Here is a 57,671-nt window from a genome sequence, read left to right as displayed (position 1 = left end):
CGGCGACACAACCGCCATGTGCGCGATCTTGAAGCATTACGAGGGTTACATAGCGAAACTTTGTACCCGCACGCTGAAAGACGACGCGGGCAATACCTATTCCTATGTGGACGAGGAAATGCGTAACAGGCTGCAAGTGCGCCTTATTACCCGCACCCTTGCTTTTCATGTAGGATAATCTTTTAGCCCATGCGGGGAGCGTGTCCCCTTTCCACGCTTCCCGTTATGGGCTATTTGTCGTTCCGTAACAGCACATCGGAAACGGTGTACTGTTACAGGCCGACAAAGCCTATTGTTCCTTGACAAAGAAAGCGGCCTTTGGTGCGCAGCATAACAGGCAACGGGTACATTCCGTCTGTACCGAGCCGGGCGGCGGGTACGCCATGACCGCTTTTCCCCGTTGGGGAAAAGTCGAGCGAGAACTACCGCGCCGTAAAACAAGTTTAGCAGCTTGTGGGCGACGACATACAAGGCGGCACAATGATACTCCCGCGTTGAACACCCTCAAAGTATTGCGCGGCGCACCCATAAGCATGGGCCGGGGTGAAACTCCCGTGAGGTTGCAGCTAACAACCGCCCGTTTTGCCTTTTGACGAATATAGTTTATCCATACAGGAAAAGGAGGTTTTTCTAATGGATAAAAAACAGACAATTACAACCGAACGCAAAATAGGGAAAATCACCTATCTTGTTCAAGCGTTGCCGAGTGAAAAGGCAACCGATACAATCCATAAAAAGATTGAAAAACTCATTGTAAAGGATTTGCAGAAAAAGCCCGGAAATCCGGGCTTTTTAGCGTCCGAGTAGTGCATTAGGCGGCGGGATATGGTATAATGATAGCAACACATTATACCTGTTTATTCGGCTGTCGGAAAGGAGGACTAATGTTACAGTCGAATAAAATCACCGCCCTTTACTGCCGTTTAAGTCAAGAGGATATGCAGGCCGGAGAAAGCGGAAGCATACAGCACCAAAAAATGATACTTCAACGCTATGCGGACGAACACCATTTTTTGAACACAAAGTTTTTTGTGGACGACGGATTTTCCGGCGTGAGTTTTGAGCGCGAGGGGCTGCAAGCGATGTTGCAGGAAGTGGAAGCCGGACGAGTGGCGACGGTTATTACCAAAGACCTCTCCCGTCTTGGCAGAAACTATCTGAAAACGGGCGAACTCATAGAGATTGTATTTCCCGAAAACGGAGTGCGCTATATCGCGATTAACGACGGAGTTGACACAGCGCGGGAGGATAACGAGTTTACCCCCTTGCGGAACTGGTTTAACGAGTTTTACGCCCGCGATACAAGCAAGAAAATCCGTGCAGTTAAACAGGCACAGGCGCAAAAAGGCGAGCGTGTCAACGGGGAATATCCATACGGCTATATCCCAGACCCGAACAACCGCCACCACCTTATACCCGACCCGGAAACCGCGCCGATTGTCAAACAGGTTTTCGCTATGTTTGTTAGCGGCGTGCGTATGTGCGAAATCCAAAAATGGCTTGCGGAAAACAAAGTCTTGACGATTGGAGCGTTGCGCTATCAGCGCACAGGACAGGCGCGGTATCAGCGGGCAATGATCGCCCCCTATACTTGGCCGGACAAAACGCTCTATGACATATTAGCAAGGCAGGAATATTTAGGGCATACCATAACCGCGAAAACTCACAAGGTATCCTACAAGTCGAAAAAGACCCGGAAGAACGAAGAAGAACAACGCTATTTCTTCCCAAACACCCATGAGCCGCTTGTTGACGAGGAAACCTTTGAACTTGCGCAAAAGCGGATTGCTACCCGCCACCGCCCGACAAAAGCAGCGGAGATTGATATTTTTTCCGGCTTGCTGTTTTGCGCTGGTTGCGGACATAAGATGTATTACCAACAGGGCGTAAATATCGAGCCGCGCAAGTTTTCCTATTCTTGCGGCGCATGGCGCAACAGGGCAAGGACAGGCAGCGAGTGTACCTCTCATTATATCCGCAAAAACGTACTTCTTGATTTAGTGCTGGAAGATATGCGGCGGATTTTGCGGTATGTTAAGGAACACGAACAGGACTTTATCTGTAAAGCTACCGAGTACGGCGACATGGAAGCGAGAAAGGCATTAGCGCAGCAGCAAAAGGAACTTTCCAAAGCACAGGCGCGTATGACCGAACTTGACACGCTTTTCCGCAAGCTGTATGAGGACAACGCATTAGGCAGACTGACAGATGAACGGTTTGTGTTTCTAACTTCCGGCTATGAGGACGAAAAGAAATCCCTTGCCGCAAGGATAGACGAGTTACAACAGCAGATCGCAACCGTTACCGAGCGAAAAAGGGATATATCAAGGTTTATTCAGATTGTCGGGAAATACAGCGACATACAGGAATTGACCTATGAAAACGTCCATGAGTTTATCGACCGTATCTTGATACACGAATTGGATCGGGAAACCAACACCCGGAAAATCGAAATCCATTACAGCTTTGTCGGACAGGTTGATACCGAGCAGGAGCCGACGCAAGTTGTCAACCATGACCGCCGTAACATGGTTGATGTAAAAAGTATCGCTATCTAACCTCAGCAAAGTTCGCACCAGAATAACCGTCGTCCGTGTACCAGCGCAGATTGGAAAAGCCGTTCTGCTTCGCATAGGTTTCAAGGATACGCTTCTGATTGGAAATGGAATTGCTCTCGCCTTGCAGCTCGTCCTCATGGGAAAGTCTTGGGTAAAGGGCGGTAATTGGTTGTTGGTTGGTCTGTCTTAACATAAAATCCTCCGTTTCCGACAGCCAGCCCCACTATTCCGTACCTTGATTGTACCACATGGGGTGGCTGTCTGTATAGCGGCAAAAGCGTCAAATCTGCTTCTTTATGGTCGGTCAAATCGCCATTTTTTGTGTAGCAGCTTCCGCTTCCAGCACTTTCATCATCTTGTCGGCTGCGGTATCGGTTGCGCCCTGCTTGAAGAAGCCGGAAACGGTAAGGACGGAGTTGCCCATGCGGATTTCCGTCACACAGTCCGGGCGGCGGTCTGTTTTGGTGGTGCTTGTCTGTTTCGTTTCTGTCATAGGCTCTCCTTTCGCTGCTTCATCAGTTGCTTTAAGCGTTCCAGCTTTTCCTGTGCGGTTTCCTTTCGGAAGTTGCTGCCCGTGAAGCGGACGGGGGCGCACATGGAAGTCAGCCTGTCATAGATACGGGCGTGGGGCGTGTCCTGCGGGTGCTGCAATTCCTCCAGCGTGAGGTTGGTCGTGGCGATCAGCGGCTTGCCGCTTCGGTAACGGCTGTCAATCACGCTGTAAACCTGTTCCAGCCCGTACTCTGTCCCTCGCTCCATACCGAAATCATCAAGTATCAGTAGAGGATAGCTGCAAAGGCTGGAAATATATTCGTTCCTGCCCTCAAAGCTGGCGGCAAGGTCACCCAGTATCGTTGCAAAGTTTGTCATGCAGACGGCAACTTCTTTCTCCATAAGGGCGTTGGCGATACAGGCAGCGAGGTAGCTTTTTCCTGTCCCCACGCCGCCCCAAAACAGGTAGCCGATATTTTCAGCCTGCATGGTTTCCCAGCTCTCCACATAAAAGCGGGCGGTTTCGGTCTGTGGGTTTCTGCCGTTGTCATGCTCAAATGTCCAGTTTTGCATAGCGGGGTCGGTAAAGCCCCGGCGTTTCAAGTCCTCCACTTTTTCAAGGTGCTTCTGTCGGCTTTCAGCGGCTTCCCGTTTTTCACGGGCTGCCCGGTGGCAGTCGCACTCTGCCGGGTGTCGGTCATGCCCTAACCATTGGGCGGTTTCTTTTGAAAAATAGGCTTCTTTGGGCGTATGGCACTTGCCGCAGTATAAAAGCCCGTCCTCGCCTGTGTAGTCCTCCGCTTCGGCGGTAGTGGCTGTAATGTCCGTAATCATAGCTTCAATCTCGTTTTTCATAAGCTCTCGCCCTCCTTGCATGAATAATCGGGTATGCCCTGTTTCGGGGCAGCCTTGCCTTTGGCAGCGTCCTCCTGCGCCCACTTGTAAATGGTGGCTGCATGGCTGTGGTACTGCTTCCCGGTGGAAGCGATATGGCAGGAAAGCCGGTCAATATAATACTCCCACTTGTCGGGCAGCTCTGTTTTCAGCCCGGAAAGCTCTGTATCGGTCAGTATCACATTGTTGTATCTGCCATAAGCGGCGGGGGCGGGGTGCCCCGTTTTTCCCTCTCTCTCTTTTTCTATCTCTATCTCTTTCTCTAACTCTATCTCTATCTCTGGTGGACGAATGTCGGACAAATGTCCGCCTTTTGTCCGGGGCGGTAAAAGTGCCTTGTTTTCCAGCCTTGCAGCCCGTTTTCGCTCGGCTTCGGTAGAGGACTGTCCTATCATCAGCTCAATGTCGGTCATATAGAAAGCCCCGCTGTCAAGCTGCTCCACAAGCCCCAACTGCCGGAAAATCTCTAAAGCCCTCTCAACTGTCCCTATCTGGTGGCGGGTCAGTGTCGCTATCATCTGTGCTGTGTAGGGGATATGCTCGTCAAGCTGCAATTTCCCGCCGTTTTTCAGCGATTTTAAGTACAGCTTCAAGAGGATATTGGAATATAAAATCCCGTCTTTCATATCTTCCAGCAGCACAATGGAGTCGCTGTCAAAAAAGTTCTCTTTCAGCTTGAGGTAGTAATACTTGCGGTTATCTGCCATTGTCCCTGTCCTCCTTTTTCCGGCGTTTGGAGTAGTAGCGGGGGCAGAGTATGATAACCGCCCGGAAGCTCTGCTTGCAGCTATGGGTACAGCCCCGGCAGAGGTCGTTGTATGTGATACGGTCGCAGGTGGTATTCCCGACTTTTACTTGCCGCAGGAAAAAAGACCATTCCAGCCGCCGTTTCTTGCTCATTCTTGGCATGGGTGCGCTCCTTTCTGCCGTTTCCGCTGGTGTGGCGGTATCGGCGATAATTCTGTATCATCTCGGTATCATTTTCGGGATTTTTCTGCCCTGTAAGCCCGTTAAAAAATCCTTTGGTATTGCCGGATAGGGTACGGGGCAGCCCCCTTGTTCGGTATGGGTTCGGGTACATTTTGGGGTGGTTTTTATCGCTCCTGTTCCTGCCTTTTCACAGGCTTGCGTTCCCGGCGTAAAATCTGGTCGATATTGCCCTTGACAGTCTGTAAGCGGCGGTATTCCTCCCGTTTTGCCCGGTAATCGTTGTAGCCGCTGTTTTTCTCTTTGATAAGGCTTTCAATCTCTGCTTGCAGGGCTTTATGGCTCGGCAGCTTGGAAATGCCGTTCTCCCTGAAATAGCGGGCGGCTGCGTCTGCTATGATAAAGTCGCTTTCGTGCTTCTGTCGGTAGGCTGCTTTTGCTTTGGCGTTTTTCTGCTGTTTCAGCCCGTCCCGGACAGGGCGGGTCTTGGAATAGGCAAGCACCTGCCGTTGCAGCTCCTTTTTCCCGTCCAGCGTCTTTTCCACCTGCTTCAGCTCCGTAAGGCTTTCTCGCATGGCGGTATAGGCGGCAGAACAGGCTTCGTCCAGTTCCTCCGGGGAAGAAAAGCCGTACTGCTGGTAGGCGGTAACGGTAGCCGCCATTTGCTTTAGATTGTGCTTTGCCGCCCAGCGGTCATAGCCCACGCCCTTGCCCTCGGCTCGCTTGGCTTCCCGGTCAACCATGCGCTGCAAGGTGTTGTCTGCCGGGGTGGTTTTTGTGGTTTTTTCCCCTTGTGACGGCTTTTTAACTGCGACAGGGTATTCGGGTATGGCTTTGGTCTGTTCTGCGGCTCTGCGGGCGTTCTGTGTAAGCAGGGCAAGGACAGCAGCCTTGTCAAAATCGTCCCCCAGCTTCCGGGCTGTGATAGGCTTTGTCCTGTCCGGCGTGAGGTAGGAAAGCCGCCCCCGGCTCTCCTTGACGGTCACACCCTCCCGCAGCAAAAGGGAAGAAAACTCGTCAAAGCTACCAGCTTGGGAAAGTGCCTGCCGTATCGTCCGGCGCAGCTTCGCCTTGTCCGTTTCAAACTTGGTGGGCTTGGTTGGCTGTCCGGTGGCTTCTCTGGCGGCGTTCTCTTTATCAAGGGCAAGCTGCCCTTTCTTTGCCGCCCAGTATTCCCGTTCCGTTATCCGTTCCTTGCTGCCGCTTAGGAGGTCGATTTGGTAAAGCCCCTCCCGGTGGCACATCTCCATGACTTCACTCTTGAAATATTCCATAGCGGCGTTGGTGCAGCGGTGCTTGCAGCCCTCCCGTGTATCGGCTGGTCTGTCCATGTAGGGCAGAAGCGGGACTTCATAAATCCGCAGGGAGTTGATGACGATATGCACATGGATATTGCCGCTGTGGTTATGCCCGTCCGGGTGGGTGCAGATTAGGGCTTGGTGTCCGGGGAAATGTGCCTTGCAGAACTGCTCGCCCAACTCCTGCGCCCGGTCTACGGTCAAGCCGTTGTCTGTCCCGTCCCGTGGGTCAAAGCTTATGATATAGTGGTGGCTTTTCACATCTTCCCGTTTTTGGTTTTTCTCATAGCGGAGATTAGCCCGCATACAGGCAACAGCGAAATCCTCGCCCCCGCAGTTAAGGGAAGAAATGCGGTAATCCTCCCTCGGTATCAGCCGCCCGTTTTCATCAAGGGTGGGCTTCATGGTAAACTCGTCATGCTCAAATGTGAGGTAGGCTTCCGCTGCGCCATAGTCTGCATTTTTAGAGCTGATATGTTTGAATGTTGCCAACCGCGTCACCCACTTTCTGCAAGATTTCAAACTTTAGGGCAGCAAGGTCGGAAACCGCCGCCCGTACCTCCCCGGCAAGCTGCGGGTAGGGGCTGTGCCACTCGTTCAGCGTCCGGGCTATCTGGTTTAAGTTGCCGCCGATCCTGCCGTATTCGGCGGTCAGCTTCCCAACAGCGGCAAGCAGCTCGTCATTGACGGGGGAAACAGTTATGATGGGGCGTATGGCTGCCCCGGTTATGGCTTGCCGGATAAACTCGGATTGGCTCATGTTGCAGGCAGAAAGCCTTTCCGCAAACTCGGCATATTCTTCCTCGGTCATGCGTGTCTTGACTACCCGGCTGCGGTGCGGTGTGTTGTATCGTTTTCGCATGGTAAAACCTCCTTTCGACTGCCGCATGGCTGCGGCGGGATAAGCGGCGTAAGCCGCATGGCAGGGTTTGGGGAAGGCACTCCCCAACAAGATTCCCGCAGGGGCAAAATGAGCGATAAGCGAATTTTGGTACTGCGGTAGAATCTTGCTCTAAGAAACTGCCGGACTGCCGCTCACTTCCTACTGCCACTTTTTCGGGAAATCGCAACCAGTTTTTTCATAAAAGGCTGCGGGCTGGCGTTCTCCCTCTCTTTCTGGCAAAGACTTTTCCGGCGGCTTGGTCTTTCCCAACAATAAGGCGTTTCAGAAGCTGTGTTTTGCCCGCTGCTTGATAGAAAACGGGAATTTCCCCCTGCTCACTTATCAGTACCGATACTTTCTCGATTTGCCAAAAATGGGCGCAAAAAAAGCAGCAAATCTTTTTCAGACTTACTGCTTCATGTGCCGCTATGGGGCAGCGGTTATTCAGTTGTAAAATAAAAGAGGGCGGTAGCACTTTGGGCTATCGTCCTCTTGGCTACACATTTGCAAAGACAGGCGGGGCTGTCAACGGTGGGCGAAGCCCATTTACTTGCCGTTGACTGGCTCGGCTGGATTTGCTACTTTCGATCTGATGTTTTCTTGTGAAGAATACACTGTATTGACTTTACCTTGATTTTCCTCCTGTGTTACTGTAATATTAAAGTCGTGAATTTCAGAATTTGTACTAGAGATTTCCAAATTCAAAGAAATAGAAATTACGTTTTTATCAAGTTGTAATCCATCTTCTTTGCAATATGTCGCTGAATAACCACTTGCAAGAACTACCTGACCTACCCCATTTTCATCAAGCACAAATAATGTAGCTGATGAACCAGTTTCTTTATTTCGGGCTATCGCAACCAGTTGTATTGGGGCATTTTCAGCGGAACCAAAAACATATTCTAATAATTCAAATGAAGGATAGTCCTGTGGAAAATTTTCAATAAATTTCTCGCCCCGGCTTTCAATAGAACCGGCACTTTCAAGCTCTGGCAGTACTTCTTTTGTGTTGTCATCAGGTGGAGAATTATTAGAACAAGCACTCAACAAAAGTACAAAAGCTAATAGTAATATAAACAATTTGTTTTTCATTGTGCTTTATATACTCCTGTTGGCGTGTATACCGTCATTCCCTTTGGAACTTTTATGGCTGAGTAGCTAGAAGTTGTTACTTTATAATGGACAGAATTTTTTTGTGGTGCATAAGATTCTGTTAATGTTTTATATTCATAAAAAACATTTTCAGGATAGCCGTCCATATAAACCTTGTATTTTAAACGACCAGCTGTTCTAACAGCAGGAATATAAACATTTAACACTTCAAATTTCCCCGGTGCAATACTATATGAGACACCCGCTGATGTTCCTTTTGTCCAACTACGTGAACCGGTAACTTCAACTCCTACTTCCGCCTGCATTTTTGCAAAAACAACATTTGCTTCTGTTGTGCCATTGGCATAACCCGCAATAGATGCGGTGGTTGTTCCGCTTTGTTCATATTGATATGTAATTTGCATAGGACTTGAGCCTTGAGTATTATCGCCTGAAACAGAACCTAATAATTTATGAGTATAATCAATATTCGTATAATTAGGCTCATAACCTACACATTCTCGTATATATACTCCTCTACGTTCTGGTATTCCTGAATCGTTAGCTGCAAAAACAGTAGTGTTCATTGTTGTTACAATAGCTAAAGAAAAAACTATCCCTAATATTGTTTTGATTTTTCTCATTATGGACTTCCTCCTTTGCTTAAAAAGTTATATTTTGTTGTGTGTTTCATCAAACCATTGGCATCATCTCCCTTTGTTTTATAGTACCATATTTTAGCTATTATATCAATTATCAAATTCAATTTTGCTTTTTTTTGGTTAATTTTTCTGAATAGTGAAGGCTGTCTATCAAATTCTTGTGTGTTACTTTACCGCACATGAGCATTAGCGCCAGGGTTGTCGTTGCCGTAACCTTCCAGCAGGTTGATGACACCCCAGATACCAAGACCAGCGCCCAGAGCGATAACGAGAGTCTGAAGAACGGTAATTGCCTGTTCAAAAAATGCCATAAATAATATTAGCCGGAATCATTTGAATGATTAGTTAGGTTTGTTTCATAAGCGCACAAAAGCCGGAACAATCTGCCCTCGATATATGAGAGCCTGATTCCGGCTGTCCTCCTTTTTCATTATTTTGTTGATGATTGCCCGCTTTGTACGCCAATGGCCTCAACAGAGGCAGTTGCGGCAAATAGATACGATCACTCCTTTCTCAGCGGAACCGTATTACACGCCCTCCGTGTCTACTTCATATACATCGCAGACCTCATCAGGCTTGAGTTTTAGTCTGGCAGACAAAAATGCTTCAATATCAAAGGTATTTCGCTTGTCTGCGTCAGCTGTGTATTTGAAATTAGGGTGTCTGGTAATGTCATACTTGTCTGAAAGAAACGGACGCACACCGCGCAACTGCAAGATGCACTTGCCGCCATCCATAACTGCCAGCTCATCCTGGCTCATCAGCTCTTTTCCCAATTTCTGATAGTTAAGCGAGTGGGAGGTCTCCCGTCCCCGGCTCTCTCCGGTGTTGTAAGTGTCTATGGTCTCCTTTCCCAGAACAGCCGCCAGCTCTTTCAGCGTTGTTGGCTCTTTGCCACCCAGGAAGATGGAAGTATCCATATTGCCGATGATGGTATCGGCATTATCTTTGTAAATTGCCTTGAGCTGGCTCTGTGCCTGCAACACCAGACAGGCAGAGATTTCACGGCTTCGGATGGTGGCCACCAGCTTTTCCAGCTTCGGAATCTGCCCGATGTTAGCACACTCATCAATCAAACAGCGCACATGAACCGGAAGCCTGCCGCCATATACATCGTCGGCCTTTTCACAAAGCAGGTTGAATAACTGGGTGTAGCACATGGAAATGAGAAAGTTAAAACTGTCATCCGTATCACTCATAATGAGGAACAGAGCCGTTTTTCTGTCTCCCAGCGTATCCAGTTCCAACTCATCGTAGGATGTAACCTCGCGCAGCTCCGCAATATCAAATACGGCCAGACGCGCACCGCAGGAAATCAAAATCGACTTGGCTGTTTTGCCAGAGACGAAAAGTCAAGGACTTTTTCATCAAATTCAAAAAGAAGTTACATTTTGCGGACTTCCTCACGCAGCAGACGCTTGATTTTGTCCTCCATCGTCTCTTTTGCGGTCTCGCTGAAATGAACACGGACGATATAGGTGGTCTTGCCAATCTGCTTTCTGACAGTCGGGCAAGTGGCGGTGTTGGTTGCGGTATTGTTGTTCATTCAAAATCCTCCTGCAAATGAAAAATGCCCGGTGACTGTTCATCATCGGGCGGTGTCGGTATGAGGGAACAAGGCAAGGCGGCAACACTAAGGTATCTATAAAAACCTTGCCGTCTTTGCCACGCTTGCCGTGTTCCTGCTGTCAGTCTCGGAGATAGCAGACCCATGCTGTGCCGTCTTTCTCGGTCACAAGCCTGTCTCCGATACGGCTTTTTGCCGTTCTCATGGTGCGTGAGGAAATCCCACGCTCATTGACTGCCTTTTCCAGCTCTGCGCTCGGCATACGCTTTCCGTCTGCCAGCAGTTCCAGTATCAGTGCTTCTGCCTGTGCGGTCTTGCTTTCGGTCTTGGCGGTGTCTGTCCCGGCAAGAAGCTCGTCAGCGGTAATGTCATAAGCTCCTATCCATTCAAAGCCTTTCTCGTCTCCCAGAGAAAAGGCAAGGGACTGTCCGGGCGGCGCAAGGGAGCTTTTCTCATGGATAAGCACCCTCGTTGTGGGGCTGTCCTTCAGCTTGCCGATAAAAAGCAGACTGCGGACTGCCGCCGTAATGTCGATAGACCCTAATCCCCGATAGGTGCTTTGCGTTCCTGCGGCTTTGTTCAGGTGTCCAATCAGCACGATAGCGCACCCGGTAGCCTGTGCAATGTCTCCCAGACTGCGGAATATCGGGCGCACCTCGTTTGCCCTGTTCATGTCCACATCTGCGCCCAGAAACGCCTGTACCGGGTCAATGATAACCAGCCTTGCGTTGTTTTCCCGGATTGCCCTTGCTATGCGTTCATCGGCAAGGGTCAGCGGCGTATCCCTGTCATCAATGACAAGCACTTTTTCGAGGTCTGCGTCTGCTTCCATCAGTCGGGGCTTAACAGTATCGCCCAGACCGTCCTCGGCGGTCTGATAGATGATATTGAAAGGCTCAAGGGTTTCCATACCGGGCAAGGGCTTTCGGTTGGTGCAAGCCGCCGCAAGACGCATGGCAAAGTAGGTCTTGCCCTCGCCGGGGTTGCCCTGTATAATCGTCAGCTTTCCAAAGGGGATATACGGAAACCATAGCCAATCCACGCTCGTCAGCTCCACATCTGCCATACGGAGCATGGGGACAGGCTGGGCGGTGGGCAGCTCTCGCAGCGTGATTGTTTCCGCTATAAATTTGCGGCTCGGAATGTCCCCTTGCTGACGGAGAACATCGTTCCAGTCTTTCCTTGCCGGGACAAGGCGAATGACGGCGATCTCGCTGGGAATGGACTGTGCCAGTCGGGTACAGGCTTCGCTTCCTGCGGTGTCGCTGTCAAGGCAGAGGAACACTTTTTGGGTGTCCTTGCGTTCAGAAAGAAAACGGTCAAGGGCTTTTCCCGAAACGCCGCCCAGGGCAAGATAGCTCCTTGTCTGCCAGTCCTGCGGATAAAGGCAGATGAACGATAACAGGTCAATCGGCGCTTCAAAGACAAAAAGCTGGTTGCCGTTTCCCTCATAGCGGAACGGATAGGACTTGTCAGACCCGGTAATATCCTGTCTGAATGGGTCTGCCGTTCCTCGCACATGGGCGTATCTCGGCGTACCGCTTCGGTCTCTGCCGACAAACACAACATTGTGCCGCTTTGCGTCCTCGTAAATATCCCCGGAAAGAAGAAAAGCCTCAACCAGTTTCGGGTTGAGACCTCGGCTTTCGCAAAGATATTGAATTGCTCTGTCGGCTGTTCGGTTGTGCAAGGGCAAGTGGAACGCTGTGGGCGGTGCTGTGGTGGCTTCGGTCTGTCCTTCGCCGCTTTCGCCGGTCAGGAGCTGGACAGCTTCGGGAAAGGACTTGCCGTAAAACTCCATGACAAAATCAATGGGATAGCCGCCCTTGCTCTGGCTGTGTCGAAACCACTTGTTTCCCCGGACGGTCAGGCTGTCATGTTCTTTCCAGCGGTATTCTCGTCCGCTTTTGATAAGTGTCTCTCCCTGTGTGCGGAGAAAATCTTCCAGACTGACGGCGTTTGCCCGGTCAATCTGTGCTTGGGTGTAATTCATCGGGATAGTTCCTCCTTTTTCTGTCGTGTTTGAGGTCGATTTTGGAGCTTTTGTTCCTCTGTACGCTCGTTAAAACGGGCGGCAGTATCTACGCATGACTTGACCTTCCAAAGACGGTGTAAATCGTCTCTGACGGTCTTAAACTCGCCATAGGTGGTGTTGTGCGCCTGTTCCAGCTCGTCATACTCGTCGGACAGCTTTTTCATATCCACCTTGCCGTCTGGGAACTCCCCGGTCAGCTTTCGTCTGGCGGCGTAGAACTGTTTCAGTTCCGTTTCATGCTCTGCCTTGTACTTGGCTCTGGGCTTCTCAAACTTGATTTTCTGCAAGCCGTCATAGACAGGCTTCAAGCTCTGGAAAGCAGCGGAGCTGTCATAGAGCTGCTTAATTGCTTTCATTCGGGCGGTCTGTTCGTCCAGCGTTTTCTTCAAGCTCTCTGTGGCAGCACTGTGTTCGCTGACACGGTGTTCCAAATCTTCAAGGGAATAAATGCCGTTTGCCCGGAGATAATTGAAAGTTTCGTTCATCTCCTTTAGGTTGCTGACCTTGCCTTTCTGCGAATAAGCCCCGGCTCTGCGGCTGGTGTAATAGGCGTTCAGCAGAGAAACAAGGTTTGGTGCCTGCGGCTTGGCAAGCTCCGCTTTTGCTTCGGCAATCCAATCAAACAGGAGAGCGATTTTCTTCTTGATGTCCCGGATAACGGCATTGGTTGCCTTGATCCAGCGGTTGAACTCGCCTTTCTCGGTGCGTATGCCTTTCTTCTCCATTGCCCGGACGGTTGCGCCCTCGTGGACGGTGGGAAGAAGCTCCACGCCCTGACGCTCATAGCTTCGGTGGTCGATACGAACGTCAAGCCCCTTTTCCGCAAACTTGGCATTGCACATCTCCGCCCATGCTTCACGCCAATGTTCCAGCGTTTCGGGACTGCCCCAGTCGGTAGTGGGAACGGCGTTGAAAACAAACTCTCCGTTCTGGTCTCGGATACGGTTGCCGTCCTCGTCCAGTTCGTACACCCGGCGTTGCTTTAGTCCCCATTTGCCGTTCTGCTCGATGGGGCGGATGGGGCAAAGCACATGAAAATGCGGGTTTGGTATGCCGCCGTCCTCCCGGTCTGGCTGGTGTACGGCGAAGTCAACCACCATGCCCCGGCTTACAAAGTTCTCCAATAAAAATTGCCTTGCAAGAGCGATGTTTTCCTCAAGGGAAAATTCATTCTGCAAGGCAATGTCAAAGCTGTATGCAAGCTGGGCGTTCTTTCCACGCTCGGCTTTTTCCACGGCGTTCCATAGGGTCTGGCGGTCTGCGTATTCGGGCGGTGCATGGGACGGCAGGAGAATGTTGGAGCAAATCACGCCGCCCTTTCTGGTGTAGTCGCTGTATTCGCCGTAATACTCGCTATACAATCGCTCCCCGGCACGGTAGGCGGCAGAAGCAATAGCGGACTGTCCTGCGCTTCGCTTAGTCTGCGTGACGCTCAGATGAAATAGTGCCATCGGCTTTCAACTCCTTTTCTCTGTTTGCTTGGCTGATGTGGGTAATCGCCATGTGACGGACGGCTCGCTGGACTTCGGACAGAGAAAAGATGTGTTCCATCAGCTCTGTCATTTCGGTGCGTGTGAGATCTTTGACCTCCGGGGCAAGGCTCTCAATCGTTCCGCCCAGATTGCAAAGGCGGTGGGTGCGTTTCTTTCGCTCGCCCTGTTCCAGAAACTTCTTTCGGTTCTCCAGACGCTCCAGCTTGTGCTGTTCCTGTGCAAGCTGCGTCTCGGCTCGTTCCTTTTCGGCTCGAAGCTGTTCAAGGGTTTTCGGTTTTGTCATTGTAATTGACCTCCTTTTTTGATTTTGCGGATAAAAAAAGACCGTCAACTTTTCGCATAGTGCGACCAGTCAACGGTCTGATTTTCGGTATTCGGTTTTTGTGTTCAGTTAGACAAACTGGAATTGGGTTAGTTAATCGGTGGAGCAGAAGGATTGCTTACCTTGTAGTAGCTCCCACCAATGATAATATATGCTTCGCTACCTCTATCTTCGTAGGTAAAGGCACTTTCACCTTTCACATAGAATTCATAACTTTCCGAGCCTTCTACTGCTTCTGGCTCATCGCAAGCAGTCAGCTTCAAATCATAGAACCAGTTAATAACAGGGGTTGTAGATAAATCATTGGAGTCATATTCCTCTGAACCAATTTCAAATGCAGTTTCTTCTCCTTGTGAGTAGAAAGACACTGTAATCATTGTTGTAGGTTCGGGGAAAGAGTACACTTCTGAAGCACTAACAGCCTTTTGATTGCAACCGACCAAACCTAACACACAAACTAATGCTAAGACAAGTGTTATCAACTTCTTCATACAATCACACTCCTTTGTCAAATTCCGATTTGCTTGTTCCATAAAATTCATTTTATTCGCCTTCAAACTTGCTGGCGGCGAACAGCATTTTATGCTGTTTGCGGACGGCAAGTCCACAAGGGATAGCCGCTTTAGCGGCGCAAGGGGGTGTAGCCACCTTGACGGAACGAAGTGACGCAACATTCTCGGTCAAGCAGTTTTCTTCTGCTGACGGAGAATGAAGCTCCGCAGGACGCACGATACTCCCGATAGGAGAGTATAGAAGTGCGCCCTTTAGTTCCTAAAGGGATTTTATCAGTTCGCCAAACTTGAAGTTGTTAGTCGCTATCTTGTTTGCGGTTAAATTCAAAAACGACAGGTTCAAATTCAACTAAATGCTTATCTTGGGTGTTAGTTCCTTTAGGGTTCTCTATGCCGGTAACTTCATAGTATTCATCACTGTATTGTATTTTACTACCATCAAAATCTTTTTGAATGGATTTGACATATTCAAACGGATTTTCTATTGGTAACAAACTTAATGCCCGCTGTAGCTGTTGTGCCGCTGTCCTCTGCTCATCGGTCAGTATTTTTTCTTCGTTTGCCATGTGTTCTTCAAATTTATTTTTATCCATCCAAACGATTTGCTCCAATGGGTTAGCAGTACCACAAGCCAAGATTAAACGGATAAAATCTTCAAAATTTGCCGCTAATGGATATACATTTTGGTCTACACAACTTTCTGGATTGCAGGCAAATACCATTTCTCCATATTCCGGCAAAAAGCAATACAGAATACATCCTTCAAATCCGATTGGCTTTGCGTTGACGGGATAGCAAAAATACGGCTCTGCAATATCTCCATATTCTAAACATAAAAGTCCCTTATCTATGGGAAGTGCCATATACTTTTCGTAAATCGTTTCCATTGATGTGCCTCCACAAATTCCAGATTTGTTGCTCACTTTTCGTATTCAAATTATACCATAAAACTTGTGAACAGTTCTACCGCAACTTTGGACTATATGAGAAAAGTCCGAACAGTTTTCTGCCCGGACTTCCTCGCTCAATCATAAATCAATTCCGCTTTCACAATCTCCTCTGCCTGTGCCTTGCAAGCGTTCATCTGCCGCACCCATTCCATTTGATTATCGGCTTTCAGTTGCTCGGTCACGCCGTACTGCTTTGCCAGCTTCGGCACGATCAACTCCATGCGATTTCGTGCCGCTTCGTCAATCTCGGCGCAATGCTCAAAGAGCCTATCGGATAGCACCAGCTCATTGAACAGTATCGGGCGGTGCATTTCCAGATACGCCTTGCGGAGTCTGCCGTAGTGTCCGAGGGGCTTTGTCTTGCGGATAATGATGTTCGGGATAAGATAATCACCGTTCTGTGTGTAAGTGATATTCATGCTGTTTGTACTCCTTTCATCGGCTCTCTCTGCGGTAAACTGCTGACGGGAACGAACACTCCCTTTGCAATGTCCTCTGCACGAATGGCGGCTTTCTTGGCTTCGATTTCTGCCTTTTTTCTCCCCTTGATTTTGTCCTCGTATCGCTTCTGCGCTCCGCTGGCTTTCCGCTTCAAGTAGTTCTGATGAAGCCTGTCCTTGCGTTCCTCACGCTTGCGGATTTCCTCTAATTCCTCCGGGGTAAGCTCCGCTTCTCCAAACGCCGGGGGAACGAATCGCCCAACAAAATTGAAGTAAATCTCGACCTCCTGTGTGGTCTGTATACTGCCTTTGCGGTCACGCTCATGCACAAGGATTTTCTCGATAAACTCGTTGAGCATGGCAATGGTCAGCTTGTCGAAGTTCTCGTACTTGTCAATCAGAGCGATAAAACGATCAGCGTCCTTTTCGTGCTTCTCATAGCTCTTGACAGCCTTTTCCAGAGCAGAGATTTCGGCGGTAAGCTCGGACTGTTCCTTTTCGTATTGAGCGTCCAGAGTGGCGTATCTGCTGTCGGACAGCTTTCCTAAAATGTTGTCCTCATAGATTTTACAGAGCAGGACTTCCAGCTCGGACACTCTCTGCTTTGCGGTGGCAAGGCGTATCCGCTGTTTCTTAACCTCTGCTGTCTGCTGGCTGGACTGCGCTTCCTGCACCACACGGACAAACTCGGCTCGGTCATGCTTCGCATACTCGGCAATGGCTTTGAGCATTTCAGAGACAAGGGACAGTACCACATCTTCATTGATACGGTGCTGTGTCGTGCAGAGCTTTCCAACTGGGACTTTGCTGTATTGGGAACAGGTATATTGAGAAATACGCTTGCCGTTGTTGGTACGGTGGACATACATCTTGCCGCCGCAATCGGCACAATAAAGCAAGCCTGTGAGGGGAGCTGCTTCGCCCCAGCCGTCCGGGTAGCGTCTGACATTCCCACGGATTTTCTGCACAAGGTCAAAGGTCTGCTGGTCAATGATAGGCTCATGGGTATTCTCGAAAATTGTCCATTCGTCCTCCGGGACATAATGGCTTTTCTTGTCCTTGAAGTGCTTTCGGGTCTTGAAATTGATGGTGTGTCCCAGATACTCACGCTTTTCAAGAATGTTGCAGATGGTGGAAGAACCCCAGCCGTACACATCTTTGAAAGTCTTATTCTTGTTCACGCCCTCGCCGTGCTGGGCAAGGTAAGCGGACGGAATGAGGACTTTTTCTTCTTTCAGCTTGCTGGCGATCTGATACGGACCGTAGCCCTCAATCGTCATGGCAAAGATGCGCTTGACCACATCAGCGGCTTCGGGGTCAACCAACCATTGGTCTCTGGCTTCGTTCCAGAGATAGCCGTAAATGACCGTGCCTGTGAGGTGCTTGCCGGACTTGCCTTTTGACTGGAAAGTGGAACGGATTTTACGGCTGGTATCTCTGGCGTAATACTCGTTCATAATGTTGCGGAACGGGGTAAAATCATCGTCCCCTCTGGCACTGTCCACGCCGTCATTGATGGCGATAAGGCGAACGCCACGCTGACGCAGAATTTCCATAATCTGACCGACTTTCAGATAGTCACGACCCATGCGGCTCATGTCCTTGATACACAGATACTCCACATTCCCGGCTTCAACCTCTTTCATCATTGCCAAAAATCCGGGACGGTCAAAGCAGGTGCCGCTAATGCCATCGTCCGTGAAATGGACAAGGTTTGTAAAGCCCTGCCGTGCGGCGAACTCCTCCAACATTGCCTTTTGATTGGATATGGAGTTGCTCTCACGCTGTTGGTCATCATCTTTGCCAAAGTCATCACGGCTCAGTCGTTCGTACAGAGCTGTGATTTTCTCATTTTTTCTCATAACTTGCGCTCCTTTCTTCGTTTTTAGGTTGTGTGTTCTAAGAGACTTCCCAACCGCTTGATTAAGAAGTCTTTTAGAGCATACAACACCGGCGGCCAGCTTATATTTCTTATACTGGCGCACCGCAAAGTGATTTGGCTTCTCGGCTTCCAGTGCATCAAACATCAGGTCTACGGGGTTTTTGAACTCCTCGTCATCCTCACGGACTTCCATGGCGTTGATGAACTCAATGAGGGTAGAGAAGTTCTGCTCCTCCACCGGAGCCTCATAATGGATATAGCCAATAAGCGCGCAGTACAACAAGGTTTCTGCTTATAGTGATAGGTAATCCTTTGAAGTTATCGCCGGATTTTCCCCCACTCCACACCGGACGTGCGACTTTCACCGCATCCGGCGTTCCATCGGTTGTTTTCACAAGCATTTAATCAATCACCAAATGAAATGTTAGTTTTCTATTGCGGACAAACCAGCCTGCTGGCGCAGACTGTTCACTTTTAACATCAGTTCCTTTGTTGCCTTGATCGTGTCGGCTATCTCTTTTAGCTCATTCTTAGGACACTCTTGCAGGAGTGGAAGAAATCTATTATGGAACAAAATCATATTTCGATAGCGTTCCTTGCCGCCCAATTCTGCCGGTGTTTTCAGCCAGCATACTATGTCAGCCGCATTTTCAAAGAGTTCCCCACTTAGCGCACATTTTCCACGTTGAGCCGAGAATAGTGAAATCCTGCTGTCAGTAAGTTCTGTGCTTCGCCCCATAGACGGTTGATTCCTCAAACCTGATAGAACAGATGAGTTCATACTTAGGTTCGTGTGTATCAATGCCCGTCCCTCTACCGTGTAACTGCAAACCGCCGCTTTCTTTGCCATCGGTATCTTGTTCTTGATGTATGCGATAGGGTAGATAGGTTGGTCGATTCCAGATACATACCGTATCATTGCCGACTTTCCAAACCGTTCTTTTTCGCTCTCGGTCATTGCGCCGCCCTCTCGAACAAGTCTGCACCCGGTTTCTGTATTGAGCCGATTTGTTAAAACTGTCATGACCTGTCTGTGGATTTTCCTGCAATCAATGCTGATGCAGGTGGCAAGTTGAAAATAATTCTGTATTCCCAGAACCATTGAATTGTACAGCCGTATTTCGTCCAAAGGTCTTTTTCCCTCTGAAGGTCGGGCAATTCGTTTCGCCTGTTCCACCAGTTTTTGCCTTTCCAGTTCCAACTTTTTGTCACAGATATGAGATTGCACGATGTACTTCCTGCTTTTCGGTCTGACTCGTATCTTAAACCCAAGAAACTCTGAATAGCGTTTTCTAACATTGACTATCCTTGTTTTCTCTGGCGATACCTCCAACCTCAGCCTCTCGGTTATCCATGCCGTTACAGCCTCTTTCGTTCTCAAAGCGTCCTCTTTATTCCGGCAGAAAATTCTGAAATCATCTGCATATCTCACGATATACATTTCTTTCAACCCTGTTTTCCTCATTTTGAGGAATGCCTTGCTCCGGTCAAAAGTAATCGAGTTTCTGATTTTCCTCTCATACCCGTATTCCTTTACAAGAGGGTGGTTCTGCCATTGGCTCTCAACCCATTTGTCCAGTTCATTCAGCACGATATTGGCAAGCAACGGTGAAATGATACCGCCTTGCGGAGTGCCTTTGTCTGGAATGAGTGTAGTGCCGTCTGGCATTCTAATCGGTGCTTTCAGAATCCGCTTGATAATAAAAATCAACTGCTTGTCGTGTATTCCCATTGCCCATATTTGCCGCATTAGCTTGCTGTGATTTACGTTGTCGAAAAATCCTTTTATATCAAACTCAATCACATAATGCAGGTTCATGCGTTGAAGCATGGTGTAAGTTTTCTGCACGGCGTGTTCCACGGAACGGTTCGGGCGAAAGCCGTAACTGTTGTCGCTGAATTTCGCTTCGCAGATTGGCTCTATGACCTGTTTGATACATTGCTGTACCAGCCTGTCCCAGATACAGGGAATACCTAACGGTCTGGTTTTTCCGTTTGGTTTCGGAATGTCTTTGCGTCTTACCGGCTTTGGGCGGTATCCGTGCTGACTTCCTGTGACAATAAACCTCACTTTCTCTGCAACTGTTTCGGGCGGTAAACACCCGATGTCACTGATGTTTTTGTTGTCTGTTCCTGCTGTGTAGCTTCCTCCGTTTGCTTTGATGTTCCGATATGCCAGAAGAATGTTGTCCCGGCTCAGAATTAAATCCATAAGGTCGGTAAAATTTTCTCCCTCCAAACTTCGATGATAGAGTTCATCAAAAACTGGCTGCATACCGTAATACTCGGCATGACGTAAGTCATCTACACATAGAGTTTTGTTTTTCTTTGGCATAAGGCATCACCTCCTTTTTGCGAAAGTGACCCTTTTGGTCTTACTCGAATCCTTATGTTGGATTGAATAATGCCTGCTTATCTCAACCGACTTGTGGCCATTCCTCCGTAGCTCACATAACGCAAGCACATCATAGGTTCGACCACTACTTTTCAGCAGCAGTTCGTCTGCTTATTGTTTTTCGTCAGACTATTCCTTGCGGAATCTGCTGCCTTTCCTCGTTCCGATAGTTCTATCTGTTCATACATACCCATAGGTTCCTGCTATAGACCTGTCGGCTTGCCTGTGCCTGTAACACAGCATGGTCGTTCGTAGGATCAATTTCTACTAAACCACACCGACTGCGCATTAACGCACCCACACATTTCTGCGTGGTCTTCTTTTAGACCTGTACATTCGCAGGTTCGTCAGTCCGCCCGCCAAAGCGAACATTCTAACCATAGGTATCTTATAGACTCTCGGCTTATAGGTAACACAGTCTGCCTCCAGACCGCTTTCGACCACTTTAGGCAGTGGTTACGGTTACTCTCAGCCTTTGTCATGGGGCTTCGTACACCAGCCATTACAGCTAATGCACGCCCATCAAGGGTAGGCGTTTCAGGGCGTTACCCCGTCATTCCACCTATCAAACTACCAGTTCTCCGAACAACGGAAAACCGTTGCTCGTGCGCAGACTTTTTACCGTCTGCGAACGAGTCGCACTTACCCAGAAATCGTCTCCGGTCTTGCCTTCGCCTTTGGTATTGGCGATCAGCGTTGTTACCAGCTTCAAGATGTCCTTTTCGCTATGGATATAGGCGAAAGGGTTATAGTGCATGGACTTCTTGAAGTTGATTGTATTTAGGACCTTGATTCGGTACGGCTCATAAATGACCTTGCCGTGCTTATCCTTCATGGGCTTTCCGTCTTTCCCTGGCTTGGGTGCGCCCCTTTGGAGCATTTTTCCGCACTCCACCAAAATGGTTCCCTTCGGGTCAGTCACGACGTAGCTGCTGTGCATCTGCATCAGATTCGGTTTGAGCCAGAAACGGGTCTTACCGGAACCGGAGCCGCCGATCACCAGCACATTTTTGTTTCTGGCGGTCTTTGGGTCCTTGGGGCGGCTGTTCATGGTCAGGCTCTCCGTTTTCGTCAGAATCACATTGTTCTGAAATACAGGATCAACGTAAGGTGCAATATCCTCACGGGTTCCCCAGCGGGCCGAACCATATTCCAAACCATGTCGATATTTCTTGGCGTTTTTGCTTTTAAGATACACCGCCAGCCTCAGACCAACACCGCAGCACAGCCCTACCAACAAGTCCAATGGATGCAGGCTTGGCCAGAAACTTTGCAACGCCCCAGGCAGAACCGCAACCAGCGAAAGAAACTTTTCTGAAGCATCCGCCCCTTGTGCCATTCGCCATGCCTCTCCAAAATTGGTAGCAAACAGCCCCAGCAGGATATACGGCATATTCAGCAAAATGAGCTTTTTGATGTCCAATGTCTTTTTCATCGTTCCAGCTCCTTTCGCTTGGTGCGATCCACCACAGCATTTTTAACCATCTCTTTGAACTGGTTAAGTTTTGCCAGTACGGACGGGCGCTCTGTTTTCGTTGCCTTTTTGACCTTTTTGTTGGTGTACTCTGTAAAAGCTGCTGTCAGAGCATCTGCATCACGGCCTTTGAAAAAAATCAGGTACTTTGGCGGAGAACTGCTGCGGTCCTTTTTCACCGCATAATCCACACCATATTTCCGGGCGATTTTCTCAAACTCCTTGATAGAGGGGTCTGTGATCTCAATGTTGGATATTCCCTGATTCTGCCCGACAAGCTGCTTCACAGTCTGTTTTCCATGCGGAACAACCGGCGCATCACGGCTTCTCTGTTTTTCCAGCTTCTTTTCCTTCCGATGTGCCATATACTTGCTTATGGCAGCCTTAAACATTCTGCCGGTAAACTTTGTTCCACTGACAACCAGCGTCAAAGTTCTGTTTTCCACTTCTTCCTGCATTTTCTCGCCTCCTTTCCACGAAGTTTGCAGGGAATCTCTTTTTTTGCTAAGGCGGAACCACCAGCCGCCGGAGAAAATATTTCTTCATCGCTCCATCCCGCGGTTCTTTTTCTTTACCGGCTTCTTATCCGGCAGATTCCACTCTTCCCGAAACTCTGCCACACCTTTGGGGTCAAATGCCTTCAACTTCTCCAGATCAAAGGCAACGGCAGAATATTTTCCATAACCGGACTGCACCTGATAGGGAAGCACCTTCCCCAACTTGTTCTCTTTGATGAATCGCAGCAGGTCCTTGCTGATGTCACCGGAAATAAACGCCTCTCCGGGGTCCAGGGAATATCCTGGTAGGTTCACCGTCATATCTGCAAACGCCTCTGCTCCATCTTCTGTATGGGTAATCATGCCGATATAAAGCCGCTGATTATTCGCATACATTCCAAGTTGCAGCGATATGGTTTCTTCCCCATATTCCCACTTAAAGGGTACTTTCTTTTCCTCATTCATATCGGATTCCTCCTATCGTATCTGTTCTTTGTGGTCATAAAACAAATCTCCATTTCTGACCTTTGCATGGCTGAGAATCTTGATCTGCCCATTTGCCTGACTGTCCAGAGCTTTTTCATAGCCTATATCTGACAAAAACAGGCGGGTGCGTTCTCCTTTCCAGCCAACCGGGGAGTCATGCGTCAGTACATCAAAAATAATCATGTGCCGGGTGTTCTCCGCAAATCGCTGGAGATCCATGTAGTCATGACCGTGATAGTTCTGCGCCCCGGCTTTCTGGCGCATTTCCTCCATCAGCTGCCCGATTGTTTTGCCTTCCTGCATAAAACCCACTTCCTTTCCGTTCTTATGAGACCAGCAAGATCATCTCCCGCAGCTGAGCAAAGTAGAGCTTTCCCTTTGGCGTAACCAGCGTGTAGGAGCCGGTATGCCCGTGATTGCAGTAGTCTTTCACACAGAACAGCCCCGTATTTTTCACATTGGCATAGGGCAGCACATTGCCGGATGCTGTGCGGTACACAAACCGTCGTTCTATCAGAAACCGAACAAACCGGCGCTCCGGGACATCCAACTCTTTGGCGGTTGTCCTGAGATTGGTGCTGTGCTTTAAGTCGATGAACAGGTCATAGAAAGCGGCTTTGCCCTCCAGCTGTGCATTTTCCTTACGCAGAGAAATATTTGCTTCACGCTCAGCCAACAAGTCTGAGCAGAGCTTCATCAGAGCCTCCGGGGAAGTAGCTACCTCCCAAAGCTTCTCTCTTGTGAGATAGGCCCCGTGCTTGCGAATGGTAGGCAGAACCTCATCGAATACCCACTGTTCAAACTGTTCTGCCGATGGCAATTTGCTGTGAACAATCAGGCGGTACAAATCTCCTTCGGGGATAAAAGTCATACTGATTTTGCGGTCGGGGCTTTGTGGGTGAGGTGCGTCGCGTTTCACGACATACCTACAATGGCGGATAATTGCATCGCGGGAATTGCTGTACCCCAGCGCAGCGGCCACATCCGTTCCGCAGAACAGGTATTTGCCGTTTTCTTCGATGACCCGGATACTGCCAAACTCCGGGTTTTTGAAAATTTCCATCTGGTTCATGTCGTGCCTCCTTTGGCATGATAAAAGGCGGCCTTTACCAGCCGCCTGCGTGCATATCGTGGTTGACCAATGAAGTGAAGTGATTATTCATGGTGGTAGGCGCATTGAACAGCACCGCAAGCAGGTACTGCTTCATGTTGCGTACCTGGGTGGTGTTCTTTTGCAGACAGTCCATGACAAACTCGATGTGGGAGCTGTCCAGTTTCAAAAAACGGGAACGCACGATCTCGTGAGGAAAGTCTGCCCCAGAGATCCGGGTGGTCTTTCGTCTGGCACAGACCGTTTCTACCAACAGCTCTACGATCTCATTCAGGTCATCCAGGTAGAGAGGATAACGCTGCTTCAGACAGTCATACTCGATATTCTCCAAAATCAATTCCCGATAATTTTCTATCTCTGTGACAGACATCGCATCTCTTCCTTTCCGTTCCGGCGGTCTTGCCGCCGCTGTTTCCCGGAAGGGAATGGAATCGGTACTTGATCCATAAGTAATTGATTTTTCTGTATTTGATTTCTCTATATTTAATTCTGCGGGCTTTTCCGTATCCGGTTTATCCATATACGGGTTTTCCGTATCTGGTGAATCCGTATCCGGTTTTCTAAGCTGTGGCTGCTCGTATATGACATACTCTGTATCGCTGATGCGTCCCTGCCGGTCACGCAGCTTGTGCCGCACAATGTAACCGGCAGCCTCCAATTCCCGCAACGCAGCGCCTATGGCATCCACGCCCTCCTTACAGATCTTTGCAAGACCACGGGTGGTGTAATTCCAGTCCTCTGGCAAAGACAGCATCATGGAAAGCAGCCCCTTGGCTTTTAACGACAGGTTTGCATTTCGTAAATGATGATTGCTCATCACGGTATAATCACGGGTCCGTTCAATACGAAAAACGGCCATCGACCTCACTCCTTCCGAATTTTGGGTACAAAAAAACCGCAATCCTCATTCCAAAGAATTGCGGTGTTCAACACTTTTCAAATTTTCTTGCATAGAACCAAAACAGCGGCTTTCGAGGACGCGCCTCTGTAAATGGCTCCTCCTGGGCGAAAGGAAGTGTTTGCATCACTCGGTCAATATCCGTTGAATCCATGTCATGCTGAGATTTGCAATCTTCCCGGATTGCTTCTTGAATTTCCTTTACCGTACACATAGTCATTCCTTTCCTTTCGTTGTATGGGTTTATGAGCGGCGGCGTTTTCCCGGTTTGAAATCGAGGATATGTCCCTCAATCACACGAGCGTAACGCTTGATCTTAATCTCCCGGCGCTGCTGGCTTTGCAGGGCAGCCTGATACCCGTCCTCGGTCAAAAACAGCCGCATTTCCTCTCCGGGGCTGCCGTAAGCTGTGCTGGGACGCAGGACGGAAAACTCAATCATCCAGCGGGTGTTATCCCAAAACCTCTCTACGGCGAGAATGTTGTGTCCTTTCAGCTCGCGGGCTGAAATATCCCTCATAGGCGGCTCCTTTCATCGTTCCTGATCTCTCTGACGCTTTTTCTGCCATGCCTCCAGCAGCTTGATGATGGTTTCCTGCATCCGCTGGGGCGTATAGCTTTTAGGGAAATACTTTCGCAAGGTGTCAGAGGTAAATGTCACTCGGTCCAGATCGCTTTTCTTTTCCTCACCCATGATGACACGCATCATATCGAGGGTCAGATGCCCCTCCTGACTGTATTTTTTGAGCCGCTGAGCTTGAGAAAGAGAAGGGGTAGCCTGTTCGCTGTCCATCGCGTCCAACAGGTCTACCTGTTCCTCCTTTTTGAGAAAGGACAGCTCATAGGCAGGGTTCAGGGCAATCTTCTTTTCATCCACCATATCCATCAATTCAGGAATCAGCTCTGTCAGACGGATATAGCGCTGAACTTGATTTCTGCTTGAACCAGCCTGCTGAGCCAATATTTCATCGGCTCTCAACTTCGTCCCAACTTGGGACGAAGTTAAATCAACTCGCTCTCCCTGATGTTTCATGGCATCCAGCTTCATCTTGTAGGCAAATGCTCTTTCACTGGGGAGCAGAATTTCTCGTTGCAGGTTGCTGTCAACCATAATGATCGTGGCGGCATCATCATCCAAATCCCGAACAATGACCGGCATGGTCTCCTTTTCTGCCAGCTCACTGGCTCTGTGCCGCCTGTGTCCGGCTACCAGCTCATAACCACCCTCCGGGTCAGGACGGGCAATCGCAGGAACCAGCACACCATACTGCTTGATACTGTCTGCGGTTTCCATCATTGCTTCGTCATCCTTGACTTTGAATGGATGCCCTTTGAACGGGTGCAGTTCCGACAGCGGGATTTCTACTATTTTTTCTCTCTGAGCATCGGCACGGCTCTCCTCCGTAGAAAACAGATCATCTACCGATGCCAGCTCTACTTTTTTCGCGCTGCTTTTCAAGTTTCAACACCTCCTTCGTCAGATTTCGATACCCCTCTGCCACCTTGCCGCCAGGGTCATGGGCGAAAATACTTTTTCCCTCTGCACTAATTTCCTTTGCCCGGACAGAATGGGGGATTTCCGTTCCAAAGACTTTGATTTTACTTCCATAGGTGTCCCGCAGCAAAGCAGCAATCTCTTTGGCAAAGTTGGTGCGGTTATCCACCATCGTCAGCAGGATACCGTCAATCTGGAGCTTTGGATTGATCTGCCGTTTCACCTTACTGACCGTAGATAGAAGCTGTTCCAACCCTTTGGCGGGCAGATACTCTGCCTGAACGGGAATTATGATCCTGTTCGCAGCCGCCAGCGCATTGACCGTAAGCATCCCCAACGAGGGCTGACAGTCAATCAGGATATGGGAATATTGTCCCTTCAGTGTGTCCAGGTATTGCCGTAAAATTGTTTCACGGCTCATGGCGTTTACCAGAGAAACCTCCATACCGGAAAGCTGAATATCCGCAGGCATCAGGTCAACGCCTTCTGCATGATGCAGAATACCTTCTCCGGGGCGTATAGGATGATCCATCAGAATTTTGCCCATTGCATCCGACAGTGTAAATGGCAGCTTGTCCGGTTGCGGATTTCCCAAGCTTATTGTCAGGCTTCCTTGTGGGTCCCCGTCGATCAGAAGCACTTTCTTTCCGGCCTGTGCCAGACCTATTCCCAAGTTCGCACAGGTTGTTGTTTTGCCAACGCCGCCTTTCTGGTTGGCGATGGCGATGATTTGCGTGTTCAAATAAACCTCCTCCTTCTACAAAAAATATCCCTATTACGAAAAATAGGGATGAAAAAAGCCGCTTACTCAAATAAATGAATAAACGGCTATGTAAGAAATATTCGATTGTAAGTAAAGTTTTATATCACTGCAAAATAACGAAGTGCATCTTTGATTGCTTCGACCTTTTCTGGTGTCGGATGTTTCCTCGGCTGTTTCAATTCTTCTACCGCATTAGGAGCATCATACATCGGCAATCCCAAATTTCGCTTTACCTCTGCGATATATGCGGTATGTACCTTGAAGCCGTATTTCGCTTCTATGTACTCCTTAATCATTTTGTAGGTCACTTTTTCTTTGGGCTTATACGCTTCGGCTCTTTTAGCAATACTATCTACCGGAATCTTGCCCTCGCCCTCTCCAAACTCCACATCAATGTGGATATAACTGTCGGCTTTTTTGTGGGATAAAAGAACTACCGTCTCGACATTCCCCGTCCCCGGAAACATATCCACCGCACAAACCTTCTCCACCTGATACCCTCTCTCCTGGAACACCACCAGATCCCTCACCAGGCTCGTAGGCTTACAGGAAATATACACAATTCTCTTCACTCCATAGTCGATGATCTTCCCCAGCGCCTTCGGATGAATTCCGTCTCTCGGCGGGTCAAGAATAATCAAATCCGGTTTTTCCCCGATATCATCGATAACCTTCAAAACGTCTCCTGCGATAAACTCACAGTTATCCAGCCCGTTCATCCGCGCATTCTCCTTCGCGGCCTCCACGGCTTCTTCCACGATCTCTACTCCGACCACCTTTTTGGCGACCGGCGCGATCATCTGAGCGATGGTACCCGTCCCACTGTATAAGTCAAACACGACCATGTCTTTCGTATCACCGACATAGCTTCTCGCCTTATCGTACAGCACCTCGGCCCCCAGTGAATTCGTCTGGAAGAAGGAAAACGGAGATATCTTAAACTTTAACCCCAGCAACTCTTCATAGAAATAGTCCTGTCCATACAGAATATCGGTCCTGTCATTCTTCACCGCATCGGACAGACTATCATTCCACGTATGAAGAATACCAACGATCCGGCCGCTTAACGGAAGGGAAAGCAGCAGCTCCGCAAATGGCTTCAAATCCGGATCCTCCTGGCTTGTCGTCACTAAATCCACCAGAATCTCCCCTGTCTTAACCGCGCGGCGCACCAGAAGATGGCGTAAATAACCCGTATGCTGCATCTTTTTATAAAATCCCAGCCCCAGCTTCTCAAAATACTCTTTAGAGGCCTTTAAAATCTCACAAAAATCCGGATTCACGATCTGACACTCTGTGGTAGTCACCACATCATAAAAGCTTCCGCGCCGGTGCATCCCCAGTGCCATCGGACCGTCCTTAAACTCATCGCCAAATGAGAACTCCATCTTATTACGGTATCCGCCGGACTGCGGACTTCCCAAAATCCCCTCAAACTCATAGGAATCGCAGACACTGTCCAGCAGGCTCTTAACCTGCTTTTCCTTTATCTCCAGCTGCTTCTCATAAGGGATTGTCTGGTAAATACAGCCGCCGCAGGCGCCGAAATGGACACACGGCTTTTCCGCGGTCTCCAGAGGTGACTTTTCCACCACCTCAACGATCTTTCCTTCCAGCCGTCCGCCCCGCTTCTTCGTAATCATCACGGACACCTTCTGTCCCGGAAGTGCATGCTTCACTGTAATCTTTCCGGATTCCGTCACCAGTGTCCCTTTATCCGGAAAATCGAATTTCTCTATAGTACCTTCATATATCTCGCCTTTTTTCACGTCATCTGCTCCTGTTCTCGTTTATTCCCGCAAGCAACGAGCCAATCATCCAACATCGTTCCTCACTGCCCTCATTCCTCACCGCTCCCGCCCCGACAGCGTCAAAAAGCGTGTCTCAATCGCTGAGGCACGCTTCTTTTTTCTAAATGTCCTTCTTACTGTTCAGAACCCTCGCCCGGTGTATCGTCTTCGAAGAAATCATCATCGAAATCATCGTCGAAATCATCTTCAAAATCCTCTAAATAATCCGGTGTGAAGAAACGGTAAACCGCATACGCAATGCCGGCGACTGCCGCTACAGCACCAATGATGGCAAGTATCCATAGAATACAGTTTTTCTTCTTTTCGTCTTCTTCTCTCTTGTGCAGCAACTCGTTCAGTCTGCTTGAATTCACGAGTTCCTCTACTCTGTTCATAGCTTCTTTGCTCATCGTATCGAATCTGTTCATATCATCCACGTCCTTTCTGAGAGCCTATTCCATAAAAAATATGCGGCAGAAACGAAATCTTTCTGTCTGTCGTTCTTATTATACCATCATCTTTATGCTTTTACTATCTTTTTTGATTATTTTTATTTATTTCAATTTTTAACCGGTTACAGTTCACTCCCCACCAGGGGCACCGCAGTCCGGTTCAACCGGGCTGCGGTGCCCCTGGTGGGGAGTGAACTGTAACTTTTAATCGTAATGCTTCAGATGGCTCACATTCTTGACCGGAAAGGCCAGTCGAGAAACCATATTCCCACGACCATCTGATCAGATCGGTTTCAGCTTCGCAAAGGACGCAAACATCTTCTTAATCCCCGCCTTGTCAAAACAGACGGTTACCTCGTAGTCTTTTCCGCCATCCTTTATCTCCACCACATTTCCCTCGCCGAACTTTACATGGCGGACGCGGTCGCCTTCCTTATAATCAAGAGCGCCTGATTTCTCTACGGTAAATGCCTTGCCAAACGCCGGTTTCTGAACCGGTGACGCAGTCTTTGACGCATAGGCATTGCTGCCCGGCCCGAAGCTGCTGACACCCGCGGCCTTATTTCCCCAGGTCGTCGGTCTCTGGCCGCCGGACGCACCGCCTCCGTTACCCGTTCCGCCGCTTCCGGAACCGCCCCAGGAACTGCCGCCTCTGGCATTTCCTCCGCCCTGGCCCCAGGGCAGGTCACTGTCATCAAAGTCCGAAGATTTCCGGAACGGGGAAAGCCTCGGTTCCAGCTTATCACATTCCAGCAAATCGGCCGGAATCTCTTCGACGAACCGGCTGGTCTTTGAGTAACGGGTCTCCCCGTTGATCATTCGCTGTTTAGCTCCCGTCAGCATCAGGAAATCCTGCGCCCTGGTAATTCCAACGTAGCAGAGACGCCGCTCTTCCTCGATCTCCTCCTTGTCATCCGAGGAAATCGACATCATACTCGGGAACAGTCCATCCTCCATACCACTTAAATACACCCGCGGGAACTCCAGTCCTTTTGCACTATGTAAGGTCATCAGCGTTACCCTGTTTTCCGAATCATCCATCCGGTCCACATCCGCGACCAATGCAACCTCCTCCAGGAATTCGGAGAGTGTTCCCTCGTCGTGATCCCGCTCAAAACTGACCGCTTTGTTGATCAACTCCTCAATATTCTCTAAACGGGTCTGATACTCGATCTCGCCTTCCGCTTCCAGCTCTTTCTGGTATCCCGACTCATCCAACACATCCTCAATCAGCTCCCGGATCGAGTAGTCCTCATAGCGGATTCTCTCCCTGAAATCCTCGATCAGCGCCGTAAATTTGAGAATCTTATCCGCAGCCTTTCCAAGCCCCGGAACCGCCTGGGCGCGGCAAAATGCGTCATAGATACTGAAATCGTGCTCCGATGCAAACGCCTGGACCTTTCCCACGCTGGTGCCGCCGATCCCCCTCTTCGGAACATTGATAATACGAAGGGCCGACAGATCGTCCCTTCCGTTGTCAATCGTCTTCAAATAGGCCAGAATGTCCTTGATTTCCTTACGCTGATAGAAGTTTACACCTCCCACCATGCGGTACGGCACATTGCGCTGAAGACATTTTTCCTCGATCAGACGGGACTGGGCATTGGTCCGGTAAAGAACCGCGCAGTCCTGGTAGCCGCATTCGCTGTTCTGAATATCGCGCACGATGGCGTCAGCTTCCTCCGCTGCCGTCTCAAACTGCTTATACTGCACCAGAGGCCCTTCCTCGTTAGCCGTCCACAGCGTCTTGGACTTTCTCCCCCGGTTGTGGCGGATCACCTCGTTGGCCGCGTTTAAGATATTCTGGCTGGACCGATAATTCTGTTCCAGCTTAATCACCGAAGCCCCCGGATACGACTTCTCAAAATTCAAAATATTACCGATATTGGCTCCCCGGAATTTATAGATGGACTGGTCGTCATCACCTACCACACAAAGATTTCTGTACTTACCGGCCAGCAGACTTACCAGCTTAAACTGTGCGGTATTCGTATCCTGATACTCGTCCACCATGATATATTTAAAACGCTCCTGGTAATAATCCAGGACCTCCGGATTGTTCTGAAACAGCTCCACCGTCTTCATGATCAGATCATCGAAATCCAGCGCATTATTCTTCTTAAGCTGGCTCTGATACTCCTTATATATCTGAGCCACCTTCTTCTGACGGAAATCGCCTCCCGCATTCAGTTCAAACTCCGCAGCCGTCACCAGTTCATTCTTAGCTGTCGATATAAAGCCCAGCATAGCCCTGTCTTTATAAAGCTTCGGATCGATCTCCAGCGTCTTTAACACCTGCCGCATCAGAGTCCTCTGGTCATCCGAATCATAAATAGTAAAATTCGTCGTATATCCAAGGCTCTCAATATGGCGTCTTAAGATTCTTACGCAGGAGGAGTGGAACGTACTCACCCAGATGCTCTCCGCTCCGAATCCCACGATCTTATCCACACGCTCTCTCATCTCTCCGGCCGCTTTGTTGGTAAAGGTAATCGCCAGGATATTCCACGGATTTACCCCCTTCTCCTCGATCAGATAGGCGATTCGATGGGTCAGCACCCTGGTTTTTCCCGAGCCGGCTCCAGCCAGCACAAGAAGCGGTCCTTCCGTATGGAATACCGCTTCTCTCTGTACTTCATTCAATGTATCGTAAATGCTCATAAACGTGTACCGTCATTTCCTTTCGTCAACCTGTTATTTCGATTCCCAGATATTTTTTGATATCCTCAAGCTGTTCCGTCGCAAGACGGCGCCCGTCTTCGTAGAGTGCTTCCAGCTTCTTTCTGTTCTGTTCCGTTCTCGACACAGTCACCGGTTTGTCGGGACGGATCACGTAGATTCTGCCCGCCTTTTCCAGTTCATCGATCTCTTCCTGCATCCGGTTGTACCGTTCCGGCGCCTCCTCCAGAGCCTTCAAAAGCCGGGGCAGCGGTTTAAAATACCGTTCATACGCCCGTCTCGTCCATTTATCCACAGGCTTTTTCCTGTAGCCCTGATTCCTGGTCAGTATGACAATTACCTTTTCATATCCCTCATCGATAGCCCTCTGATAGGCAATCGGCATAGAACAGCCGCCGTCCAGATATTTCTTCCCTCCCACATCGATCATACGCGACATAATAGGAAGGCTGCTGGAGGCCTTCACCGCCTCTATGAAATTCTCGCACTCCCCTTTTCCGAAATATTCCGGTTTTCCTGTCTTACAGCGGGTAGCAACCACTTCAAACCGCTGCTTCGACGCCTCAAAAGCCTCAAAATCAAATGGAATCAGCGTCTCGCTCAATTCCCCAAACAGAAAATCAAAATTAAAGATCGAACGGTTTTTCACCATACTGCGAAAGCTCATAAACCGTTTATCATTTACGTAATCTAAATCCACCCGGATCGTTCTTCCGATCTGTTTGCTGATATAGCTCATTCCGCACATGGATCCCGCAGAAACGCCATTCACATAGGACATCTCGATCCCCTGTTCCATAAATACATCCAGCACGCCAGCCGAAAATACTCCTCGCAGAGAACCTCCCTCCAGTACTAATGCTCCTTCTGTCATGTCATTCACCTCGCATCCTATTTTATTGCATTTCACCCCGTGGGTCAATCCCTTTATGAAAATCCTCCCCTGTATCTACATTCAGTCTTCATTCCTTCATTCCATTCTCAGATTCCCAACACTTTCCCTTCGCGCTATTCCCCCTACACGAGTTTCCCCGTCATATTGCGTTTTTTACCAGCGAAGCCAGTACACAGCCTACAGAAACTGGCTCTGATACAGCTGATAATAAGCCCCTCTCTTCTCCATCAGCTCCTCATGGCTTCCGGCCTCCATGATATTGCCCTGGTCGATCACGAAAATCCGGTCGGCCTTTCTTATAGTAGAAAGGCGATGGGCAATGACAAAGGACGTACGCCCTTTTAAGAGCGCCTCAATGCCCTTCTGCACCAGCAGCTCCGTGTGAGTGTCGATGCTGGAGGTGGCCTCATCCAGAATCAGGATGCCCGGCTTCGACAGCATGGTTCTGGCAAATGCCAGCAGCTGCCGCTGGCCGATGGAGAGCCGCGCTCCCCTCTCACTGATCTCGGTGTCATAGCCGTGCTCCAGCTTCATGATGAAGTCATGGGCGTTCACCGCCTTGGCAGCTTCGATCATTTCCTCGTCCGTGGCATCCAGGCGGCCGTATTTAATGTTATATTTAATGGTACCGGAAAACAGGAAATTGTCCTGTGTCATGATCCCCATCTGGCTTCTCAGACTCTTCAGCGTCACCTTCCTGATATCGTAGCCGTCAATCAGTACCCGCCCGTCTGTCGCCTCGTAAAAACGGCTGAGCAGATTCACAATCGTCGTCTTGCCCGCTCCCGTGGGGCCTACCAGCGCGATGGTCTCCCCCTGGCGTATATGGAAGTTTACATCCTTAAGGATCATGCGTTCCGGCTCATCATCATACGCGAAGGAAACGTGTTCAAAATCCACTGTCCCCTCAATATCCGGCAGTTCCTCCGCTCCCTCACAGTCACGGATTCCCGCTTCCGTATCGATGATGTCGAAAATACGCTCCGCCGCCGATATGTTGGTTGTCAGCTTATTATAAAAATTGGCAAGGTTCCGGATCGGACTCCAGAACATGGCAATATAGGTAGAAAACGCGAGAAACGTACCGATGCCGACCTCGCCCACACCGATGATGCGGATGCCGATAAAATACAGCAGAAATCCGCCGAGCCCCCAGGTGATCTCCACCACCGGGCCGAATCCGTCCGCCACAACAACGGCGTCGATAAATGCCTGGTAATGCTGCTTAACCAGATCGTAAAACACGGCTCTCGTCTCCCGCTCCGCCGCAAAGCTCTGAATCACCCGGATACCGGAAAGATCCTCATGCACGTAGGCATTTAAATTAGAAGTCTTTTTTCTGTAGATCTGCCACCGCTTATGGGCCGTCGTCTCAATGACCAGCATTCCCACCACCAGAATCGGGAGGGTCAGCAAGGCCGCCATGGCCAGCCGGTAGTTCTTAATCAGCATGATGACCGCGACGCAGACCACGGTAATTAAGTCCGGAATCAGCTGAGTCACGCTGTCTGACAGCACATCCTTTAAGGAATTCACATCTCCGATAATTCTAGCCAGTATTTTTCCGGTGGGACGGCTGTCGAAAAATCCGAAGCTCAGCGTCTGAATATGGCGGTACAGCTCATCTCTGATATTTAGAAGGACCTGGTTTGACACGTCCGACATGATGTACATACGGATCTTGGTCCCCACCAGGAAAAAAAGAAACATGACCACGGCCAGAGCCCCCAGCTTCAGAAGTCCCTTCACATCTCCGGACGCCACACAGACGTTGATGGCATACTCCATCATAATGGGCGTCGCCATGCTGATGGCAATGGTTCCAGCCATAATGAGAAGCACTACCGATATTTGCTTTTTATAGACCAGAAGGTACTTAAACAATCGGATGAGCGTATCCTTTTTCAGTACTTCCTTCTGTTCTTCGTCGATTCTGCTTGTATTTACTGACATGACTGCTCCTCCTCTCCATACTGTACCTGATAAGTCCTGTAATACTGCCCCTTTTTCGCCATCAGCTCCTCGTGGGTGCCGCGTTCTATGATTCTTCCGCCCTCCAGAATCAGAATTTCATCCGCATGGCGGACGGCGGAAATCCGGTGGGCGATGATGATCTTGGAACTGTCCTTCTGCGTCTTTAAACGGCGCTCAATCTCCTTCTCTGTCTCCATATCGAGTGCCGACGTGGAGTCATCGAGGATCAGAAGCGGCGTTCTCTTTGCGATCGCCCTGGCAATACTGATTCTCTGCTTCTGGCCGCCGGAAAGTCCGACGCCCCGCTCTCCAATCACGGTATCGTACTTTTCTCCCAGATTCATAATGAAATCATGGGCCTCCGCGCAGATGGACGCTTCCTCCACGCTCTCCCACTCGGTTGCATCCCGGTTTCCAGTCTTAATATTGTCCGTGATCGTGTCGGAGAACAAGAATACATCCTGCATAACCACCGTGGTCTGGCTCCTTAAAAGAGTCAGCGGCAGCTTCCGGATATCGATGCCGTCCAGCAGAACTTCTCCGTTTGTCACGTCGTAGAATCTCTGGGTTAAATTGACGATGGAGGTCTTTCCGGAACCGGTCACTCCCATGATTCCCAGCGTCTTTCCCTTCGGCAGGGTAAAATCGATGTCTGTCAGAATCCTCGAACCATATAAATCAAAATCCACATGCTTGAACTGAAGCTTTCCCTCGATCTTTTCAGGAACTACAGGCGCCTCCGGTTCCTTGATGTCCGGCTTCTGGGCCATGATCCGTTTGATCTTCTTATTGGAAGCCATGGCCGCAGCAAAATCATTGCTGAGCCAGCCAACCATCTCCATCGGCCAGATAATATTGTTGGCGTACTCCGAAAATGCGCCCAGTTCTCCGATGGTGATCCGTTTCTGAATTACCATGATGCCGCCGACTACGATGATCGCCATCAGCATCACCTTGGAAAGAAAGGAGACATTGGGCTGATACTTTACAATCAGCTTTGCCTGCTCCATATTTAAATCGTAATACCGCTTGTTGTGGCGTTTAAACCGGTCAATCTCATAATCTTCTCTCGCAAACGCCTTCACGGTCCGCACGCCCGCTAAATTCTCCTGGGCCACGGTGTTGAGCTCCGCGGTCTGCTCACTGATCTTGTCGTAGACCTGGCCGAGACCATTCTCCATCTTTAAGCCGTACCAGGCAATTACCGGCATAACGAGCAGCGGAATCACCGTCAGCACCGGGCTTAAGCGGAACATGCAGGTCATGATAATCACTGTGTGAATGGTACATTCGATGATCAGCATTCCGACAAAGCCCATGGCATTCCAGATTCGGTCCACATCGTCCTTGACACGCGCCATCAGCTCACCGGTGTTATGGCTGTCGAAATATCCCATGGACAGCGTCTGGATATGGTCGAAAAGATCCTTTCTCAAGCTGCTCCCGATCCCCGACGCCGAATAATCAAAGATAAATTCCTTCATGTACTGGAAAATGGCTCTTCCAAAGCCGATTCCCAGAAGCCCCAGCAGCAGGCGCATAAGCATCTCCATCTTGCCGCCGACGATGACATCGTCAATGATGTGTCTCGTAATCTGAGGCGACGCCGCATCCAGCAGAATACTCACTACCATGGCCGCTATGGCCACCACATACAGGATCCCGTACTTTTTTACATACTTCCCTAAATTCCTCATGTTGCTCCCCCTTTGTCTATACTGTGCCATATCAAGTCAATCGCAGTCCAAAACGCGTTAAAAATTGCCTGGTCTGCGAATTACCGCAAAAAACAGGAAAAAGCCGTCAAAAACAGCAAATTGCGGCTTTTGACGGCTTTTCACCATAAAAATAACCGCAGTCCAGTTCAGACTGCGGCATAGTTACTCAAATTCAAATAGCAAACTGACTTCCATACGAAATAATGGCTGATCAGAGACCGAATTCTTTCCTGAGGCAGACTGACTGATTGTTATTGTTTATAATTCCACTGCTAATTGTACGAGATTTCATATTTCTGCCTCCTTTTCCTTTAATCGGTAATCTAGATACTAGAATACTGCCACTTTTCCGTTCTGTCAAGCACTTTCTGTTTTTCATGATCAGCTCTCAATATTCCAGTACAACTTCGATCCTGTCTTTCCCGCGGTTGTAATAGTAAACCTTCTCAGATAAAAAGTCGTCATCCGACGGCATCTCCCTGTTAAGATCCTTTAAACTCTCCCGTATCGTCTCCGGATAAACCTTTTCACAGTTATGGATCGCTGCCTCGTGCATGCTGGTAAACGCGATGTACAAATCGTTCCCCATCATTTCTCCCAGCCGCTTCGCCACGCCAGGCAGAAAGATGGCCACCGCTCCGTTGATCTGACTCTTAGTCGTGACGAACGTGGCGCAGGCGCCGCCATCCATACGGACGCTGCTATCCCGTTCCATAAAAATACCGTAGTCCTCATCCTCAAACCGTTCGACGTCCAGCCAGTTGAAGAGACGCGGCGGAAACAGCCTGTATGTATTCTCCATGGCGTCCTTCATCACCTGTTCCCGGATTCTGTTCCATCCGTCAAATACCACCTTCGGCACCATGGAGCTCGTGTACAGTCCGCTGAAATTCCCGATGCTCACATAGAGTGTCAGCGCAATATCCCCCGTCACCTCGCAAACGCCTTCTTCCAGCTTCTCTGCATTCTTCTCATAGTTCAGAGGGCGGATAACCAGATACTCCCGAATGGACTCATAATCCTCCATATGCCCCAGCGGACTGCTCTTCTCAATCTCCCGGCATCGTTCCAGACAGTCGGAAGCCTCTGACAGCAGCTCCTCCATGGTTTTCCCCAGCCGGAAATCCTGGTAGATCTCCGCCATATGGAACCGCTGGATATGGATCCCGGGACCGTCCCCTCTCAACTCCACCACCAGTAAATCCTCCGGTTCTTCTTCCTCACCGTCTTTTTGCAGCGTAACCTTTGCGCCCCACTCCTCTGTCATCAGAATCAGAAACGCCCGAAACTGCTCCACAAACTCCAAATACTCTTTTGTTTCTCTCTCTTTTTTCATCGTGCATTGCCCTTCTCTTTCTTAAATTTCCTGTAATCATGAGAATTTCATGGATTAAAGGATTTGTAAGGGAATTTAAAAATGCCCGGCATTTCGTGGAAATACGCGCAGCCCTCCACCATCAGGAATGCGGGAAAACGCGCAACCGTATGATTCTATCTTTTATTATACGTTTTAAGCGTGAAAATTACAATACTGGAAACAGATTGCCGAACCGGCAGAACAGAATCAGAACTTCAGAATGATATTATTATAAACCGGAACTCCGGCTCTGTCAATGACAACCGGCTCCTGCGCCCCTATATTTTTCTTGCAGTTCGCAGCCCTGTCAACCCCTGAACTGCAGCCCTTTTTCGACAGGCTTCGTCATATCAGACGGCCGGCGCGTTCCCCGCGGCCGGCCGTCTGTCACTGCTATCTAATCTCTCTCAATTCTAATCTCTCCCAATTACAAAGCTGAAAGTAATGTCGTGTTCACCGCTTACACAGTATTCCGGATAAACCGGCGCGCCCCAGCTGTCATCTCCGCCGACGCCCCGCATGGCCGCCAGAATCGTTACGACCGTATACCGCGGCTGCGGCAGTTCCTCCAGGTGAGCGGCATGCTCCAGCTCCTCCGCCGTATAAGGAAGAACCGATCCCTCAAAAGGACGCCCCTGCGCGGTAAACCGAATGCTGTGTCCCGCTCCGTCCGTCACCTTCATCCATCGGATTTCGGTGCGGTTTCCACATTCCTGCGGAACGAGATAGCGCGATACGCTGTTTGCCGCCGTATCCTTAAAGATTCCGAGGCGTGCGCCTGCGTTTCTGTCACGGTAATTCTCCTCCGGTCCCCGGCCGTACCACTCGAAATCACCGCCCGTTCCGCTGATGCGGAATCTCATGCCGAACAGCGGCAGCTCCGGCAGTCCTTCGCGTCCGAAGTAGTGAGCCGTGGTTTTAATCCGGCCTTCTCTGTCCACCTCGTAAACGACCTCCGTCACAGTCTCAGGAACCGTGGCCAGGCGATAGGTATAGGCGACACGAACGCTGTCTTTCCCTTCTTCCACAACGCAGGTTTTGTTGTCGTAAAGTGGAAAGCTTCCGGCGCCGTACCAGGCGGAGCTGGATACGGAGAATTTATTGCCTCTGTCGTTATCCGTAGTCGCTCTCCAGTACACAGGCATGGGAATCTTCCCAATCCACTCCCGGCCGTCATAGACGAGGGATACAATGCCGCCCTCCTGCTTCGAGAATATTATGTGGAAGCCATTTCCTTTCACACCAATATTTACATCACCGTGGATAACAGTGAACGGAAGGCGGTCGTTATCAGTGTGATACTCTTCAACGAAGTTCTTACCAACACAAGTCTCACCAACACGGTCCTCACCAGCTCCGCCAGCGCCAATCACCCGGCAGCTTTCCCCGAAAGCCGTCTCATACCCGGCATCAGCCCACAGCTCCGCTCTCTTTTTCACCGCGGACACCTGATACACGTACTCTCCCGGCTCTGTAAATGCAGGAGCCGCCACGCTCACATACTCCCGCTCTCCCGGATTTACCCGGGCACAGAATTTCTCTGTATGGATGGGTTCGCCATTCCTTAGAGCCAGCCAGATGAATTCTAAATCGGAAGTGTCGGTAAACAGCCTCCTGTTTTCGATCTCCACACCGCAGGCATCCGGAATCAGCCTCAGATCCTGATAGAGGTACTTCACTTCCTGTGCCTTCGGCGAAATGGTTCTGTCCGCGTAGACGATTCCATTGCCGCAGAAATTATAATCAGTCGGCCTGTCGTCAAAGTCCCCGCCGTAGGCCATATGCAGGACGCCGTCCTCGTCGGCCTTCATCAGAGCCTGATCCACATAATCCCAGATGAAACCGCCCTGATACATGGGATACCGGTCCTCCAGCGAGGTGTATTTCTCCATGCCGCCCAGAGAATTGCCCATGGCGTGCATATACTCACACAGGATAAACGGCTTCTCCGGTTCCTGGTTTAAATACTCCTCCACCTCCGCGGGCTTTGCGTACATGCGACTCTCCATATCGCTGGTCTCATTGAATTCCCGGTTCCAGAAGACACCCTCATAGTGAACCAGCCTGGACGGATCCCTCTCCTTGAAATACTTCGACATGGCGAGGATATCTTCGCCCGCGTACGATTCATTTCCACAGGACCAGATCAGTACGGACGCGTGATTCTTATCCCGCTCCAGCATGGACTTAGCGCGGTCCACCACGCACTCCTTCCACTCCGGAAAGCTTCCCGGCACGTTCCAGGAAGGTTCGCAGGCCCCCATCTTCTGCCAGGAGCCATGGCTCTCTAAATTCGCCTCGTCGATCAGATAGATCCCATACTCATCACAGAGCTCATACCATCTCGACTGGTTGGGATAGTGGCAGGTACGGACCGCATTGATGTTGTGGCGCTTCATGAAACGGATATCCCAGATCATGTCTTCTTCCGTGACGGCGCGTCCTCTTTGCACATCGAACTCATGACGGTTGATTCCGCGGAACACGATTCGTTTCCCGTTTAAGCACATGAGGCGGTCTTTCATCTCGAAGCGGCGGAAACCGAGTTTCTGGGGAACGATCTCCACGATCTCTCCGTTTTCGTCGTACAGAATAACGGTCAGCGTATAGAGATAGGCATCTTCCCCGCTCCACAGATGAACCTCCGGCACCCTGCCCGCAAAAGATGTGTTCTCCCCGGCAGGCATGCGATCCCAGACAGCGGCGGTATTCCCTTCCCGGTCGGTCAGCATAGCCGATACACTGCCCTTCCTGTTTCCTTCCAGCGTTAAATCCACCGTGAGTTCTCCGGTCTTTAAGTCTTCCTGGACGCCTGGGCGGACAAAGATGTCCCGCACATGGCATTCCGGAACCGCGTAAAGATACACATCCCGGAAAATACCGGAGAACCGGAAGAAATCCTGATCCTCGATCCAGCTGGCGCTGCTTCTCTTATAGACCTCCACCGCCAGTCGGTTGACCCCATCCTTTACGAAATCCGTGATTTCAAATTCGGAGGGCGTAAAGGAATCCTCGGAGTAGCCGGCGAAGCGGCCGTTTACCCATACGTAAAAGGCACTCTCCACCCCCTGAAAGGACAGAAACAGCCTCTTATTCTTCAGGGCCGCGTCCGTCTCAAACTCCTTCACATAGCTTCCAACAGGATTATCATCCCAGTCCACATGGGGAGGCTTAAGCTCCGAGTGACCCTCCCACGGATACATCGTGTTAATATACTGACATTTTCCATATCCCTGCAGCTCTATATGGCCGGGGACCGTAATTTCTCCAAAATCACCGAGACTTCTCTCAGGCAGATAAAAATCCTTTTTCCGCTGCTCCGGCTTCGGGGCATAGGAAAATTTCCACGTTCCGTTTAGGGACTGACGCAGCTTCATGATGCCGCTGTCCGCCTCCTCCCTGCTCTCATAGAACCGGTGGTCGGAATGCGCCTCCAGACGGTTTACCGCAAACACCTCCGGATTTTCAAGCCAGGCTAAATCGGCATGATAGTGATCCATAAGTACATCCTCCTTTTTCACGTCTATTATAGGGCCGTCCGGCAAAAGAATCCATCTCTTTTTTTACGATTTTCTGCACTTTCTTACTCTTTGACAGCACCGGCCGCAATTCCTGCCAGGATGTATTTCTGGAAAAACAGATAGATCACAATCGTCGGCAGCATAATGATGATGATTCCTGCCGCCAGATTCTGCCAGGACCCCTGCTGCGCATTGGCATAATTCATCAGGAACGTGGTCAGCGTCCGCAGCTTGTTCTTCGGCATATAGAGATATGGAATGTACATGTCGTTGATGATGGTAATCGCCTTGATAATCACGACCGTAGCTGTGGCCGGAGCCAGCAGCGGGAAGATAATCCTCGTAAACAGGCCGAAATACGAACAGCCATCCAGCAGGGCGCTCTCATCTAAGGATACGGGAAGCGTGGAGATGAACTGGCGGTAAATGTAAAGCTGCATCAGGTCTGAAGCCACATAGATGACGATCGGCGCTCCCAGTGTGTTATACAGCCCCAGGCCGTTGATGATCTTGAAACGGGCGATCTCTGTGACGAAGCTTGGAATCAGCATCCCCAGGAAAAACAGGCTCATGATCAGATTTTTGAACCGGAATTGAAACCGTTCAAGAATAAACGCTGTAATCGTACCGAACAATACGTTGAAAAAAATACTGAAAACGAGTATGATTCCCGTATTTTTAAAGCCAATCAACAGGTATTTGTCCCCCAAAACCTTCTGGAAATTATCCGTGGTCACACGGCTGAACGGAGGCAGTAGCAAGGGAGATGTATTGACCATATCCGCCTTCGTCTTAAACGCGGCAAACAGGGTTAAAAGGATCGGCGCCAGCACGATGGATACCATGCAGAGGCAGATCACCTGTTTTACAATTTGCTGCAGTGTACGCTGTTTCATCCTTTCTTCCCTCCTTTTAAAACGACTCCGTGGATGATCTTATTCTGAACCACGTAAATGACGACGATCATGAGCATAATAGCCACCGCCATGGTGGATGCCAGACCGAAGTTGCTGTATTTGAACGCCGTATCGATGGTATAGAGTGTGAAGGTCGAAGATGCATATCCCGGGCCGCCGCTGGTCATGACGTAAGGAATATCGAATACCTGAAGCGCGCCGCGGATATTGTCAAACAGGACGAAATCCACCATCAGCATAATGGCAGGTATCTGAATGTATTTGAACATCTGCCATGCGCTCGCTCCGTCAACTCTGGCCGCCTCCTGTACATCCTGGGGAAGGGACTGGAGCGCCGCCATGAACAGGATCACGTGATAGCCGGAGAAACGCCATAAGGACACTCCCGCCAAGACAAAGTTCACAATCTTCGGATCGGAAAGCCAGTTTCTGATCAGCGGTTCTAAGTGAAACAGGGTGAGGATCTCATCGAAGGCTCCGTTGATCGGTGAAAAGAAGTAGGAAAATGCGTAGGAAATCGCCACGCCGTTGATGATATAAGGCATGAAGACCATGGTCTTATAGAATTTTGAGGCGCGGAGCTTTGAGGTCAGTAGGACGGCAAACATCAGCTCAACGGGGATAAAGAGCAGATGGCCGAAGAAATAGACCGCGTTGTTTCTCAGTGACTGCCAGAGATCCTTGTTTTTCAGCATGTCAAAATAGTTGCCGATGCCGATGTAATCGTATGTCTTCGAATAGCCGTCCCAGTTGGTGAAGCTCATTCGGATCAGATCGAAGGCCGGAACCACCACGAAACCGATAAGCAGGGCCATGGGGATTACCAGGGAACTGGTGATAAATATCTTTTTCTGTCTTTCCAGTGAATTCATAAACTACCTCCCGGATTGTATTGATTTTACGGAATTTTGGGTATAAAAAGGATGGGGCGTCTGTACGGAACCCCCATCCCCTGTTACAAAGTCTTATTTAATTCCAAGTTTTGTTCTTGCTTCCGCCCATTTTGTATTCAAAGTATCGAGTTCTGTCTTTAAATCAAAACCTTCCGTAAACATCTGAGCTCCCAGTTTCTTGTAATCGAAGGCGATCTCATTCTGAATTGCCTGGAAATCATCTCCGCCGCCGTCGTACATAACCAGTTCCATATCTGGCTGCAGCGCGTCTGCTTCTGCCAGGATCGGATCTTTTTCCTTCGGGAAATTCGTCATGGAGGAGGCGCTGGTTACGTAGTTGATATATCCCGGATACCAGTCTTCACTGTAGAACCACTCCACAAATGCCTTTGCCAGCTCCGGATTCTTGCTGTGAGTCGTCACGCCCATGAAGGAGTCGCCCTGTACGATCACGCGGAACGGATCATCGGTGGTATTTCTGACCGGAAGATAGAAGGTTCCCAGTTCGGAGTAGTCGTCCGTACCGGTCTGAATGTTCTGTAAGCCCCAGTCTCCGAGAGCCAGGATCGCCGCTTTCTTCTGTGCAAACAGCGCTGTTACCTGATCGTTGCCCATGCCAAGAGGATCTTTTCCAAACACGTTCATATTGAAGAGTTCATTGACCTTCGTATAGGCCTTGTTGATATCCGTGCCTTCTGCAAACGGCGCATCGGTCTTTGCCATATCGTTCCAGTTCTGGCCGTTTCCGCCCTCTAATGCAGGCATAAATTCCATATAAGGGTAATCCGGCCATTCATCCTTCGCTCCCAGGGCGATCGCCATGAAATCCGGGTTTTCTTTTCCGTAGTAATCCTGAAGTGTCTGAGCCGTCTGCTCGAATTCACTCCATGTCGTCGGCACGGTCACACCGGCTTCCTTAAACATGTCTTTCCAATAAAATACGTATTCGTAACCGGCTGTCATCGGAACGCCCAGGATCTTGCCGTCCATGGCGTAGCCTGCCGCCAGCTCATTGTTCTTCGCCGCGTCCAGATCCGATAAATCAACCAGATAATCTTTGAATCTCGATAAGGTAAATGGTTTGTTGAACATTACGTCCGGAAGCTGGTTGGCGGAAGTACGCATCTTCATGGCGTTCCAGTACTCAGAATCGTCCTTGATTTTCTCTACTTCGATTTCCGCATCCGGATACTTCTCCTGAAACTTGCCTACCATATCGTTCTGATCAATGTAGTCCATCAGGTTGTTGTCCCAGATAGCAAATACAAGGCTTCCCTTTAAATCTGCCTTGGCCGCCTCCGTCTCAGGAGCCGCAGTTGTATCCGCCTGTCCGCCTGCTGCCGTTGTCGTGTCGGCTGCCGGTGCCTTTTCTGTCTCTTTCGAGGATGCAGTGGAGCAGCCTGTCGCTGATCCCACCAACATAGCCGCGCAAAGTCCTAATGCCGCAATCTGTTTCTTCATGTTTCTTACCTCCCTAGTTTGTTGATGATTAAAGTCTACCATTTTCTTCCACGCATCTCCATGAACTAAGGTTTGAAAACTTGATATATCGTTAGGTCTTTATTTTCGGTAAGCGCCCGGGCTGACCTGGCAGATCTTTTTAAATACCCTTGTAAAATGTTCCACACTGTTGTACCCCACGCTCTGGCTGATCTCATAAATTTTCAAATCGGTCTGCTCCATCAGCTCCCTGGCCTTCCGGATCCGCACCTCCGTTAAGTAGTTGCTGAAGGTCATCCCCTCCTCCTTCGTAAATCTGGAACTGAAGTATTTCTCATTTAAGCCCACATACCCGGCCACGCTTCCCAGTGTCAGCTCCGGGTTGGCGTAGTTGTCCATAATAAAACGCTTCGCCCGGCTCATCATATCCGCCTGACGCCGGTCGTTCTGATGGGCCGCGTAATCCATCACCCACCGGAAATAATTGTTGAGCCACAGCTCCAGACTCCCCATCTCCCCGAGGCGTCCGATCTTCTCGTAATAATTCACCTTTTCCGCAAACAGCGCGCCGATATCGTCATGGCTCTCGTTCAGGATCCAGGCCAGATTACAGATAAGATAGAGAAGTTCCTGCTTTGCCGAGGAAAGCCCGCTCCGGTAGAACGCCGCAATAAGCTTCTGCTTCTCCTCCGAAACCGCCATCTCATCCGCGGTCAACAGCCCCACCGCCAGACGTTTATACCGTACGAAGGCGTCCTTTGCCGCCAGATAATCCACGCTTCCCCTCTCCCACGGGCTGCATACCGCCGCCTTTCCCTTCAGCCAGTGAAGGGAGAGCCATCCGCCTGCTTCCTCGAACCTGGCGAGGAAATCTCCCGCCCCGTTTCCCTTCGTACTGATGCCCGCGGAGACTGGAAGGTTTAAGAAATTATTCCAGACACTGCACAGCTGTCTGCATGTGGAGACCACATTGTCCTGGTACTGGGCGCCATCGGAGATCCGGTAGAACATCACATAGCGGGAGGGCGAGATCGTCCCCAGCACGCACCGGGAAGCGACACGCGGAATCTGAGCCGCGAACTCCAGCAGAGGCCTGATCAGTTCTCCCTCAAAGTCGCCGGAAAATCTCCCGGCATGCTTCTGAAATTCATCGATCTCAAACTGCACCACCAAGTAGTCTCCATCAAAAAATGATTCATCCAGCGCACATTTTCCCATGGCCATGGCGCTCAGGCGCTCGGAGTCGGATATCGTTTCCCAGCTTTCTTCCGCACCGGGCTGTCTTCCGGCCTCGTCTTCACTCTCCCATTCCCCGCTCAGCTTTTCCAGCATATTTTTCAGCAAATCCCCGTTTAGGTCGGCTTTAAGCAGATAATCACAGGCGCCGAGCCGGAAGGCATCCCGAACCAGCTTAAAGTCATCGTATCCGCTAAGCACCAGAACCTTCGGCATCACTTCAAAACGGCTGACTGCCTCCAAAAGCCCGATCCCGTCGAGAACCGGCATCTTCATATCGCTGATAATTAAATCCACGGTGTGATCCTTTAAATATGCCAGCGCCGCCTCACCATGGATGGCGTCCGCCACTATCTGAAAGCCCATTTCTTCCCAGTTAATAAGAGAACGAAGGGTAATTCGGATGATGGTGTCGTCGTCTACTATTAGTACCTTCCTCATATATGCTCCTCCTTCGTCTCCGCCGGCATACGCAGCACCGTCTCCGTATACTTCCCGACCTCACTCCGGATCTTCAGTGCACATTCTTCTCCGTAATTTAAAACGAGGCGTGTGTTGACATTGGTCACTCCGATGCTCACATAATCTTCATTTCCCGCAGTTTCATTCGACAGGAGCCGGCGGATCTCCTCCTCCGTCATTCCCTTTCCATTGTCACGGACCGTTATATACAGATATGTGTCCTCAAGACGGGCCTTCACCGTAATCAGCCCCAGTTCCTCTTCCAGTCCGGAAAAGCCGTGAACGATGGAATTCTCCACAATCGGCTGGAGAATCAGCCTCGGAACCATGCACGCACCGCAATTCTTCCCGATCTCGTATTCGATCTCGAAGCCGTCGGAGTAACGGATCTTCATGAGGTAGATAAAGCCGTCCAGCACCTCCAATTCCTCGTTTAAAGTATAGAAACCGACATTGCTCCGGAACGAGCAGGACAGAATCTTAATTAACGCCTCCGCCATCCTGGCAATCGCCTCATATCTGGAAACCTGCGCGATAAAGCGGATAGAATTTAACGAATTTACCAGGAAATGAGGGTTGATCTGCGACTGCAGCGCCCTTATCTCCGCCTCGTGCTTCTTCTGCTGTTCCTCCTCATTCTCCTGAATCAACTGCTTCAGCCGCCTCGTCATGCGGTTGAAGGAATGAATCATGACACGCAGCTCAGCCTGTCCTACAGGCACCACATGGACATCCAGCCTGCCCTCTTCCACCAGCCTCATTCCTTCCACCGTGTTGTGGATGGGGTCGATGATATTCTTTAAAAAGTAACTGGAAAATATATAGAACAGTCCAAACAGAACGACCGTTACCGCCACGATCGCCGCGGCAGTCCGGTTGAAATCCCGTGTCAGCAGTTCGGAATCGACCACACTGACAGCGAGGAGTCCCGATACCGGCTCCTCTGAAATGACGTAAACGTAATTTTTTCCGTCCAGTTTATGGTGCAGTTCCGTCTCTCCTCCTGAAACAATCTCCGGAATAAAGAAACGCATGCCGTCGTCCACATCAAAGACCGGCGTTCCGTCGGGATTTAAGAGCATGGTAATTCCCAGCAGCTTCTCTTTGTTGTACTCCTTAATTAAGTTTCCCGTATGGGAAGAGACGAACAGGGCGGCCATCTCCACCACATTATCACGGTCCACGTCGATACCAGGGGAAAGCCCGGCCACTATGGTCAGCGTGTGCCCCTTTCTGGAGGTCGCTACGTTCCTGTCGTAGAAGCCGACCTTAACCATGTTCTTATCGTTCAAGGCCTGCTGATACCAGCCCGATGACTTAATCTCTTCATCCGGAAGAATGATATCGTCCTTCATATAGGTAGATCTCCCATCCTTCATATAAAAGATGGCGGACAGAATATCCTGTACCGGAACCATGGCAAAGTTAAAGGATTCCGACAGCTTAATCGTCGCGCTGTAGCGCTTCGCAAAGTCCTGCGTATCAGTCATCGCCGCTATTTTCATGATTTCGTTGTCATTGACATAGACAAAATGGGACAGCCGCAGGGAGACATCCTTCACCTCGCCGCCCAGTGTGGCAATGATATTGTCCTGGGCGCGCTTAATGCTGCGGGTCGCAGAATCGACCATCATCGTGCGGATGATGGCGCTGGAAATGAGGATGATAAGCAGAATGGGGATGACAATGAGGGCGAGAAACGTGTGATAATAAGAAGCCTTTAAATTCTTCTTTTTATTCAGCCACATCATGTCCCGCCCTCCGGTTCTGCCATTTTTTGTAAATAGTATTTCATATTATACAATACTGAAATCTTAAAATCAATAAAATGGTTCGTATTTATACGCCTTCTTCCGTATCATGTTATACTCGATTACCTCCGTGTCAACGTAGGTATGAGAATAGACAAACGGCGTATCCGTCTTATCGTAATTAATGCCCTTCAGAAGAAGAAACGGGTGACACTCCTCCCCGCTTAAACCGGCCGGCCCGTTGATCTCCGGAAACTGCCGGTTGGTCACCGTCTGGATTCTCATGGTATCCCACATCGCCTTCCTTCCCTTGTACCGGTAAAGATAATCGAATATGGACAGCTCCGGGTTAAAGAAGCTCTGCATCTGCTCCCTGGTAAGCTGCTCCTTCGGGAAATGATCGATACAGTACATGGAAAACCTGTCCCCCGCAAAAAATGTCTTCTTTACGGCGACCATGGTCTCCCCCAAAGACACGCCAAGCGATGAGACGGCTTCTTCCCCGGCCGCCTCCGTGATGACGCCTTCCACCCGCACATCGGGCATCCTTCCGCCCTTGCGTATGATGTTCTCATACAGCTCGGGAACGGCCAGGTTAAAGGCGATCCTTCTTGCCATGGGATTGACATACGTTCCGCTCCCATGCCTGGAAAATATACGCCCTTCCATCTCCAGCTCCTTAAGAGCCGAACGGATGGTGACCCGGCTCACCCCGAACATGGTGCTTAACTTTTCTTCAGAAGGAAGCCTGTTTCCCTTTTCCAGATTCATAGACTGGATGTACCCCATCAACTTCTTTTTTACCTGCTGCTTTAAACTGCTCTCCTGCCCCACTGTGCGCCTCCAATCTTCTCCTGCCGCTGTACGGGGTATAGTATACCATAAACTGCAAATTCAGGAAAGACTGCCTGACATGTTTCACTATTTCCGCCTCTTTTTTATGCATTCCGAAAAGTGGTAATACCATTTTTTCCGAAGTGGTAATACCACTTTTCTCTTTCTACAGATTTTGCCTCCTTCCCCTTCTATTTTTTGTTATATTGTACAGAAAATAATGTTATTCCCTTTATTTTATTGACTTTTTTGTACATTCGTTCTATCCTGAAACTAAATCAACAGAAATTTCGCGAATTTTCTGATTTTTTTACATTACATCACTCTTTTACAGCATCAGAAAGGATAAAATCATGAGTCAACTCAACGAAGCTTTAGATTCCTTTTTTCATTTAAAAGAACGTGGAACCACGGTCCGGACGGAACTGGTGGCCGGAGCGACCTCCTTCATGACACTCGCTTTCTTAATTGCAGTCCATCCCTCCATCATGGCCAGCTGCGGAATGGACAAAGGGGCCATGGCCACGGTCACCATCGTCAGCGCCATGATATTCACCCTGATCTGCGGCTTATACTGCAACATCCCCTTCGTCCTCGCCACAGCCATGGGCAGCAACGCGCTGATCGCCTACTCCATCGTCGGCGCCGGCATTACAACCTGGCAGGTCGCGCTGGGAATGAATTTTATCTCCGGTGTCATTTTCGTCATCATCAGCGTATGCAACATCCGTGAAATGGTGGTAAAGGTCATACCGAAGGGGCTCAAGATCACTATGGGCGCGGCGGTCGGTATGTTTATTACGGCCACCGGCATGTCCAACGTCAAGCTGATCCGCCTCAATGATTCCGGCTTTTTAAAGCTGGGAGATTTACACAGCCCGGAAATCATTCTGGCTGGAATCACCCTGCTGCTTATCCTGGCCTTCACCTCCAGAAAAATGAAATCCGGTCTCCTGCTGGCCATGGTCATCGGTACCGTAATCGGCATCCCCATGGGGCTTACCACCGTTCCCAGCCATTTGATCAGTATGCCGCCTTCCATGGCTCCGGTTGCATTTAAGCTGGATATCCCGGGAGCGTTAAAACTCGTCTATGTGCCGTTTATTCTCGCCTTCTTCATGGGAGACTTTTTCTCCACTGTAGGCAATCTGTTCGGCATCGGCTCCAAGGCCAACTTACTGGATGAGGAGGGCAACTTCCCGGATATCAAGAAGCCCTTTATCGTTGACGCCGTAGGCACCTGTGTCGGCACCGTCATGGGAACCAACACGGTCACCATATACGCCCAGTCCGCCGCCGGGGTAGAAGCCGGAGGAAGAACCGGACTCACCGCCGTGGGCTGCGCCATCTGTCTGGGACTGGCCCTGTTCTTTACCCCGGTCGCCCTGATGGTTCCCAACAGCGTATCCTCGGCCGCTCTGATCACCATCGGCTTAGGCATGCTCACCTGTATGGAGAAGCTGGACTACTCTGATTTCACGGAGTACATGCCGGCCTTCGCCTCCGTAATGGGAACCGCCTATACCTACAATATTGCCACGGGACTGACCCTGGGCATCATCACCTGTGTCATCACCAAACTCGCTGCCGGTAAGGCAAAGGAACTGCATCCTGCCATCTATATCATTGCGGTTCCCCTGCTCTACTATCTGGTAGCGCTCGCATAAGGAGGCGTTCCATGGGAGTCACTCTGTTTAAAAGCTGCAAATTTCTCTTCGCCGGAGCCGATCCGGAGTCTGTCTCCACCGGCCTTTCCGTCGCGGTAGAGGATGACAGGATTCTGTTTCTGGGAACTGAAAAAGAGTATTGCGAACAGCATCCGGAGAAAAGCTTGCCCACCGTCATCGACTGTACGGATAAGCTTGTCATGCCGGGGCTGGTGGATGGCCACAACCATCTGTGCAACACGCTCATGAATATTTCCAGAGCGTTTCCCTTCGATTACAGCCACATCTCGGATCACATGCTCACCACCATACACGATCCCTATGGGTGGCTGACGCCGGAAAGCCTGTACGACATCACCATGACTTCGGCCATCAACGCATTAAAACACGGAACTACAACCGTGGAGAACAGCACCATCCTGCCGGACACCGCCTATGAGGCCATGGATACCAGCGGCATACGCGGCATTCTGGCTCCTCAGATGGCTTCCTCCTTCCGTCTGGATTCAGATCCCCTGAACTGGAAGCAGGCGCTGGAAAAGACGAAGTCCTGCATTGAACATTACCACAATCCAAAACGCCGCATGTCGGTGGCCGTACATATTCATGACCTGTGGGACTGTATGGAAAGCCTGATGGACGGCGCGCTGGAGCTGGCGGAGCAGTATGATACCCGGTTCGTCACCCATTTCTGGGAATTTCAAAACGCCGTGGAACGGGCTGACGAGATGTGGAGGGACGACGGCGGCGCCTTCTCCCACTACATGAAAAAGGGACTGATCACCTCCCGCAGCGTGCTCTTCCACGGCTCCATGCTCCGGGAACCGGAGATCGAGGCCATCGCCGGTACCGGCGCTTCCATCATACATAATCCCGATATCAACGGCACCAACTGCGGAAACTGCGCCTACGTTCCCTACATGCTGAAAAACGGGATCAATGTCGGACTCGGAAGCGATTACGGCTCCCTGGACGCCATGTCGGCCATGAAGCTGATGCTCATCGTGCACAACATCATGCCGCGGGCTGAACGGGTTCTCCCCTATCAGGCTCCATTTTACGCAGCCACCATGGGAAGCGCCCGCGCATACGGCCTCGATCAGGAGATCGGTTCCATCAAGCCGGGCAAGAAGGCAGATATCATTACCATTGATTTAAAGAAAGCGCCTCATCTGCTGCCCCTGTGCACCAGCCTTCTGGAGGTCAGTCCGGAACTTCTCTACTTCCTCTTCACCCGGAACTGCGCCGGAACGACCACCAGCGAGACCATGGTGGACGGGAAGCTCCTTCGCCGTGATGGGGAATTTCTAAACCTGGATGAGGAAAAATTCGTCAAGAAGACCTTTGACTGGACGGAACGGTGCATGACTGATCTCATGGAAAAGCACCGATTCGGAAAACATTATGCCCGAATCATCCATCCGGATTTCATGAAGGATGGGGATATCACCTGGGACGTGCTGAATTAAATTCTGACTTATCCACAGAAATATGGCCGCAGCATCAGCGGATTCCTATCGCTGATACTGCGGCCATTATTATTCATCTTTCACAAAAGTTTCTACCCTCGTCTCCATGCGAACCTTCTCCCCCTTGCGGATCTTATAGGCAACCGCAGGGATAGACGCGTTGGCGTAAAGCACATTCGTATTGGGATCGGCTCCGATCACGACGCCGGCCGCCTCCGGGCCTTCGCCGGATACGGTACAGCCCTGTTTTCTCCAGGCAGCGGCGGCCGTCTTTCCTTCTGCCGACTCTCCGTACCCTTCTGTAAATTTCTCCACGGCAAAACCACAGTCATAGGCTGTGCAGTCATAGTCGCTCTCCACCTCATGGATCCGCATATGGCCATACTCCGTCGGCACCACGACCGAAGTCACCCGGATTCCCGGGAACGGCTGCCAGTCGCTGACTACCCGGTCCGCAAAGATATGGTACGATTCGCTTACCTTCCTGACAAACACGTAATCATCACCGTCAATCACGAAAGCCAGAGCAGAATCCGGTGCATTCTCATGGAGCACAATCTGGCTGCGCGCCACGGAAAAACCGAATTTCGTGGAATACGCGAACTTGGAGTATTTCTCCGGCACATGGCCGTGGCCGTATTTCTCGCAGACGCCGGCCGGGTAGGCAATCACATCTCTTCCGCGCCGGTGTACAATCATATTGGCCTGGAGCATCATTTTCACCTCTGCCAGAGCCGGAAGCGGTGCGGCCTCCGCGCTCCAGAACGGGTGGTCATCCGGAAGCGCCAGACACAAAAGCGTCTTCATTCCCCAGTACGGCGACCCCGGCGCATTGTAGCGCTCTGCCATGATTAAATTCGGATACGCGTAACCGATGGTCAGCACGCCGTCCCGATCAAATATCTTCTGCTCGCACCACCAGTTCAAATGGCGGGCGAGAATTCCCTTTACCACGGCCACGGGAATGTCATCGAGGCCGGCAAATACATAGGCCGCCCAGAACGCCGCCTCGCCAAACCGGTAGGATAAACTCCTTCCATAGGGAAGCGCCGCCCCATCCGCATCGAACCAGCAGATGAAATCCCCGGCGAAGATTCTGGCCCGTTCCCGGAAGCGGGCGCACCGTTCCGGATCGTCATCCGCCATGGCCACGGAATACAAAAGCCCGTAGTAATGCATGGCAAATGAGATATAGTAATCCTTCTGCCCCGACGCGCCGTCCCGGTACCAGCCGTCTTCCAGATAGTAGCTTTCGATCTTATCCAGGCCGGACTTCAGATTATCTGCATCGTAGCGGCAGCCGTTTTTCATAAGAGCCACATTGACCAGAATCATAAAAAACTGCCAGTTGCAGTCCGGTATGATGTGCTCGTTAATCGCGTAAAGCCAATCCGCCAGATGCTTCTGCCCTTCCGCCCCGAGGGGCTCCCAGACCTTCTCCGGCGTAAAGATCATCCCGCTTGCAATGGCCGCCATCTCCACAAACCTCTGGTCATAATCCGTAAAGCCGCCCCAGTATTCCGGATGCGCCGGGTCTGTTCCGTTCCTAAGCCCCTTCTGATAGATTTCCTCAAAGGCGCCGTTTACTCCGCCGCCCTTCCAGAAGGGAACCAGGGCCCACAGCGGCCGGGAAAATGCCTCCATCTCGATGCTGACCTCCGGATAGGTCACTCCGCTGTCTCCCAGATGCAGACGGGCGCCGCCCTCGCTGTATAATGGTTTTAAAGGATTCAGGACGGAGAACATCCAATCCCTGAAATCCTGTTTCGTCTCTAATCTCATTTTTTTTGCCTCCTCTACCAGTATGGGTTCCAGTCTTTCGAGAGTCTCGTCAGCGCTTCCATATAGAAGTAATCGCCCCAGATGTTGCACTCGTCAACGCCCTCCGGCGTACACGTGTTATACGGAGATTTCTTGGAGTAGGTGCTGTGAAGAACCAGGCCGTTCGATTCCGCCCCGCTCTTTACCGCGTAATTTTCCACCACGGACTTCATGATTTTCTTTGCTATGGAGGTGTAATATTTTGCATCCTCATCGTTTAAATATTTCGCCATTTCCAGCATTCCACAGGCGGCGATGGAGGCAGAGGAGGAATCCCGCGGCTCCCCGGAACCGTCTCCAAATTCCAAATCCCAGTACGGTACGAGATCTTCCGGCAGATGGTCCAGGAAATATCCTGTCACATGCTTAAAATCGCTGATATACGCTTCCCGCTTCGTATACCGGTAAGCCATCGCTGTGCCGTAGACGCCCCACGCCTGGCCTCTGGCCCATGCGGAGCCATCCCGGTATCCCTGGCAGGTCGCCCCGTGATCCGGTTCTCCCGTCTCCATATTCATGAAAAAGGTGTGCCACGTAGAGTAATCCTCCCGAATGACATTGGCGATCGCCGTATGGATATGCTTCTCCGCAATATCCCGGTATTTAGCGTCCCCGGTCTCCTCCGACGCCCAATAGAGCAGGGGCAGATTCAGAAGACAGTCGATGATAAACCGGTAGTTCTCCGGCTGATCCATCGGCCCCCACGCCTGGATAAATTCCCCGGTCGGATGGTATCTGGTGATCAGCTGGTCCGCCGCCATGACAGCCGCCCGTTTTCCCTGCCTGCTTCCGGTCAGCTTGTATCCGGCGACGCAGGAAGGGCTGTAGAGAAAGCCCATGTCGTGATGGTCCACGTCCGCCTTCGTCTCGATTCTCTTATAAAAGCTGTCGATCTGAATCGCTCCTGCTTCCTTCAGAGCCTCGTCCCTGCTCCATTCATATGCCAGCCATATCTGGCCGGTCCAGAAGCCCGTCGTCCAGTTGACATTGGGTGTCGGCCGGTAGAAGCCCTCCTCGCTGTACGCCTTCTTGAAGGAATGCGTAAATTCCTTTAAATTCTCCTTCACCTGTCCGGCGGCAAAATCCATAGCCTGACGGCACGCCTCCCCGGACAGCTCATTCTTTTCATTCAGACGTCTGATCGTATCCGCATTCATGTTTTAAAACCTCCTCGTAGTAGTTCTGCATCAGATAAAACGCCGGTTTCTTCCGGCTCCTGTCCTCTGTGATCAGTCCCTTGATGTTATATCCCTTCTGGTACTTTCCCAGCCGCTTCGGCGTGCGGAAATCAAACAGGATCCAGGGCGTTGTCCCCTGAATATACGGAATCCTCCGGAACACGGCGATCTGGTTTTCGTAGATCTCCTCCTGTTCCTTTACTGTTCCTCTGACACGTCTGGCGCTGTTGTCGTTCTTCTCTTTCGTTCCGGTTCCGGCTTCAGCTTCCTCTGCCTCAAATGCCCCATCCGCGCCGAATTCGCTGATGATGACCGGCTTTTCCGGCGCCGACTGTTCCAATATGGTGCTCAGTTTGGTGTAGTCCGGATCATACCAGCCGTAATATTCATTGAGTCCGATCACATCCAGATGCGTCTCCAGCCGGTCCGCAATCCGCAGATTCACGGTATCCACCAGACAGGCCGCGGAGATCAGCCTGGACGGATCGGAACGCCTGGCATACTCCGCTAAGTCCGCCATGAAGCGGTATCGCTCATCCGTATCCGGATTCTCATTACCAACGGACCAGATGATGACGCTGGCCCTGTTCGCATCCCGTTTCATCATCTCACTTAGCTGGCTTTTCGCCTGTTCAAAGGTATCCGGATTCCCAAAGTCGATCCACCAGTACACGGGGATCTCCTCCCACAGAAGGAGGCCTTCCTCGTCGGCCAGCCGCGCCGCCCATTCCGTATGGGGATAATGGGCCAGGCGGACGAAATTGCAGTTCATCTCCCTGGCCAGGCGGAAGGCTTCCCGTATCTCCTCCTTCGTCACCGCCTTTCCATGGTCCCTGGAGTCCTCATGGAGGCAGACACCACGCAGGAACAGAGGCCTGCCGTTCAAGCGTATGGAACGGCCCGCCGTCTCAATGGTACGGAAACCGACGCGGTCCGAGATCCGGTCGGAAGCCCGGTTCTCCCCGTCATATAAAGTCAGCCGGGCGTTATAGAGCCTGGGATTTTCAGGGCTCCACAGCTCCAGCTCCGGAACCTTCAGCTTCAGCCGGCCCGTTCCGTCGGGGCCGAAATCCATGATTTCACAGACTCCGATCTCCGGTATTTCAAAAAATGCATTGTAATCAGGCGAAATACTGCCGGCTGCCACCGCTTCCACTGTAATTTCCCGCTCTCTTCTTCCGCTCAGTCTCACCTTCATATCCTGAATAAAGACCTCCGGAAGACGAACGAGTGTTACACTCCTGTAGATTCCTCCATACGGAAACCAGTCCGTGTTGAGCGAAGGCACATCCGCCTGATGCCTGGTCCCATCCGCCACGACGATCAGCCGGTTATCCGCTCCCTCCTTCAGACTCTCTGTCGCCTCCACGCAGAAAGGCGTGGAGCCGCCTCTGTGAACGCCGAGAAAACAGCCGTTTAGAAACACCCTCGCCTCACCGGCCACCGCTCCGAACCGGATGAACACCCGCTCATTTCCACGGCTTCCATATGAAAACCGGCGGCTGTAAACCGCCGGTCCCTCATAGTAGAAATACTCCGGTTTTGCGAGATTAAAGACACCGGGAACCGGCACGGTTTCCCAGTCGTCGAAGGCATAATCAAGGGGTACCGCGCGCCCTTCCTCATTCGTCCCCTCCTCCAGAAACCATTTGGCCCGGAGACAGTTATCGTATAGGTCCACGGAGAAATTCCAGAGTCCATCCAGACTCTCTTCCTCTCTCCCTCCCTGCATAATCAGGCTTTCCGCCCTGATTAAGGGAGCGGAATAAGCGTTTTTGTATGCCTCGTTGTGAATATTGTCCACGAAATTTTTAATCTCTTCCATTGAAACCAGCCTTTCCCGATCAGCCCTTTACGCCAGTCGCCGCGATGCCTTCCACAAAATACTGCTGCAGTGTCAGGAACACGATCAGAACCGGAATTAAAGACAGTACGGAGGCCGCCATGATCAGGCCGTATTCAGAGCTGTACTGGCTTAAGAACATTTTTAATCCCAGCTGAAGGGTCTTCTTGGCTTCCGTTTTTAAGTAGATGAGCGGTCCTAAGAAGTCATTCCAGGTGTTGACGAAGGTGAAGATCGTCAGTGTGGAGAGCGCGGGCTTGGAGAGCGGAAGCATGATCTTCGCCCAGATCTGATACTCGTTCATACCGTCGATCCTGGCCGCCTCACAGAGCTCATCCGGAATTCCCTGGTAGAACTGTCTCATCATGAACACGCCGAAGGCAGAGAATGCCTGGAGGCAGATAATCGCCAGATGCGTATCGTTGAGTCCGAAGCTTCTCATCATCATGAACTGCGGAACCATGTATACCTGCCACGGAACGGCGATGGTTGCGATATAAGCCAGGAACAGTCCGTTCTTATGCTTGAAATTCAGTTTTGCAAATGCATACGCTGCGAAGCTGCTGGTAAGCAGCTGTAAACATGTAACGATTAAAGTGATCTTGACCGTATTTACGACGAATTTCATAAGAGGAATCTTCGTCCATAT

At 50.4% G+C, this 57,671-nt stretch carries 49 protein-coding genes and 4 pseudogenes (2 of these 53 cut by a window edge); 5 read left to right on the top strand and 48 right to left on the bottom strand.

What is annotated here, in order from left to right:
• The 3 genes from M1L66_RS13385 to M1L66_RS13375 form a co-directional block, all read left to right on the top strand.
• On the top strand, window positions 1-178 hold the 3' portion of the coding sequence (locus tag M1L66_RS13385; RefSeq protein WP_002604473.1) for a helix-turn-helix domain-containing protein. The gene continues 65 nt to the left of window position 1, outside the view; only the last 178 of its 243 coding nucleotides appear in the window; its start codon lies off the left edge, out of view; it ends in the stop codon at window positions 176-178.
• 455 nt (window positions 179-633) lie between these two features.
• Entirely contained in the window at window positions 634-807 is a 174-nt protein-coding gene (locus M1L66_RS13380; RefSeq protein WP_002604472.1) for a transposon-encoded TnpW family protein, read from the top strand.
• 77 nt (window positions 808-884) lie between these two features.
• Window positions 885-2,558, top strand: a complete 1,674-nt coding sequence (locus M1L66_RS13375) for a recombinase family protein (RefSeq protein WP_058118380.1) — start codon at window positions 885-887, stop codon at window positions 2,556-2,558.
• Window positions 2,559-2,565: 7 nt separating this feature from the next.
• Here the strand turns inward: M1L66_RS13375 and M1L66_RS13370 are convergent.
• From M1L66_RS13370 to M1L66_RS13155, 44 genes and pseudogenes are all read right to left on the bottom strand, one after another.
• Window positions 2,566-2,751, bottom strand: a pseudogene (locus tag M1L66_RS13370) (recombinase family protein); the annotation flags it as partial.
• A 111-nt stretch (window positions 2,752-2,862) separates the two neighbouring features.
• Window positions 2,863-3,051 carry a transposon-encoded TnpW family protein gene (locus tag M1L66_RS13365; protein WP_014078535.1) on the bottom strand — a complete coding sequence of 63 codons (189 nt, stop codon included), beginning with the start codon at window positions 3,049-3,051 and terminating at the stop codon, window positions 2,863-2,865.
• Window positions 3,048-3,905 (bottom strand): ATP-binding protein, encoded by an 858-nt coding sequence (locus tag M1L66_RS13360; RefSeq protein ID WP_014078534.1) that lies wholly within the window; start codon window positions 3,903-3,905, stop codon window positions 3,048-3,050. The genes M1L66_RS13365 and M1L66_RS13360 overlap by 4 nt, the downstream gene beginning before the upstream one ends.
• A complete protein-coding gene (locus M1L66_RS13355; protein ID WP_014078533.1) occupies window positions 3,902-4,651 on the bottom strand; it encodes a phage replisome organizer N-terminal domain-containing protein in 750 nt (249 codons plus the stop codon). Before M1L66_RS13355 ends, M1L66_RS13360 begins: the two co-directional genes overlap by 4 nt.
• Entirely contained in the window at window positions 4,641-4,853 is a 213-nt protein-coding gene (locus tag M1L66_RS13350) for a hypothetical protein (protein WP_005927784.1), read from the bottom strand. Before M1L66_RS13350 ends, M1L66_RS13355 begins: the two co-directional genes overlap by 11 nt.
• A gap of 185 nt (window positions 4,854-5,038) precedes the next feature.
• The gene (locus M1L66_RS13345) at window positions 5,039-6,661 is read right to left on the bottom strand and encodes a relaxase/mobilization nuclease domain-containing protein (protein ID WP_014078531.1); all 1,623 of its coding nucleotides are present in this window, start codon (window positions 6,659-6,661) and stop codon (window positions 5,039-5,041) included.
• Window positions 6,633-7,031 (bottom strand): plasmid mobilization protein, encoded by a 399-nt coding sequence (locus tag M1L66_RS13340; protein WP_044024773.1) that lies wholly within the window; start codon window positions 7,029-7,031, stop codon window positions 6,633-6,635. Before M1L66_RS13340 ends, M1L66_RS13345 begins: the two co-directional genes overlap by 29 nt.
• A gap of 567 nt (window positions 7,032-7,598) precedes the next feature.
• Window positions 7,599-8,144, bottom strand: a complete 546-nt coding sequence (locus M1L66_RS13335; protein WP_006857810.1) for a hypothetical protein — start codon at window positions 8,142-8,144, stop codon at window positions 7,599-7,601.
• Entirely contained in the window at window positions 8,141-8,788 is a 648-nt protein-coding gene (locus tag M1L66_RS13330; RefSeq protein ID WP_006857809.1) for a YfkD family protein, read from the bottom strand. Before M1L66_RS13330 ends, M1L66_RS13335 begins: the two co-directional genes overlap by 4 nt.
• A 200-nt stretch (window positions 8,789-8,988) precedes the next feature.
• Window positions 8,989-9,117, bottom strand: a pseudogene (locus M1L66_RS13325) (Maff2 family protein); the annotation flags it as partial.
• 216 nt (window positions 9,118-9,333) lie between these two features.
• Window positions 9,334-10,149: pseudogene (locus M1L66_RS13320) on the bottom strand (VirD4-like conjugal transfer protein, CD1115 family); the annotation flags it as partial.
• 41 nt (window positions 10,150-10,190) lie between these two features.
• Window positions 10,191-10,352 (bottom strand): transposon-encoded TnpW family protein, encoded by a 162-nt coding sequence (locus M1L66_RS13315; RefSeq protein ID WP_148336321.1) that lies wholly within the window; start codon window positions 10,350-10,352, stop codon window positions 10,191-10,193.
• A 142-nt stretch (window positions 10,353-10,494) separates the two neighbouring features.
• Window positions 10,495-12,366 (bottom strand): AAA family ATPase, encoded by a 1,872-nt coding sequence (locus M1L66_RS13310; RefSeq protein ID WP_257367349.1) that lies wholly within the window; start codon window positions 12,364-12,366, stop codon window positions 10,495-10,497.
• Window positions 12,363-13,859: a MobQ family relaxase gene (gene mobQ, locus M1L66_RS13305; RefSeq protein WP_173812610.1), complete on the bottom strand. Its 1,497-nt coding sequence runs from the start codon at window positions 13,857-13,859 to the stop codon at window positions 12,363-12,365. Before mobQ ends, M1L66_RS13310 begins: the two co-directional genes overlap by 4 nt.
• The gene (locus tag M1L66_RS13300) at window positions 13,825-14,184 is read right to left on the bottom strand and encodes a DUF3847 domain-containing protein (protein WP_046415456.1); all 360 of its coding nucleotides are present in this window, start codon (window positions 14,182-14,184) and stop codon (window positions 13,825-13,827) included. The genes mobQ and M1L66_RS13300 overlap by 35 nt, the downstream gene beginning before the upstream one ends.
• 128 nt (window positions 14,185-14,312) lie before the next feature.
• A complete protein-coding gene (locus tag M1L66_RS13295) occupies window positions 14,313-14,714 on the bottom strand; it encodes a hypothetical protein (protein ID WP_033121559.1) in 402 nt (133 codons plus the stop codon).
• 317 nt (window positions 14,715-15,031) lie between these two features.
• A complete protein-coding gene (locus M1L66_RS13290) occupies window positions 15,032-15,622 on the bottom strand; it encodes a hypothetical protein (protein WP_020989788.1) in 591 nt (196 codons plus the stop codon).
• A 137-nt stretch (window positions 15,623-15,759) separates the two neighbouring features.
• Complete coding sequence (locus tag M1L66_RS13285) at window positions 15,760-16,104, bottom strand: TnpV protein (protein ID WP_055652456.1); 345 nt, start codon at window positions 16,102-16,104, stop codon at window positions 15,760-15,762.
• Window positions 16,101-17,987, bottom strand: a complete 1,887-nt coding sequence (locus M1L66_RS13280) for a recombinase family protein (RefSeq protein WP_055652455.1) — start codon at window positions 17,985-17,987, stop codon at window positions 16,101-16,103. Before M1L66_RS13280 ends, M1L66_RS13285 begins: the two co-directional genes overlap by 4 nt.
• Before the next feature lie 444 nt (window positions 17,988-18,431).
• Window positions 18,432-20,342, bottom strand: a complete 1,911-nt coding sequence (ltrA, locus tag M1L66_RS13275; RefSeq protein ID WP_129795774.1) for a group II intron reverse transcriptase/maturase — start codon at window positions 20,340-20,342, stop codon at window positions 18,432-18,434.
• Window positions 20,343-21,039: 697 nt separating this feature from the next.
• Window positions 21,040-21,837, bottom strand: a pseudogene (locus tag M1L66_RS13270) (type IV secretory system conjugative DNA transfer family protein); the annotation flags it as partial.
• Window positions 21,834-22,334, bottom strand: coding sequence for a PcfB family protein (locus tag M1L66_RS13265; protein WP_007886614.1), 501 nt, complete (start codon window positions 22,332-22,334; stop codon window positions 21,834-21,836). The gene M1L66_RS13265 and the pseudogene M1L66_RS13270, both read right to left, overlap by 4 nt.
• A gap of 84 nt (window positions 22,335-22,418) precedes the next feature.
• Window positions 22,419-22,838: a DUF4313 domain-containing protein gene (locus tag M1L66_RS13260; RefSeq protein ID WP_002576240.1), complete on the bottom strand. Its 420-nt coding sequence runs from the start codon at window positions 22,836-22,838 to the stop codon at window positions 22,419-22,421.
• 12 nt (window positions 22,839-22,850) lie between these two features.
• On the bottom strand, window positions 22,851-23,162 hold the full coding sequence (locus M1L66_RS13255) for a DUF5720 family protein (RefSeq protein ID WP_025487374.1): 312 nt from the start codon (window positions 23,160-23,162) through the stop codon (window positions 22,851-22,853).
• Window positions 23,163-23,184: 22 nt separating this feature from the next.
• Complete coding sequence (locus tag M1L66_RS13250; protein WP_009004944.1) at window positions 23,185-23,931, bottom strand: BRO family protein; 747 nt, start codon at window positions 23,929-23,931, stop codon at window positions 23,185-23,187.
• Window positions 23,932-23,965: 34 nt separating this feature from the next.
• Window positions 23,966-24,829 carry a DUF6017 domain-containing protein gene (locus M1L66_RS13245; protein ID WP_055194503.1) on the bottom strand — a complete coding sequence of 288 codons (864 nt, stop codon included), beginning with the start codon at window positions 24,827-24,829 and terminating at the stop codon, window positions 23,966-23,968.
• A 67-nt stretch (window positions 24,830-24,896) separates the two neighbouring features.
• Window positions 24,897-25,088, bottom strand: a complete 192-nt coding sequence (locus M1L66_RS13240; RefSeq protein WP_005335946.1) for a hypothetical protein — start codon at window positions 25,086-25,088, stop codon at window positions 24,897-24,899.
• A 23-nt stretch (window positions 25,089-25,111) separates the two neighbouring features.
• The gene (locus M1L66_RS13235; RefSeq protein WP_002592134.1) at window positions 25,112-25,387 is read right to left on the bottom strand and encodes a DUF5720 family protein; all 276 of its coding nucleotides are present in this window, start codon (window positions 25,385-25,387) and stop codon (window positions 25,112-25,114) included.
• Window positions 25,388-25,399: 12 nt separating this feature from the next.
• Window positions 25,400-26,326, bottom strand: a complete 927-nt coding sequence (locus M1L66_RS13230; RefSeq protein WP_434693494.1) for a ParB/RepB/Spo0J family partition protein — start codon at window positions 26,324-26,326, stop codon at window positions 25,400-25,402.
• Entirely contained in the window at window positions 26,283-27,104 is an 822-nt protein-coding gene (locus M1L66_RS13225; protein WP_008396279.1) for a ParA family protein, read from the bottom strand. Before M1L66_RS13225 ends, M1L66_RS13230 begins: the two co-directional genes overlap by 44 nt.
• 119 nt (window positions 27,105-27,223) lie before the next feature.
• A complete protein-coding gene (gene rlmD, locus M1L66_RS13220) occupies window positions 27,224-28,894 on the bottom strand; it encodes a 23S rRNA (uracil(1939)-C(5))-methyltransferase RlmD (protein WP_434693490.1) in 1,671 nt (556 codons plus the stop codon).
• A gap of 155 nt (window positions 28,895-29,049) precedes the next feature.
• Window positions 29,050-29,343 carry a hypothetical protein gene (locus M1L66_RS13215; RefSeq protein ID WP_002600022.1) on the bottom strand — a complete coding sequence of 98 codons (294 nt, stop codon included), beginning with the start codon at window positions 29,341-29,343 and terminating at the stop codon, window positions 29,050-29,052.
• A 306-nt stretch (window positions 29,344-29,649) separates the two neighbouring features.
• Window positions 29,650-32,028: an ATP-dependent helicase gene (locus M1L66_RS13210; protein ID WP_187020736.1), complete on the bottom strand. Its 2,379-nt coding sequence runs from the start codon at window positions 32,026-32,028 to the stop codon at window positions 29,650-29,652.
• A gap of 25 nt (window positions 32,029-32,053) precedes the next feature.
• A complete protein-coding gene (locus M1L66_RS13205; protein WP_434693486.1) occupies window positions 32,054-32,920 on the bottom strand; it encodes a patatin-like phospholipase family protein in 867 nt (288 codons plus the stop codon).
• A gap of 198 nt (window positions 32,921-33,118) precedes the next feature.
• Complete coding sequence (locus M1L66_RS13200; RefSeq protein ID WP_187020739.1) at window positions 33,119-34,894, bottom strand: ABC transporter ATP-binding protein; 1,776 nt, start codon at window positions 34,892-34,894, stop codon at window positions 33,119-33,121.
• Window positions 34,885-36,612: an ABC transporter ATP-binding protein gene (locus M1L66_RS13195; protein WP_434693482.1), complete on the bottom strand. Its 1,728-nt coding sequence runs from the start codon at window positions 36,610-36,612 to the stop codon at window positions 34,885-34,887. The genes M1L66_RS13200 and M1L66_RS13195 overlap by 10 nt, the downstream gene beginning before the upstream one ends.
• Window positions 36,613-37,021: 409 nt before the next feature.
• Window positions 37,022-37,969, bottom strand: a complete 948-nt coding sequence (locus M1L66_RS13190) for a DUF5688 family protein (protein ID WP_434693480.1) — start codon at window positions 37,967-37,969, stop codon at window positions 37,022-37,024.
• Window positions 37,970-38,403: 434 nt separating this feature from the next.
• Entirely contained in the window at window positions 38,404-41,490 is a 3,087-nt protein-coding gene (locus tag M1L66_RS13185; RefSeq protein WP_434693478.1) for a glycoside hydrolase family 2 TIM barrel-domain containing protein, read from the bottom strand.
• Between the two features lie 83 nt (window positions 41,491-41,573).
• Entirely contained in the window at window positions 41,574-42,407 is an 834-nt protein-coding gene (locus M1L66_RS13180) for a carbohydrate ABC transporter permease (RefSeq protein WP_002600029.1), read from the bottom strand.
• A complete protein-coding gene (locus M1L66_RS13175; RefSeq protein ID WP_187020746.1) occupies window positions 42,404-43,300 on the bottom strand; it encodes a carbohydrate ABC transporter permease in 897 nt (298 codons plus the stop codon). Before M1L66_RS13175 ends, M1L66_RS13180 begins: the two co-directional genes overlap by 4 nt.
• 93 nt (window positions 43,301-43,393) lie before the next feature.
• On the bottom strand, window positions 43,394-44,782 hold the full coding sequence (locus M1L66_RS13170; RefSeq protein ID WP_187020748.1) for an ABC transporter substrate-binding protein: 1,389 nt from the start codon (window positions 44,780-44,782) through the stop codon (window positions 43,394-43,396).
• Between the two features lie 99 nt (window positions 44,783-44,881).
• On the bottom strand, window positions 44,882-46,438 hold the full coding sequence (locus tag M1L66_RS13165; RefSeq protein WP_434693473.1) for a response regulator transcription factor: 1,557 nt from the start codon (window positions 46,436-46,438) through the stop codon (window positions 44,882-44,884).
• Entirely contained in the window at window positions 46,435-48,210 is a 1,776-nt protein-coding gene (locus M1L66_RS13160; protein WP_187020751.1) for a sensor histidine kinase, read from the bottom strand. The genes M1L66_RS13165 and M1L66_RS13160 overlap by 4 nt, the downstream gene beginning before the upstream one ends.
• 69 nt (window positions 48,211-48,279) lie before the next feature.
• Window positions 48,280-49,044: a GntR family transcriptional regulator gene (locus tag M1L66_RS13155; RefSeq protein ID WP_187020753.1), complete on the bottom strand. Its 765-nt coding sequence runs from the start codon at window positions 49,042-49,044 to the stop codon at window positions 48,280-48,282.
• Between the two features lie 353 nt (window positions 49,045-49,397).
• Here M1L66_RS13155 and M1L66_RS13150 point away from each other — a divergent pair, with 353 nt between their 5' ends.
• Window positions 49,398-50,711 (top strand): NCS2 family permease, encoded by a 1,314-nt coding sequence (locus tag M1L66_RS13150; protein ID WP_320930811.1) that lies wholly within the window; start codon window positions 49,398-49,400, stop codon window positions 50,709-50,711.
• Between the two features lie 11 nt (window positions 50,712-50,722).
• A complete protein-coding gene (locus M1L66_RS13145) occupies window positions 50,723-52,180 on the top strand; it encodes an amidohydrolase family protein (RefSeq protein WP_434693469.1) in 1,458 nt (485 codons plus the stop codon).
• A 69-nt stretch (window positions 52,181-52,249) separates the two neighbouring features.
• On the opposite strand, the gene M1L66_RS13140 is transcribed toward M1L66_RS13145, so the two are convergent.
• The 4 genes in view from M1L66_RS13140 to M1L66_RS13125 are tightly spaced (at most 19 nt apart) and all read right to left on the bottom strand, a layout consistent with a single transcriptional unit that may run on beyond the window.
• Window positions 52,250-53,962 (bottom strand): DUF2264 domain-containing protein, encoded by a 1,713-nt coding sequence (locus M1L66_RS13140; protein ID WP_434693466.1) that lies wholly within the window; start codon window positions 53,960-53,962, stop codon window positions 52,250-52,252.
• A gap of 14 nt (window positions 53,963-53,976) precedes the next feature.
• Window positions 53,977-55,158, bottom strand: a complete 1,182-nt coding sequence (locus M1L66_RS13135; RefSeq protein ID WP_434693463.1) for a glycoside hydrolase family 88 protein — start codon at window positions 55,156-55,158, stop codon at window positions 53,977-53,979.
• Window positions 55,127-57,004: a glycoside hydrolase family 2 protein gene (locus M1L66_RS13130; protein WP_434693460.1), complete on the bottom strand. Its 1,878-nt coding sequence runs from the start codon at window positions 57,002-57,004 to the stop codon at window positions 55,127-55,129. Before M1L66_RS13130 ends, M1L66_RS13135 begins: the two co-directional genes overlap by 32 nt.
• A 19-nt stretch (window positions 57,005-57,023) precedes the next feature.
• Window positions 57,024-57,671, bottom strand: the 3' portion of a protein-coding gene (locus M1L66_RS13125; protein WP_002600040.1) for a carbohydrate ABC transporter permease. It continues 189 nt past the right edge of the window; the window shows 648 of its 837 coding nt (coding positions 190-837); its start codon lies off the right edge, out of view; its stop codon occupies window positions 57,024-57,026.

Source organism: Hungatella sp. SB206 (genome assembly GCF_051132295.1).
Lineage (GTDB): Bacteria > Bacillota > Clostridia > Lachnospirales > Lachnospiraceae > Hungatella > Hungatella effluvii.
The sequence above is the reverse complement of the archived record's forward strand: the minus strand, read 5'-3'. Positions and strand labels throughout refer to the sequence as shown.

Excerpts from the sequence above, each read along its gene's own strand:
- M1L66_RS13380 (WP_002604472.1), top strand. The coding sequence starts at position 634 with ATGGATAAAAAACAGACAATTACAACCGAACGCAAAATAGGGAAAATC.
- M1L66_RS13375 (WP_058118380.1), top strand. The coding sequence starts at position 885 with ATGTTACAGTCGAATAAAATCACCGCCCTTTACTGCCGTTTAAGTCAA.
- M1L66_RS13365 (WP_014078535.1), bottom strand. The coding sequence starts at position 3,051 with ATGACAGAAACGAAACAGACAAGCACCACCAAAACAGACCGCCGCCCG.
- M1L66_RS13360 (WP_014078534.1), bottom strand. The coding sequence starts at position 3,905 with ATGAAAAACGAGATTGAAGCTATGATTACGGACATTACAGCCACTACC.
- M1L66_RS13355 (WP_014078533.1), bottom strand. The coding sequence starts at position 4,651 with ATGGCAGATAACCGCAAGTATTACTACCTCAAGCTGAAAGAGAACTTT.
- M1L66_RS13350 (WP_005927784.1), bottom strand. The coding sequence starts at position 4,853 with ATGCCAAGAATGAGCAAGAAACGGCGGCTGGAATGGTCTTTTTTCCTG.
- M1L66_RS13340 (WP_044024773.1), bottom strand. The coding sequence starts at position 7,031 with ATGCGAAAACGATACAACACACCGCACCGCAGCCGGGTAGTCAAGACA.
- M1L66_RS13335 (WP_006857810.1), bottom strand. The coding sequence starts at position 8,144 with ATGAAAAACAAATTGTTTATATTACTATTAGCTTTTGTACTTTTGTTG.
- M1L66_RS13330 (WP_006857809.1), bottom strand. The coding sequence starts at position 8,788 with ATGAGAAAAATCAAAACAATATTAGGGATAGTTTTTTCTTTAGCTATT.
- M1L66_RS13315 (WP_148336321.1), bottom strand. The coding sequence starts at position 10,352 with ATGAACAACAATACCGCAACCAACACCGCCACTTGCCCGACTGTCAGA.
- M1L66_RS13310 (WP_257367349.1), bottom strand. The coding sequence starts at position 12,366 with ATGAATTACACCCAAGCACAGATTGACCGGGCAAACGCCGTCAGTCTG.
- mobQ (WP_173812610.1), bottom strand. The coding sequence starts at position 13,859 with ATGGCACTATTTCATCTGAGCGTCACGCAGACTAAGCGAAGCGCAGGA.
- M1L66_RS13300 (WP_046415456.1), bottom strand. The coding sequence starts at position 14,184 with ATGACAAAACCGAAAACCCTTGAACAGCTTCGAGCCGAAAAGGAACGA.
- M1L66_RS13295 (WP_033121559.1), bottom strand. The coding sequence starts at position 14,714 with ATGAAGAAGTTGATAACACTTGTCTTAGCATTAGTTTGTGTGTTAGGT.
- M1L66_RS13290 (WP_020989788.1), bottom strand. The coding sequence starts at position 15,622 with ATGGAAACGATTTACGAAAAGTATATGGCACTTCCCATAGATAAGGGA.
- M1L66_RS13285 (WP_055652456.1), bottom strand. The coding sequence starts at position 16,104 with ATGAATATCACTTACACACAGAACGGTGATTATCTTATCCCGAACATC.
- M1L66_RS13280 (WP_055652455.1), bottom strand. The coding sequence starts at position 17,987 with ATGAGAAAAAATGAGAAAATCACAGCTCTGTACGAACGACTGAGCCGT.
- ltrA (WP_129795774.1), bottom strand. The coding sequence starts at position 20,342 with ATGCCAAAGAAAAACAAAACTCTATGTGTAGATGACTTACGTCATGCC.
- M1L66_RS13265 (WP_007886614.1), bottom strand. The coding sequence starts at position 22,334 with ATGCAGGAAGAAGTGGAAAACAGAACTTTGACGCTGGTTGTCAGTGGA.
- M1L66_RS13260 (WP_002576240.1), bottom strand. The coding sequence starts at position 22,838 with ATGAATGAGGAAAAGAAAGTACCCTTTAAGTGGGAATATGGGGAAGAA.
- M1L66_RS13255 (WP_025487374.1), bottom strand. The coding sequence starts at position 23,162 with ATGCAGGAAGGCAAAACAATCGGGCAGCTGATGGAGGAAATGCGCCAG.
- M1L66_RS13250 (WP_009004944.1), bottom strand. The coding sequence starts at position 23,931 with ATGAACCAGATGGAAATTTTCAAAAACCCGGAGTTTGGCAGTATCCGG.
- M1L66_RS13245 (WP_055194503.1), bottom strand. The coding sequence starts at position 24,829 with ATGGCCGTTTTTCGTATTGAACGGACCCGTGATTATACCGTGATGAGC.
- M1L66_RS13240 (WP_005335946.1), bottom strand. The coding sequence starts at position 25,088 with ATGACTATGTGTACGGTAAAGGAAATTCAAGAAGCAATCCGGGAAGAT.
- M1L66_RS13235 (WP_002592134.1), bottom strand. The coding sequence starts at position 25,387 with ATGAGGGATATTTCAGCCCGCGAGCTGAAAGGACACAACATTCTCGCC.
- M1L66_RS13215 (WP_002600022.1), bottom strand. The coding sequence starts at position 29,343 with ATGAACAGATTCGATACGATGAGCAAAGAAGCTATGAACAGAGTAGAG.
- M1L66_RS13210 (WP_187020736.1), bottom strand. The coding sequence starts at position 32,028 with ATGAGCATTTACGATACATTGAATGAAGTACAGAGAGAAGCGGTATTC.
- M1L66_RS13205 (WP_434693486.1), bottom strand. The coding sequence starts at position 32,920 with ATGACAGAAGGAGCATTAGTACTGGAGGGAGGTTCTCTGCGAGGAGTA.
- M1L66_RS13200 (WP_187020739.1), bottom strand. The coding sequence starts at position 34,894 with ATGTCAGTAAATACAAGCAGAATCGACGAAGAACAGAAGGAAGTACTG.
- M1L66_RS13195 (WP_434693482.1), bottom strand. The coding sequence starts at position 36,612 with ATGAGGAATTTAGGGAAGTATGTAAAAAAGTACGGGATCCTGTATGTG.
- M1L66_RS13190 (WP_434693480.1), bottom strand. The coding sequence starts at position 37,969 with ATGAAAAAAGAGAGAGAAACAAAAGAGTATTTGGAGTTTGTGGAGCAG.
- M1L66_RS13185 (WP_434693478.1), bottom strand. The coding sequence starts at position 41,490 with ATGGATCACTATCATGCCGATTTAGCCTGGCTTGAAAATCCGGAGGTG.
- M1L66_RS13180 (WP_002600029.1), bottom strand. The coding sequence starts at position 42,407 with ATGAAACAGCGTACACTGCAGCAAATTGTAAAACAGGTGATCTGCCTC.
- M1L66_RS13175 (WP_187020746.1), bottom strand. The coding sequence starts at position 43,300 with ATGAATTCACTGGAAAGACAGAAAAAGATATTTATCACCAGTTCCCTG.
- M1L66_RS13170 (WP_187020748.1), bottom strand. The coding sequence starts at position 44,782 with ATGAAGAAACAGATTGCGGCATTAGGACTTTGCGCGGCTATGTTGGTG.
- M1L66_RS13165 (WP_434693473.1), bottom strand. The coding sequence starts at position 46,438 with ATGAGGAAGGTACTAATAGTAGACGACGACACCATCATCCGAATTACC.
- M1L66_RS13160 (WP_187020751.1), bottom strand. The coding sequence starts at position 48,210 with ATGATGTGGCTGAATAAAAAGAAGAATTTAAAGGCTTCTTATTATCAC.
- M1L66_RS13150 (WP_320930811.1), top strand. The coding sequence starts at position 49,398 with ATGAGTCAACTCAACGAAGCTTTAGATTCCTTTTTTCATTTAAAAGAA.
- M1L66_RS13145 (WP_434693469.1), top strand. The coding sequence starts at position 50,723 with ATGGGAGTCACTCTGTTTAAAAGCTGCAAATTTCTCTTCGCCGGAGCC.
- M1L66_RS13140 (WP_434693466.1), bottom strand. The coding sequence starts at position 53,962 with ATGAGATTAGAGACGAAACAGGATTTCAGGGATTGGATGTTCTCCGTC.
- M1L66_RS13135 (WP_434693463.1), bottom strand. The coding sequence starts at position 55,158 with ATGAATGCGGATACGATCAGACGTCTGAATGAAAAGAATGAGCTGTCC.
- M1L66_RS13130 (WP_434693460.1), bottom strand. The coding sequence starts at position 57,004 with ATGGAAGAGATTAAAAATTTCGTGGACAATATTCACAACGAGGCATAC.